This window comes from Methylobacterium sp. NEAU K, from assembly GCF_030700285.1.
Taxonomy (GTDB): Bacteria; Pseudomonadota; Alphaproteobacteria; order Rhizobiales; family Beijerinckiaceae; genus Methylobacterium.
On sequence record NZ_JAUYZJ010000014.1, the window covers coordinates 1 to 56,423 of the forward strand.

50 protein-coding genes, 3 tRNA genes and 1 pseudogene are annotated in these 56,423 nt (G+C 69.5%); 29 read left to right on the forward strand and 25 right to left on the reverse strand.

The features are described 5' to 3' along the window. A pseudogene (locus Q8W67_RS13130) lies at nucleotides 1–126 on the forward strand (porin family protein); the annotation flags it as partial. A gap of 688 nt (nucleotides 127–814) precedes the next feature. Here the strand turns inward: Q8W67_RS13130 and Q8W67_RS13135 are convergent. The 4 genes from Q8W67_RS13135 to Q8W67_RS13150 form a co-directional block, all read right to left on the reverse strand. Next, nucleotides 815–1,051 (reverse strand): hypothetical protein, encoded by a 237-nt coding sequence (locus Q8W67_RS13135; protein WP_305546102.1) that lies wholly within the window; start codon nucleotides 1,049–1,051, stop codon nucleotides 815–817. 11 nt (nucleotides 1,052–1,062) lie between these two features. Then, nucleotides 1,063–1,221, reverse strand: a complete 159-nt coding sequence (locus tag Q8W67_RS13140; RefSeq protein ID WP_305546104.1) for a hypothetical protein — start codon at nucleotides 1,219–1,221, stop codon at nucleotides 1,063–1,065. 101 nt (nucleotides 1,222–1,322) lie between these two features. Next, nucleotides 1,323–5,636 (reverse strand): diguanylate cyclase domain-containing protein, encoded by a 4,314-nt coding sequence (locus tag Q8W67_RS13145; protein ID WP_305546106.1) that lies wholly within the window; start codon nucleotides 5,634–5,636, stop codon nucleotides 1,323–1,325. A 412-nt stretch (nucleotides 5,637–6,048) separates the two neighbouring features. After that, nucleotides 6,049–6,124, reverse strand: a tRNA-Glu gene (locus Q8W67_RS13150). A 104-nt stretch (nucleotides 6,125–6,228) separates the two neighbouring features. On the opposite strand from Q8W67_RS13150, the gene Q8W67_RS13155 reads away from it, so the two are divergent. Together Q8W67_RS13155 and rpoH are read left to right on the forward strand one after the other, a co-directional pair. Continuing rightward, on the forward strand, nucleotides 6,229–7,212 hold the full coding sequence (locus Q8W67_RS13155) for an RluA family pseudouridine synthase (RefSeq protein WP_305546108.1): 984 nt from the start codon (nucleotides 6,229–6,231) through the stop codon (nucleotides 7,210–7,212). Between the two features lie 260 nt (nucleotides 7,213–7,472). Further along, nucleotides 7,473–8,366 (forward strand): RNA polymerase sigma factor RpoH, encoded by an 894-nt coding sequence (gene rpoH, locus Q8W67_RS13160; protein WP_305546110.1) that lies wholly within the window; start codon nucleotides 7,473–7,475, stop codon nucleotides 8,364–8,366. 46 nt (nucleotides 8,367–8,412) lie between these two features. Here rpoH and Q8W67_RS13165 read toward each other — a convergent pair whose 3' ends face one another. The 9 genes from Q8W67_RS13165 to hemB form a co-directional block, all read right to left on the reverse strand. Continuing rightward, nucleotides 8,413–9,798, reverse strand: a complete 1,386-nt coding sequence (locus Q8W67_RS13165; RefSeq protein ID WP_305546112.1) for a histidine kinase — start codon at nucleotides 9,796–9,798, stop codon at nucleotides 8,413–8,415. Nucleotides 9,799–10,077: 279 nt separating this feature from the next. After that, nucleotides 10,078–11,370, reverse strand: a complete 1,293-nt coding sequence (locus tag Q8W67_RS13170) for an adenylosuccinate synthase (protein ID WP_305546114.1) — start codon at nucleotides 11,368–11,370, stop codon at nucleotides 10,078–10,080. Nucleotides 11,371–11,511: 141 nt separating this feature from the next. Continuing rightward, on the reverse strand, nucleotides 11,512–11,844 hold the full coding sequence (locus Q8W67_RS13175) for a hypothetical protein (RefSeq protein WP_305546116.1): 333 nt from the start codon (nucleotides 11,842–11,844) through the stop codon (nucleotides 11,512–11,514). Nucleotides 11,845–11,931: 87 nt separating this feature from the next. Beyond that, nucleotides 11,932–12,789 (reverse strand): D-amino-acid transaminase, encoded by an 858-nt coding sequence (locus Q8W67_RS13180; protein WP_305546118.1) that lies wholly within the window; start codon nucleotides 12,787–12,789, stop codon nucleotides 11,932–11,934. A 52-nt stretch (nucleotides 12,790–12,841) separates the two neighbouring features. Then, complete coding sequence (gene purB, locus Q8W67_RS13185; RefSeq protein ID WP_305546120.1) at nucleotides 12,842–14,149, reverse strand: adenylosuccinate lyase; 1,308 nt, start codon at nucleotides 14,147–14,149, stop codon at nucleotides 12,842–12,844. Between the two features lie 115 nt (nucleotides 14,150–14,264). Beyond that, nucleotides 14,265–15,011: an arginyltransferase gene (locus tag Q8W67_RS13190; protein WP_305546122.1), complete on the reverse strand. Its 747-nt coding sequence runs from the start codon at nucleotides 15,009–15,011 to the stop codon at nucleotides 14,265–14,267. Nucleotides 15,012–15,135: 124 nt separating this feature from the next. Then, a complete protein-coding gene (locus Q8W67_RS13195) occupies nucleotides 15,136–15,624 on the reverse strand; it encodes an RDD family protein (protein WP_305546124.1) in 489 nt (162 codons plus the stop codon). 91 nt (nucleotides 15,625–15,715) lie between these two features. After that, a complete protein-coding gene (locus Q8W67_RS13200; RefSeq protein WP_305546126.1) occupies nucleotides 15,716–16,081 on the reverse strand; it encodes a hypothetical protein in 366 nt (121 codons plus the stop codon). After that, a complete protein-coding gene (gene hemB, locus Q8W67_RS13205) occupies nucleotides 16,078–17,136 on the reverse strand; it encodes a porphobilinogen synthase (RefSeq protein ID WP_305546128.1) in 1,059 nt (352 codons plus the stop codon). Before hemB ends, Q8W67_RS13200 begins: the two co-directional genes overlap by 4 nt. A 195-nt stretch (nucleotides 17,137–17,331) precedes the next feature. Between hemB and Q8W67_RS13210 the strand changes: the two genes are divergently transcribed. Together Q8W67_RS13210 and ldtR are read left to right on the forward strand one after the other, a co-directional pair. Further along, nucleotides 17,332–17,790 (forward strand): DUF6163 family protein, encoded by a 459-nt coding sequence (locus Q8W67_RS13210; protein WP_305546129.1) that lies wholly within the window; start codon nucleotides 17,332–17,334, stop codon nucleotides 17,788–17,790. A gap of 161 nt (nucleotides 17,791–17,951) precedes the next feature. Beyond that, nucleotides 17,952–18,464 carry a transcriptional regulator LdtR gene (ldtR, locus tag Q8W67_RS13215; protein WP_305546131.1) on the forward strand — a complete coding sequence of 171 codons (513 nt, stop codon included), beginning with the start codon at nucleotides 17,952–17,954 and terminating at the stop codon, nucleotides 18,462–18,464. A gap of 10 nt (nucleotides 18,465–18,474) precedes the next feature. Here the strand turns inward: ldtR and Q8W67_RS13220 are convergent, their stop codons facing one another. Then, nucleotides 18,475–19,077 (reverse strand): exopolysaccharide biosynthesis protein, encoded by a 603-nt coding sequence (locus Q8W67_RS13220; RefSeq protein ID WP_305546132.1) that lies wholly within the window; start codon nucleotides 19,075–19,077, stop codon nucleotides 18,475–18,477. A 362-nt stretch (nucleotides 19,078–19,439) separates the two neighbouring features. Between Q8W67_RS13220 and bcsS the strand changes: the two genes are divergently transcribed. Next, nucleotides 19,440–20,105, forward strand: a complete 666-nt coding sequence (gene bcsS / locus Q8W67_RS13225; RefSeq protein ID WP_305546133.1) for a cellulose biosynthesis protein BcsS — start codon at nucleotides 19,440–19,442, stop codon at nucleotides 20,103–20,105. Here the strand turns inward: bcsS and Q8W67_RS13230 are convergent. Together Q8W67_RS13230 and Q8W67_RS13235 are read right to left on the reverse strand one after the other, a co-directional pair. After that, nucleotides 20,072–21,679 carry a cryptochrome/photolyase family protein gene (locus tag Q8W67_RS13230; protein WP_305546134.1) on the reverse strand — a complete coding sequence of 536 codons (1,608 nt, stop codon included), beginning with the start codon at nucleotides 21,677–21,679 and terminating at the stop codon, nucleotides 20,072–20,074. The genes bcsS and Q8W67_RS13230 overlap by 34 nt on opposite strands. 4 nt (nucleotides 21,680–21,683) lie before the next feature. After that, nucleotides 21,684–22,418, reverse strand: coding sequence for an SDR family NAD(P)-dependent oxidoreductase (locus Q8W67_RS13235; RefSeq protein WP_305546136.1), 735 nt, complete (start codon nucleotides 22,416–22,418; stop codon nucleotides 21,684–21,686). Nucleotides 22,419–22,529: 111 nt separating this feature from the next. On the opposite strand from Q8W67_RS13235, the gene Q8W67_RS13240 reads away from it, so the two are divergent. The 3 genes from Q8W67_RS13240 (at nucleotide 22,530) to Q8W67_RS13250 (ending at nucleotide 24,074) form a co-directional block, all read left to right on the forward strand. After that, on the forward strand, nucleotides 22,530–23,393 hold the full coding sequence (locus Q8W67_RS13240) for a formyltransferase family protein (protein WP_305546137.1): 864 nt from the start codon (nucleotides 22,530–22,532) through the stop codon (nucleotides 23,391–23,393). 67 nt (nucleotides 23,394–23,460) lie between these two features. Further along, the gene (locus tag Q8W67_RS13245; protein WP_305546138.1) at nucleotides 23,461–23,802 is read left to right on the forward strand and encodes a hypothetical protein; all 342 of its coding nucleotides are present in this window, start codon (nucleotides 23,461–23,463) and stop codon (nucleotides 23,800–23,802) included. Nucleotides 23,803–23,888: 86 nt separating this feature from the next. Continuing rightward, nucleotides 23,889–24,074: a hypothetical protein gene (locus tag Q8W67_RS13250; RefSeq protein ID WP_305546140.1), complete on the forward strand. Its 186-nt coding sequence runs from the start codon at nucleotides 23,889–23,891 to the stop codon at nucleotides 24,072–24,074. Between the two features lie 9 nt (nucleotides 24,075–24,083). Here the strand turns inward: Q8W67_RS13250 and Q8W67_RS13255 are convergent, their stop codons facing one another. Beyond that, complete coding sequence (locus tag Q8W67_RS13255; RefSeq protein ID WP_305546142.1) at nucleotides 24,084–25,106, reverse strand: hypothetical protein; 1,023 nt, start codon at nucleotides 25,104–25,106, stop codon at nucleotides 24,084–24,086. Between the two features lie 152 nt (nucleotides 25,107–25,258). Here Q8W67_RS13255 and Q8W67_RS13260 point away from each other — a divergent pair, with 152 nt between their 5' ends. Both Q8W67_RS13260 and Q8W67_RS13265 read left to right on the forward strand, forming a co-directional pair. Further along, on the forward strand, nucleotides 25,259–25,390 hold the full coding sequence (locus Q8W67_RS13260) for a hypothetical protein (protein WP_305546143.1): 132 nt from the start codon (nucleotides 25,259–25,261) through the stop codon (nucleotides 25,388–25,390). 170 nt (nucleotides 25,391–25,560) lie between these two features. Next, the gene (locus tag Q8W67_RS13265; RefSeq protein ID WP_305546144.1) at nucleotides 25,561–25,842 is read left to right on the forward strand and encodes a PilZ domain-containing protein; all 282 of its coding nucleotides are present in this window, start codon (nucleotides 25,561–25,563) and stop codon (nucleotides 25,840–25,842) included. 362 nt (nucleotides 25,843–26,204) lie between these two features. Here the strand turns inward: Q8W67_RS13265 and Q8W67_RS13270 are convergent. The 3 genes from Q8W67_RS13270 to aroA form a co-directional block, all read right to left on the reverse strand. Continuing rightward, nucleotides 26,205–26,280, reverse strand: a tRNA-Lys gene (locus Q8W67_RS13270). A 71-nt stretch (nucleotides 26,281–26,351) separates the two neighbouring features. Next, a complete protein-coding gene (gene cmk / locus Q8W67_RS13275; protein ID WP_305546147.1) occupies nucleotides 26,352–27,014 on the reverse strand; it encodes a (d)CMP kinase in 663 nt (220 codons plus the stop codon). Nucleotides 27,015–27,018: 4 nt separating this feature from the next. Further along, a complete protein-coding gene (aroA, locus tag Q8W67_RS13280; RefSeq protein ID WP_305546149.1) occupies nucleotides 27,019–28,368 on the reverse strand; it encodes a 3-phosphoshikimate 1-carboxyvinyltransferase in 1,350 nt (449 codons plus the stop codon). 242 nt (nucleotides 28,369–28,610) lie between these two features. On the opposite strand from aroA, the gene Q8W67_RS13285 reads away from it, so the two are divergent. Together Q8W67_RS13285 and Q8W67_RS13290 are read left to right on the forward strand one after the other, a co-directional pair. Further along, complete coding sequence (locus Q8W67_RS13285; RefSeq protein WP_305546151.1) at nucleotides 28,611–28,991, forward strand: TIGR02300 family protein; 381 nt, start codon at nucleotides 28,611–28,613, stop codon at nucleotides 28,989–28,991. A 147-nt stretch (nucleotides 28,992–29,138) separates the two neighbouring features. Then, a tRNA-Ala gene (locus Q8W67_RS13290) sits at nucleotides 29,139–29,214 on the forward strand. A 118-nt stretch (nucleotides 29,215–29,332) separates the two neighbouring features. Here the strand turns inward: Q8W67_RS13290 and Q8W67_RS13295 are convergent. After that, entirely contained in the window at nucleotides 29,333–29,821 is a 489-nt protein-coding gene (locus Q8W67_RS13295; RefSeq protein ID WP_305546153.1) for an Lrp/AsnC family transcriptional regulator, read from the reverse strand. A 542-nt stretch (nucleotides 29,822–30,363) separates the two neighbouring features. Between Q8W67_RS13295 and mdeB the strand changes: the two genes are divergently transcribed. The 6 genes from mdeB to Q8W67_RS13325 all read left to right on the forward strand — a co-directional run bounded on the left by mdeB (nucleotide 30,364) and on the right by Q8W67_RS13325 (nucleotide 38,056). Beyond that, on the forward strand, nucleotides 30,364–33,039 hold the full coding sequence (mdeB, locus tag Q8W67_RS13300; RefSeq protein WP_305546155.1) for an alpha-ketoglutarate dehydrogenase: 2,676 nt from the start codon (nucleotides 30,364–30,366) through the stop codon (nucleotides 33,037–33,039). Between the two features lie 233 nt (nucleotides 33,040–33,272). Beyond that, nucleotides 33,273–34,574, forward strand: a complete 1,302-nt coding sequence (locus Q8W67_RS13305; RefSeq protein WP_305546157.1) for a 2-oxo acid dehydrogenase subunit E2 — start codon at nucleotides 33,273–33,275, stop codon at nucleotides 34,572–34,574. A gap of 11 nt (nucleotides 34,575–34,585) precedes the next feature. Further along, nucleotides 34,586–36,271 (forward strand): dihydrolipoyl dehydrogenase, encoded by a 1,686-nt coding sequence (lpdA, locus tag Q8W67_RS13310; protein ID WP_305546159.1) that lies wholly within the window; start codon nucleotides 34,586–34,588, stop codon nucleotides 36,269–36,271. Nucleotides 36,272–36,486: 215 nt separating this feature from the next. Continuing rightward, nucleotides 36,487–37,194 (forward strand): hypothetical protein, encoded by a 708-nt coding sequence (locus Q8W67_RS13315; protein WP_305546161.1) that lies wholly within the window; start codon nucleotides 36,487–36,489, stop codon nucleotides 37,192–37,194. Between the two features lie 33 nt (nucleotides 37,195–37,227). After that, complete coding sequence (locus Q8W67_RS13320) at nucleotides 37,228–37,638, forward strand: DUF2147 domain-containing protein (protein WP_305546163.1); 411 nt, start codon at nucleotides 37,228–37,230, stop codon at nucleotides 37,636–37,638. A 136-nt stretch (nucleotides 37,639–37,774) separates the two neighbouring features. Next, nucleotides 37,775–38,056, forward strand: a complete 282-nt coding sequence (locus Q8W67_RS13325; RefSeq protein WP_305546165.1) for a hypothetical protein — start codon at nucleotides 37,775–37,777, stop codon at nucleotides 38,054–38,056. Nucleotides 38,057–38,140: 84 nt separating this feature from the next. Here Q8W67_RS13325 and alaS read toward each other — a convergent pair whose 3' ends face one another. Next, the gene (alaS, locus tag Q8W67_RS13330; protein WP_305546167.1) at nucleotides 38,141–40,828 is read right to left on the reverse strand and encodes an alanine--tRNA ligase; all 2,688 of its coding nucleotides are present in this window, start codon (nucleotides 40,826–40,828) and stop codon (nucleotides 38,141–38,143) included. A gap of 228 nt (nucleotides 40,829–41,056) precedes the next feature. On the opposite strand from alaS, the gene Q8W67_RS13335 reads away from it, so the two are divergent. The 5 genes from Q8W67_RS13335 (at nucleotide 41,057) to Q8W67_RS13355 (ending at nucleotide 45,682) form a co-directional block, all read left to right on the forward strand. After that, on the forward strand, nucleotides 41,057–42,223 hold the full coding sequence (locus Q8W67_RS13335; RefSeq protein WP_305546169.1) for a transglycosylase SLT domain-containing protein: 1,167 nt from the start codon (nucleotides 41,057–41,059) through the stop codon (nucleotides 42,221–42,223). Nucleotides 42,224–42,397: 174 nt separating this feature from the next. Beyond that, on the forward strand, nucleotides 42,398–42,937 hold the full coding sequence (locus Q8W67_RS13340) for a response regulator (protein ID WP_370693874.1): 540 nt from the start codon (nucleotides 42,398–42,400) through the stop codon (nucleotides 42,935–42,937). Between the two features lie 120 nt (nucleotides 42,938–43,057). After that, nucleotides 43,058–43,987 carry a transglutaminase family protein gene (locus tag Q8W67_RS13345; RefSeq protein ID WP_305546173.1) on the forward strand — a complete coding sequence of 310 codons (930 nt, stop codon included), beginning with the start codon at nucleotides 43,058–43,060 and terminating at the stop codon, nucleotides 43,985–43,987. 68 nt (nucleotides 43,988–44,055) lie between these two features. Continuing rightward, complete coding sequence (locus Q8W67_RS13350; RefSeq protein WP_305546175.1) at nucleotides 44,056–44,874, forward strand: transglutaminase family protein; 819 nt, start codon at nucleotides 44,056–44,058, stop codon at nucleotides 44,872–44,874. A 160-nt stretch (nucleotides 44,875–45,034) separates the two neighbouring features. Next, nucleotides 45,035–45,682 carry a L,D-transpeptidase gene (locus tag Q8W67_RS13355; RefSeq protein ID WP_305546177.1) on the forward strand — a complete coding sequence of 216 codons (648 nt, stop codon included), beginning with the start codon at nucleotides 45,035–45,037 and terminating at the stop codon, nucleotides 45,680–45,682. Between the two features lie 127 nt (nucleotides 45,683–45,809). Here the strand turns inward: Q8W67_RS13355 and Q8W67_RS13360 are convergent, their stop codons facing one another. Both Q8W67_RS13360 and Q8W67_RS13365 read right to left on the reverse strand, forming a co-directional pair. After that, nucleotides 45,810–46,181 (reverse strand): hypothetical protein, encoded by a 372-nt coding sequence (locus Q8W67_RS13360; RefSeq protein ID WP_305546179.1) that lies wholly within the window; start codon nucleotides 46,179–46,181, stop codon nucleotides 45,810–45,812. Nucleotides 46,182–46,314: 133 nt separating this feature from the next. After that, on the reverse strand, nucleotides 46,315–46,803 hold the full coding sequence (locus Q8W67_RS13365; RefSeq protein WP_305546181.1) for a phasin: 489 nt from the start codon (nucleotides 46,801–46,803) through the stop codon (nucleotides 46,315–46,317). Between the two features lie 243 nt (nucleotides 46,804–47,046). Between Q8W67_RS13365 and Q8W67_RS13370 the strand changes: the two genes are divergently transcribed. From Q8W67_RS13370 to Q8W67_RS13390, 5 genes are all read left to right on the forward strand, one after another. Further along, a complete protein-coding gene (locus tag Q8W67_RS13370) occupies nucleotides 47,047–49,554 on the forward strand; it encodes a PAS domain-containing protein (protein WP_305546183.1) in 2,508 nt (835 codons plus the stop codon). Between the two features lie 356 nt (nucleotides 49,555–49,910). Next, nucleotides 49,911–51,857, forward strand: a complete 1,947-nt coding sequence (gene acs / locus Q8W67_RS13375) for an acetate--CoA ligase (RefSeq protein ID WP_305546185.1) — start codon at nucleotides 49,911–49,913, stop codon at nucleotides 51,855–51,857. A gap of 130 nt (nucleotides 51,858–51,987) precedes the next feature. Continuing rightward, nucleotides 51,988–52,359, forward strand: coding sequence for a DUF485 domain-containing protein (locus Q8W67_RS13380; protein WP_305546187.1), 372 nt, complete (start codon nucleotides 51,988–51,990; stop codon nucleotides 52,357–52,359). Next, nucleotides 52,356–54,038, forward strand: coding sequence for a cation acetate symporter (locus Q8W67_RS13385; RefSeq protein WP_305546189.1), 1,683 nt, complete (start codon nucleotides 52,356–52,358; stop codon nucleotides 54,036–54,038). Before Q8W67_RS13380 ends, Q8W67_RS13385 begins: the two co-directional genes overlap by 4 nt. Before the next feature lie 256 nt (nucleotides 54,039–54,294). Next, complete coding sequence (locus Q8W67_RS13390) at nucleotides 54,295–55,977, forward strand: MFS transporter (protein WP_305546191.1); 1,683 nt, start codon at nucleotides 54,295–54,297, stop codon at nucleotides 55,975–55,977. A gap of 135 nt (nucleotides 55,978–56,112) precedes the next feature. On the opposite strand, the gene Q8W67_RS13395 is transcribed toward Q8W67_RS13390, so the two are convergent. After that, nucleotides 56,113–56,328 carry a hypothetical protein gene (locus Q8W67_RS13395; RefSeq protein WP_305546193.1) on the reverse strand — a complete coding sequence of 72 codons (216 nt, stop codon included), beginning with the start codon at nucleotides 56,326–56,328 and terminating at the stop codon, nucleotides 56,113–56,115. Between the last annotated feature and the right edge of the window lie 95 nt (nucleotides 56,329–56,423).

Below are 56,423 nucleotides of genomic sequence, written 5' to 3' on the forward strand. Positions count from 1 at the left end.
AACCAGGGCGCGTTCGTCATCAACGCCGCCAATAACTTCCCCGTCGTCTACAGCGGCATCGGACGCCGCAGCGACGAGTTCGCCGTCGTCCGCGCAGGCCTGAACTACAAGTTCGGATCGTACTAAGTCCGAGCCGTGAACCGCGGCGGGGGCGAGGGGTTCGCTCCTCATCGCCCTCCGCCGCGGAAGGTGCCGTACTCCGGTTGACCTTCGCGTCTCCCGCCCGATCAGACCGGCCGCGAGGCCGGCAGCACCCCAGGAGCACCCGCTCCCGGGGTGTTTTTCGTTCTGGGATCCGATCCGACAACCTTCGCCCGCAGGTCATCGCGACGTCGCGGCGAGGCGCAGGCCGCCGCCCCCGCGGACGCTGGATCAGCCGATCGCCCAGAACAGGGGGAGCGCGCCGGCCAGGAACAACGCGGAGGAGAGGAGGACGGCGGCACCCTCACGGTAGTGGAGGATGAGCGCGTGCGGGCGAGCGAACATGAGGGGAGCCGGATCGGACGTGTGCGCGTCACGCTCGCCTTCGAATCTTGACCGATCAGGGGCAGTTCACGCCGTCCACAGGCAGTCGCCGGGCACTGTCGCATCGGAGCCACACGCGGCAGGATGTGCGCGTGCGCACCTCACGGTGATCGGTCCGGGTGTAGCCATCCCGTCGTGGCCGTCATCGCCCCCTCGGGCGGCCCGATCCAGCGGCGCAGTGACCTTCGTGGTCGCTGCGCCGTTGTCGTTCAAGGCATACGTCGAGCTTGTCGGGCGTCGGCGGGCCCTGGAATAGAGGCGCCTTGCGCTTCGACGATACGGCCGCGCTTCAGTTCACCGGACGCCGCTCCAGGCGCCAAGCGGCGACCGCCATGCGTCGGGCCTCGTAGGTCTGACGGATGCGCGAGCCCGGCTCACCCTGCCCGGCCGGACCAAAGCCGTGGAGCAGCGCCCCATCCGGACCGTAGGCCCGTCTCATCTCAACGCGCCAGAGCCGATCGGCATGGGCAAGCGCCATTTCCGTGACGGCGAGGCCGTCCGAGTCCGGCAGCGTCGAAGGGTTCATGCGCATGGTTGTCAACGCGCCCGATGCGATGGCGATCCGTGTCTGCAGATAGTCGAGACGAAAACCGGGAGGACGATCATCGACATGCGCGTACGTTCGCGGGCCATCGAGCCATCTGGCCGATGACCATCGCGATCGTAGGTGGCATCGATGCCGATCATCTCGCGCAACAGGTTCGCTCCGGCGCTCTTCTCCATGAGGCCGCGCAGGGTCGTCGCCGCGTTGGGCGTCGGGGGCCTCTGGGCGCGGGTTCGGCCCCCGCAACCCGACCCTATCCGGCAACCGCCGATGGCAACCCCTCAGCGACACCGCCGGGGGCACGACCGACGCAAGCCGCAGGATCCCAGGTGTTGATCAGCCACGGTACGCGTGAGCCGGCCATGGGCTTGGCGTAGAGGAAGCCCTGCGCATAGTCGCAGCCCATCGCGCCGAGCCTCCGAGCCTGCCCCGCCGTCTCGACGCCTTCAGCCGTGACCTGCATTCCGAGGCTGCGGCCGAGACTGATCACCGCCGCCACGATGGCGGCGTCACCCTCGTCGCGTTCCAGGTCTCGCACGAAGCTCTGGTCCACCTTGATGTGGGCGACTGGAAACTGCTTCAGGTGCGTGAGCGAGGCGAAGCCCGTCCCGAAATCGTCGAGCGAGATTGTCACGCCGCTTTCGCTCAGGCGCCGGAGCGTCGCGGGCACGCACTCGGACCCGTGGCCGAGAAACACCGTCTCGGTTACCTCAACCTCGAATTGTGCTGGCGGCACCTCGAACGCGTTGAGGACCGCGAGGATGGTCCCGGCCAGATCAGGCTTCCTGAACTCGGCCGACGAGAAATTCATCGCCACCCGGCCGAGGCTGAGACGGCGCGCATTCCAGTCGCGCATGTCCTCGGCGACCTGCCGGAGCAGGCTCGCGCCGAGCGCGGTCGCGAGTTCCGGGTCATCGAAGGCCGAACCGAAATAGCCGGGCGTCAGCAACCCCTTCTCCGGGTGCTGCCATCGCGCCAGGGCCTCGAAGCCCACGATCGCTCCGGTCGAGAAGCAGACCTTCGGCTGGTAGAATGGCACGATCTGCCCGGCATCGAGAGCGGCCCATACCTCTCGGGCGATCGTGACACGCCGGTTCGCCTCGGCCCGCATGTCCGGCGTGAAGACAACCGCACGGCCGCGGCCATCCACCTTGGCGCGAGACAGCGCGATGTCGGCTGCTTTCAGCAGCTCGCGCGGATCGCGGTGATGCTCGGGATAGGCGGCCAAGCCGATGCTCGCCCGACAGGCGAGCACATGTTCGCGGTGACGAAACGATCGCCGCAGGCACTCGTTCAGTGCGGCCGCATGGGTGGCCGCATTCTCCAGGCGCAACGGCGCGACGAGGATCAGAGCGAACTCGTCGCCAGCCAGTCTCGCCACGGTGTCACAGGGTCGCAACCCCGCGCTCAGCCGGCTGGCGGCCTCGCAGAGCACGGCATCCCCGGCATCGTGCCCGAGGGTCTCGTTCACCTCCTTCAGCGTGTCGAGGTCGAGCAGAAGGAGACTGACGCTGGTGCCGTTGGCCTCAGCCTCGGCCAAGGCTTGGTCCAGGCGTTGCTGGAACAGCCTGCGGTTGGGCAGCCCCGTGAGCGCATCGTGATTGGCGCAGCGCCATACCTGCTCCTCCGCAAGCTTGCGCTCCGTGATGTCGAACGTCACGCCGACGAGCCGGTCGGCGTGAATTTGCTCGGCGCGCACGGCCAGCCAGAGCACGGCCCCGGTCGGGTGGATGTATCGAAACTCAGCCGCGTCTCGTGTCCCGCCGAATGCGATGAAGCCCTCGGCCGCGGCGCGGTCATCCGGATGCACGCGGTCGAGCGCGAAGGCCTGCGTTGCGGAGTCGAGGCCCAGAAGGTCGCTCGCGTTTCCAGTCCGTGTCACGATGCCGGTCAGCGCGTTCTGCTCCCACGCCACCAGCCGCCCAGCTTTCAGCGCGAGCCGCAGCCGCTCTTCACTGGTCCGTAGCGCGGCCGTGGCCTGACGCTGCTCGGTCACGTCGCGGACCGCGCCGACCATGCGCAGCGGCTCCCCCGCATCGTCACGGATCACGAAGCCGCGATCGATCACCTCGGCGTAGCCGCCGTCGTCGGCGCGGTAGCGATAGGCATCGCGCCAGCGGGTCTCGGTCCCACGGACGACCCCGTAGAAGGAGGTCCGCACGCGCTCGCGATCCTCGGGGTGTATCCTGTCCAGCCAGCGCGACGGTGAAGGCTTGGTCGCGTCGGCGATGTGGTTCAGCACCCGACCGGTCGCCTCGACCCAGGCGACGTGATCCGTCGTCAGGTCCCAATCCCAGATGCCATCCTGAGTGGCCATCACCGCCAGACGGTAGCGCTCCTCCTGACGGCGGATGGTCTCGGCGGCCTCGTGGCGCTCGTGGATGTCGGTCGCAATGCCGACCCATTCCTGAATCTGCCCGGCTTCATCCTTCAGCGGCACCGCCCTGGCGGCTGTCCAGCGATACTGGCCATCGCTGCGCCGCACGCGATAGGTGTGGCTGCCGGGCTGCCCGGACGCGATCAACGCCTGCCAGTTGGCGACGAGGCCCTCGCGGTCATCCGGATGGACGACATCCAGCCAGCCATGGCCGCGGTAGGTTTCCTCGGCCTGCCCCGTATACGCCTCCCAGCCGTAGCTCTCGATGATGCTGCCCGCAGGATCGGCCCGCCACACCATCATGCCCGTGGCCTCGATCAGTGCCTCGTGGCGCTTCAGCGTGGTCCGCCGCTCGGCCTCCTGCTCGACCTGCGCGGTTATATCGCGTGAGATCACAAGGATGTGCTCGTGCGAGCCGGTGTGGCTCCGGATCGGGCTCAAGCTCACATCCCACCACCGCGGCTGACCCTTTCTCGTCGGGCAGTAGCCGCGGAAATGGGCGGCGCTGCCGGCCTGGGCCTGCGTGAGTGCCGTCTGAGCGGCTTCGCGGTGCTCGCCCTCCCAGAATTCAATCCACGGCTGGCCGAGCAGGGGCTCGACATCGGTGATCTGCAACGTCCGCTGCCCGCCCGCACTGATAAACAGCAGGCGACCGTCCGCCCCGACAAGCTTGACGCAATCCGGGCTCGTTTGCAGCAGGCCGGTGAAGAGGTCGTCGAAAAGCCCCGCCCGAGTGGCACCCGGACTGGTCCGACCACCGTGCCGGCTGAGCGGGTCGGCGCCCGTCGTCTTCGGGAGGGAGGCGTCGGCGGCCCCGTGAAGGCGAAAGGTGTTCCTGCCAGCATTCTTAGCGTGATAGAGCGCCCGATCGGCGCAGGTATAGAGATGGTCCGGCTCGAGCCCATCCTCCGGCGCAAGTGCGATCCCGATGCTGATGCCGATCCGCACGGGGTAACCGCCGAGATCGATCGGCGTATCCAGCGCCCGGAGCAGCCGCTCGGCCAACTCGACCGCTTCCTCTGCCTGTCCCCGACCGGTCTGGATGATGACGAATTCGTCGCCGCCCAGCCGAGCGACCATGTCCTCGGCGCGTAGGACGCCTTTCAGCCGATTCGCCACGGCACAGAGCAGTTTGTCGCCCGCCTGATGACCCAGCGTGTCGTTGACCGGCTTGAACCGGTCGAGATCGAGACAGAACAGGCCGAACCCGCCGCCGCGCCGCTGGGTGCGTGCGATCTCACGCTCAAGCTGCTCTCGGAACAGAAGCCGGTTCGGCAGGCCGGTGAGCGGGTCGTGACGCGCCATGTGCGTCATCCGCTGCTCGGCATCCTTACGCTGTGAAATGTCGCGGATGACGGCCACGTAGCCATCGGGTTCGCCTGTGATCTCTTTGGGCGTGAGGCTGAAGGAAATCTCGACCCACAACCACGAGCCGTCTCGGCGACGGTAGCGCTGCTGGGTAACGGCCTGGGTGATTTGGTTCGTCTCCAGTCGCTTCAGAAGCCGCGCATAGGCTTCCGTCTCGTCCGGATGCACGAAATCGAGCGGGTGCGTGCCGAGGAGTTCCTGCGGCTCATAGCCAAGCAGGCGGCCGGCGGCCGGCGAGACGTAGCGGCGCGTCCCGTCCATATCGGACCGGATGATCAGATCGGTGCTGTTGTCAGCGAGCAGCCGGTACTTTGCCGCGCTCTCCCGCGCGTTGTGCTCCGCCCGACGCAGACGAAGCTGGGCGACCACGACGTGAGCCAGGTCGCGAAGCTGTTCCTGGTGCTCTGGCGAAAGAGAACGCGGCACGCGATCGATGATGCACAAGGACCCGAGGTGAATGCCGGGGGCGAGCACGAGCGGAGCGCCGGCATAAAAGCGGATATGCGGTTCGCCTGTGACGAGCGGGCTGGTGGTGAACCGCTCGTCCTGCCGCGCGTCCTCCACCACCAGAACCTCGTCCGACAGGATGGCGTAGGTGCAGAACGAGGCCTCGCGTGGCGTGCCGCTCGCGCCCAGGCCGCAGGTGCCCTTGAACCGCTGCTCGGTTTCGCTGACGAGCGAAACCAGCGCGATCGGCACGCCGAAGAGCGCCTGCGCAGTCCGGCAGATGGCGTCGAACTGTGGCTCGGACCCTGAGTCCAACACATCCAGATCGTGCAGCGCCCTCAAGCGCTCCAACTCATTGGGATGAACTGGATACATGCATGGCCTCACCGAGCCAGAGCCGCTGAACGGTCCCCATCCGACCCGGCGAAAGCATATGACCCGAGTGTTAACAGGGTCTGCCGATACAACTTCTCGTACGAAATATGCCGCGATTTGTGTTGTCGCCCGTTCGGGGAGCCGCGCTCGTCCCTTATCCGCTTCCGCGCGTCACCTCGCGGACCGGGTCTCAGCTTCGCTGCCCCACGTGGAGCCCGCAACCGCGGTCATCGCGCAGCCCTACGCGCGCCGAACGGGGATCGGATCCGGATGATGACCGCGGTGGGGACGCCCAGGGAGGGTGAGACGGTTAGGCGGCCACGGCTCGGCCGGGTGAAACCCAGCGCGGAACGGGCTCGTGCAATAACCGGACACCGAGTCGTCTTAATCTTCGCTAAGCGCTTGATGCTGCTGGCGCTCCCAAGGGGAATCGAACCCCTGTTTTCGCCGTGAGAGGGCGACGTCCTAGACCGCTAGACGATGGGAGCTTTCCGGCGGCGCGGGGGTGCTATAGCCACGACCCGCCGGGGGAGCAAGGCCCTTGGCGGGAGAATCCGCACGGGCGGGTGAAGATCAGCTTCGAACAGGGGTCGTGGTGGACGCAGACGACGAGGAGCGGTTCGGGATCGTCGCAGAGGGCGGCGTCCGGCTCGACCGGGCGCTGGTAGCCCTGTTTCCGGATCTGTCCCGGGCGCGGCTGCAGGATCTCGTGCGCGCGGGCCGGGTACGCCGGGACGGCGCTTCGGTGCGCGATCCTGCACTGAAGGTCGCCGCCGGCGCGCGGATCGCTCTGGAAATACCGCCGCCGGCAGCGGCGGAGCCGGTCGCCGAGGCCGTGGACCTGGTGATCGCCTACGAGGACGACGACCTCGTGGTGATCGACAAGCCCGCTGGCCTCGTGGTCCATCCGGCGCCGGGCCACGAGAGCGGGACGCTGGTCAACGCGCTGATCGCCCATTGCGGGGCGAGCCTGTCGGGGATCGGCGGCGTGCGGCGCCCGGGCATCGTCCACCGCCTCGACAAGGACACGAGCGGCCTGATCGTCGTCGCCAAGAACGATGCAGCCCATCGGGGGCTTACGGCGCAGTTCGCCGATCACGGCCGCACGGGGCCGCTGGAGCGATCCTACGCGGCCATCGTCTGGGGCGAGCCGCAGCCGCGCATCGGCACCATCCGGGCGAGCCTTGCCCGCTCGCGCTACAATCGGGAGAAGATCGCGGTGGTCTCGGACGAGTCCGGCCGCCACGCTGTGACGCATTACGCCGTCGTCGAGACCTACGGCGAGGCCGCTCTGGTGCGATGCCGTCTTGAGACCGGGCGCACCCACCAGATCCGCGTGCATCTCGACCATCGCGGCCATCCGCTGTTGGGCGACCCTGTCTATGGCGGCGCCTTCCGCACCAAGGCCGCCCGGCTGGGAACCGATGCGCGCGACGCGCTCACGAGCCTCGGGCGGCAGGCGCTCCACGCGGAGCTGCTCGGATTCAGCCATCCGCGCACAGGGGAGACCCTCCGGTTCGAGAGCCCGGTCCCGCCCGACATGGCCGCACTCATCGCGGCGCTCGCGAAAGGTTGAACGACGGGCATCCGGCATGAAACCGAATCAGTGCCGCGTGCGAAAGGTCACCACGATGCGCGTCACTTCGTGACAGGGTACGACCAATCGAGCCGGTCGCGCGTTGATGGCGACGTGGGTGTCCCCAGCCGCTACCGGTCCGGCCAACTTACCCGTATGACATGGGTGGTCGGCAGGGTCGGCTCAAGAGCGGCCCGAGTGGACGGCACTGTTGCCCGTCGCGTCCGCCCGTCAGGGGGACAAGAGTCCAGGAGAATGACATGGCCGGTACGCTGCCCGTGCTCGCCAATGAAGGTGGCTTGTCGCGCTACCTCGACGAGATCCGGAAGTTCCCGATGCTGGAGCCGACGGAGGAATTCACGCTGGCCAAGAGCTGGCGGGATGCCGGCGACCGTGAAGCCGCGCATCGCCTCGTGACCTCGCATCTGCGCCTCGTGGCCAAGATCGCCATGGGCTATCGCGGCTACGGCCTGCCGATCGGTGAAGTTGTGTCCGAGGGCAATGTCGGCCTGATGCAGGCGGTCAAGCGCTTCGATCCCGACAAGGGGTTCCGCCTGGCGACCTACGCCATGTGGTGGATCAAGGCGGCGATCCAGGAATACATCCTGCGCTCGTGGTCGCTGGTGAAGATGGGCACCACGGCCAACCAGAAGAAGCTGTTCTTCAACCTGCGCAAGGCGAAGGGCAAGATCTCGGCCCTCGACGAGGGCGACTTGCGCCCCGATCAGGTCAAGCAGATCGCCACGCGCCTCGGCGTGCCGGAGCAGGACGTGATCGACATGAACCGTCGCCTGTCCGGCGACACATCGCTCAACGCGCCCCTGCGCGAGGAGGGCGAGGGCGAGTGGCAGGATTGGCTCGTGGACAACACCCCGAGCCAGGAGACCGTCCTGGCCCGCGAGCAGGAAGGGCAGAATCGCCTCTCGGCCCTGAAGGATGCCCTCGGCGTGCTGAACCCGCGCGAGCGCCGCATCTTCGAGGCTCGGCGGCTCGCGGAAGATCCGATCACCCTGGAGGACCTCTCGGGCGAGTTCGGTGTCTCGCGCGAGCGCGTCCGGCAGATCGAGGTCCGCGCGTTCGAGAAGGTGCAGGAAGCGGTCAAGCGCAACATCGCCAATCGCGAGCTGCCCCGCACGGGCATCGAGGCCCACTGACCCGGCCATCCGGCGCGCCGCGGACGCGCGCCGGACCGACCCTGCCTCACTGCCAAGCGTCGAAGGCGTTCTGCATCACCTGTGCGCCCGCGCCGCCCTTCTCGAAGGTCAGAACGGCGCGCCGGCCGGAGGTGTAACGCACGGCCAAGTCGAACCAGTTGCGGCGCAGCAGCAGGTCGGTGTTGCGCTCCACGTCGTTCTGGAGCGACGACAGACCGATCAGGAACAGGTTGTCGCGCACGCGGACCGGCAGGCCAGCGACCGGCGAGCCGCGGGCGCTCTCCTCGTCCTTGGCCTGGAGCAGGCCGACATCCTGCACCGTCCGGGCGGCGGCGTCCGTGCCGCTCTGGCTGAAAGCGAGGCTCACGGTGTGGGACGCCGGCAGCGTGGCGTCGAGGTTGCGCTGGATCGTCATCACCAGCGTCAGCCCGGCATCCGGAATGGTCACGGTGGCGACGACGGCATCCTGAAGCGGCTGACCCTGCTCGCCGTTCACGGTGTCGAGGCGCCACGTCACCCGGCCGGTCGCCTTCGTGGGCTGCGCGCTCTCGACGCCCGTGGCCTCCTCGATCAATTCGGCCCTCTGGGCGACGGACAGACCGGCCTGGGCCGGCGGCGCGGCGGTACGCACCGGAGCGCCGTTTTCCTGACGCGGCGCGGTCCGCGGTGACGGCGCGGCGTCGCCGCCGACGCGGTCGCCGAACTTGGCATCGCCCTCCGTCTGCTGCGAATCCGCCGTCTCTGTGCCGCTCGCCGGGAGGGTCTGCGGCCGGTCGCGGAGCAGGAACGCAGCCACCGCGATCAGCCCGATCACCACCGCGAGCACGGACCCCACGAAGGCGTTGCGCAGGATCCGGGAGCGGCCCGTGCGCGGCGGGACGACCTCGATCCGCGGACGCTGGCGCGCGCCGCCGGTCTCGGCCGACACGGCGGCGAGGTCGGGATCGTCGACGGTCGCCGCAGGCTCCGGCGGAACCTCCGCTTCGGTCGGAGCCGGCTGGGATGACCCCGGTCGCCGCGCGGCGATCGGGATGGGCGCCTCCCGCGGCTCGGGCTCGGACGCCGTCGGAAGCGGTTCGAAGGGGGGCTCGGCGGCCGGAAGGAACGGCTCCAGCGGCGCGGCGGTGGGCTCGGGCGGCGAGGGCTCCGGGATGTCCGGCACCGCAGGGGGCGGCTGGATCGGTTCCGGCACCACCACGGCATCGTTGGCCGGGGCCGGTAGGCCGCCGTGATCCACCTCGAGCCGCTCGATCGCCGCATCGAGCGCCCGGCGCTCGAGATCGATATCGGCCTCCGAGAGCGGGGGATCGAGCGAGCGGAGCTGGCTGATCAGGGCGTTGCGCGCACGGTCGTAGACCGCCTTGCGCAGGGCGGGCGATCGGTCGGGCAGCGCATCGAGTGCGCGTGCCAGAAGCGGGTAGTAATCGGCCATGATGCCCTGATCCGCCCCTTCGGCCGCTGTCCGGCGGGGCCGGTCGAAGGCCGAGGGCCGAGGGCCGCTCCCGCCCCGACAGGTCGGTCACGGCCGTCGGCCGGTGATGTGGTGTGCCCGCCGCGCGGATCGGCACCCGCGAGCCGGTTCTCCCTACGGTGTACGGGACCGTCGATCAAAGATGCGGCCGCCGCGCCCGTTCTAGATCAACCCGGCGCGGGCTGGATACCGGCGGGACAGCGGAAAAGACGCGTCGTCAACGGGATAGCGCGCCGCGCGTCAATCCTCGAACGGATTCTGCATGAGGATCGTGTCGTCGCGCTCCGGCGAGGTCGAGAGCAACGCCACAGGCGCCCCGATCAGCTCCTCGATCCGGCGGACATACTTGATTGCCTGCGCCGGCAGCTCCGCCCAGGAGCGGGCGCCCGCGGTGGTCTCGGACCAGCCCGGGATGGTCTCGTAGACGGGCTCGACCCGGGCCTGGGCAGCCTGGCTCGCCGGCAGGTGGTCGATGGGCTTTCCATCGAGCAGGTATCCGGTGCAGACGCGGATCTCCTCGAACCCGTCGAGGATGTCGAGCTTGGTGAGCGCGATGCCGTGGATGCCCGAGGTCCGCACGGTCTGGCGCACCAGCACGGCGTCGAACCAGCCGCAGCGGCGCTTGCGCCCGGTGTTGACGCCGAACTCACGTCCGCGGGCGCCGATGGTCTCGCCGATCTCGTCGTGCAGCTCGGTGGGGAACGGCCCTTCGCCGACCCGGGTCGTGTAGGCCTTGGCGATGCCCAGCACGTAGCCGATCGCCCCCGGACCGAGGCCGGAACCGGTGGCCGCCTGCGCCGCCACGATGTTCGAGGAGGTGACGAACGGATAGGTGCCGTGGTCGACGTCCAGCAGAGCGCCCTGCGCACCCTCGAACAGGATGCGCTTGCCGGCCCGACGCTCCTCATCCAGCAGCGACCAGACGGTGTCGGCGTAGGGGAGGACCTTCGGCGCGATCGCGGTCAGCTCGGCCAGCAGCGCCTCGGCGTTCACCTCGTCGATCCCGAGGCCACGCCGGAGCGCGTTGTGGTGGGTCAGCACCCGCTCGATCTTCGCCGGCAGTGCGTCGATATCGGCGAGGTCCACCACCCGGATCGCGCGACGCCCGACCTTGTCCTCATAGGCCGGACCGATCCCGCGCTTGGTGGTGCCGATCTTGAGACCGGCATTCGCGGTCTCGCGGAAATGGTCCAACTCGCGGTGGAGCGGCAGGATCAGCGTGGCGTTGTCGGCGATCCGCAGGGACTTGGGCGAGACCTCGACGCCCTGCGCCTTGATGCGCTCGATCTCGTCGACAAGGTGCCAGGGATCGACCACGACGCCGTTGCCGATGACCGACAGCTTGCCGCCGCGCACCACCCCCGAGGGCAGCAGCGCCAGCTTGTAGGTCACCCCGTCGATGACCAGCGTGTGGCCGGCGTTATGCCCGCCCTGGAAGCGGACGACGATGTCGGCCTGCTCGGAGAGCCAGTCGACGATCTTGCCCTTGCCTTCGTCGCCCCATTGGGCGCCCACAACGACGACGTTGGCCATGCCTGCCTGCTTACCCGTGACGGAAACCGGGACGGCGCCGCCCGCGACTGCGGGCTGCGTACGTCCTGAGCCGTTTCCGCGATCCGGGCTGCGAAATCAAGCAAGCCGCCCGCGTTGCGCCCGGTCGGTCGGGGGAAACGGTTATTTCGCCTCGGTCCCCGGGGTGCGGCCGGGCAGCTCATTCGGCTTGATCACCGGCATCGCGCCGCTCTCGTCGGGCTTGACGACGGTGCCGGTCGTGCCGGTCTCGGGTGGCTTGATCACGCCCTCGTCCTTCCGGAGCTTATCGCTGAGCGACTGGTCTTTCGGCGGCGCGTCGGCGCTCGGGCGCACCCGATCCGGCGGCGTCTGGCTGGACGGCGGCAGGGCCGGGTCGGTGTCGCGACCCTTCAGAGGCGCGTCGGGATTCTGCGCAAGGGCGGGGGCCGCGAACAGGGCCGCCACGCAGGCGGCAAGCAGGATCTTCCTCGGCAAGACTGGGCTCCCCTTTTCGGACACGAGTCCCGGGAGCAACAGCTGGAGGCGGGATACGTTCCTGTCCGCGGGGCCTTCCGGGCCGCCTCAGCCCTGCCGGGCTGCCTCGATGTAGAGCTCGCGCAGGCGCCGGGTCAGGGGACCGGGGCGTCCCTCGCCGATCGCGCGCCCGTCGATCTCCACCACCGGCATCACGAAGGCCGACGCGCTGGTGTAGAAGGCCTCCTGGGCCTCATAGGCCTCGGCGACCGGGATCAGGCGCTCCTCGATGCGCAGGTCGGCCTCGGCGGCGAGCCGGAGCACCGAGGCCCGGGTGATGCCGGGCAGCAGGGCCGTCGACAGCGGCCGGGTGACGAGGACGCGCTCGCGGCTGACGATGAAGGCCGTGGACGACGAGCCCTCGGTCACCGCCCCGTCCTCGACCATCCAGGCCTCGGCGACGCCGGCCTCGGCGGCCTGCTGCTTGGCGAGGACCTGGGCCAGCAGGGCCACCGACTTGATGTCCCGGCGCTTCCAGCGCAGGTCTTCGACGGTGACCACCCGGGCGCCGGTCTCCGCAAGCGGGTTGGCCAGCACGGTCTTCGCCTGCGTGAACATCATCACGGTCGGCTCGGTCCCGGCCTTCGGGAAAGCGAAATCCCGCTCGGCCACGCCGCGGGTGACCTGCATGTAGACCAGCCCCTCCGTGACGCCGTTGCGGGCGACGAGTTCGGTCTGCAGGCGCTCCCAGCTCTGGGCATCGTGCGGATTGCGGATGCCGATCTCACCCAGCGACCGGTCGAGGCGCGCGAGATGCGCGGCGTTGTCGACGAGCCTGCCGTCGATCACCGCGGAGACCTCGTAGATCCCGTCCGCGAACAGGAAGCCGCGGTCCATGATCGGCACGCGCGCCTCTGCGAAGGGTAGGAATTCGCCGTTGAGGTAGACGATGCGGGGAGCGGTCACGGGTTGCCTTCCTTTCTACGCGTCGGGCTCAAGCAGGAATCGTGCGGCACGCTCAGGCCGCCCCAAACACCCGCGCGAAGATCGTGTCGACGTGCTTGAAGTGGTAGCCGAGGTCGAAACACGCCTCGATCTGCTCGGGCGAGAGCGCGGCGGCCACTTCGGGATCCGCCTTCAGCAGCGCCAGGAAGTCACCTTCCCCCCGCCAGACCGGCATCGCGTTGCGCTGGACCAGCCGGTAGGCATCCTCCCGGGAGACACCCGCCTGGGTGAGGGCCAGGAGCACCCGCTGCGAATGGACGAGGCCGCCGAGCCGGTCGAGGTTCTTCTGCATGTTGGCCGGGTAGATCAGCAGCTTCTCGATCACCCCGGTCATGCGGGCGAGCGCGAAGTCGAGGGTCACGGTGGCGTCGGGCCCGATCATCCGCTCCACCGAAGAGTGGGAGATGTCGCGCTCGTGCCAGAGGGCGACGTTCTCCAGGGCCGGCGTGACGTAGCCGCGGACCATCCGGGCGAGGCCGGTGATGTTCTCGGTGAGCACCGGGTTGCGCTTGTGGGGCATGGCCGAGGAGCCCTTCTGCCCCTCGGAGAAGAACTCCTCCGCCTCCAGGACCTCGGTGCGCTGGAGATGGCGCACTTCGATCGCCAGACGCTCCAGGGAGGAGGCGACGACGCCGAGCGTGGCGAAGAACATCGCGTGGCGGTCCCGCGGGATGACCTGGGTGGAGACCGGCTCGGCCGTCAGGCCCATCTTCTCGGCGACGTACTGCTCCACCCGCGGATCGATGTTGGCGAAGGTGCCGACCGCCCCCGAGATCGCACAGGTGGCGACCTCCTCGCGGGCCGCGACGAGGCGGCGGCGATTGCGCTCGAACTCGGCATAGGCCTGGGCGAGCTTCAGCCCGAAGGTCACCGGCTCGGCGTGGATGCCGTGCGAGCGGCCGATGGTGGGCGTGAGCTTGTGCTCGAGCGCCCGGCTCTTCAAGGCCGCCAGCAGCGCGTCCACGTCGGCGATCAGGATGTCGGCAGCGCGCACGAGCTGCACATTGAGGCAGGTATCCAGCACGTCCGAGGAGGTCATGCCCTGGTGGACGAACCGCGCCTCCGGGCCGACGATCTCGGCGAGATGGGTGAGGAATGCGATGACGTCGTGCTTCGTCACCGCCTCGATCGCGTCGATGCGGGCGACATCGAACACCGCGTCGCGGCCCTTCGCCCAGACCGTCTCGGCGGCCGCCTTGGGCACGACGCCGATCTCGGCGAGCGCGCTTGTGGCGTGCGCCTCGATCTCGAACCAGATCCGGAAGCGGCTCTCGGGCGACCAGATCGCCGTCATCGCGGGGCGGCTGTAGCGGGGGATCATGGGGGCCTCGGCACGGTCCGGAACTCGTGCGTGGCCGGTAGCATGCGGCGCCCCGGCCGCTCAATGCGGAACGGACATAGCCGCCAACACCACCGGGGATCCGCCCGATCCCGGCTCAGCTCACCCGCACCCAGCCCGGCCCCATCAGGCGCTCCTGCGGGCGGAAGCGGGATTTGTAGTCCATCTTGCGCGAGCCCTCGACCCAGTAGCCGAGATAGAGATACGGCAGGCCGAGCCGGCGCGCCCGGCGGATGTGGTCGAGGATCATGAAGGTGCCCGGCGACCGCCCGGCTTCCTCGGGATCGTAGAACGAGTAGACCATCGACAAACCGTCCGCGAGGACGTCGGTGAGGCAGAAGGCGAGCGGCGGCCCGAAGCCGCGCCCGGTGATCGCCGTGTCCGGACCGTGCCGCCGGTACGACACCAGATGCGTGTCGACGTGGCTGTCCTCGACCATCATCGCGTAATCGAGAACCGTCATGTCGACCATTCCGCCGTCCCCGTGGCGGGCGTCGAGGTAGCGGCGGAAAAGGGCGTACTGCTCAGAAGCGGGACGGTTCGGCTCAGGCGAGCCGACCCAGTCGCCGTTGCGGGCCAGGATGCGCTTCTGGCTCGCGCTGGGCTGGAAGTCGTCGACCACGACGCGCACCGATATGCAGGCCCGGCAGGTCTCGCAGGCGGGGCGATACGCGATGGTCTGGGAGCGGCGGAATCCGCCCTGCGTCAGGATCTCGTTGAGGTCCCGGGCCCGCCGCCCGACGAGGTGGGTGAACACCTTCCGTTCCTCCTGACCCGGAAGGTAGGGGCACGGCGAGGGGGCGGTAAGGTAGAATTGCGGAGTGTCGCGCGGGTGGCTGGTCACGCTTCGTCTTGACCCTGCGCCGGATGGTCCTCGCGGCGCCGGCAAACCAGTGTACAGCCGGCGTGGCCGGGCTCAATGCCCCCGGCCGTTCGCCGCGCGAGATTTTCGCCGCCGGGCGCAGGGCTCAGCGGGCGTGAACGACAGCGAGGCCGAGCAGCAGGTCGTGACCGAGCCGGCGGTCTGCGCGCATCAGGCCGAAGGCGAGGTCGACACACCAGAGCAGGAAGGTCGAGACCGCCACGTAGAACAGCAGGGCATGGACGGCGGCCGTGACGACGTCGACGCGTGCCCCGCTCTCCGGGGCGACCACGCGCAGACCCATCAGCCTCTGCCCGATGGTGCTCTGCTTCGCGCCGCCCACCGTGATCGCGCTGTAGATGACGCCGCTCGCAGGAAGCACCGCGAACAGGGTCCAGCCCAACCCGAACGTCACCACGCCGATCACGGTGATCAGCAGGGTCAGAAGGGCGGTGAAGCCGAAGATGAACAGGATATCGAGAAGGTACGCGACCGTGCGGGCGCCGAGGCTCGCGCGCACGAACGGGACCGGCAGCGAGGCCGCGTAAGCGGTCGTCTCGAAGCGCTCGGCGTAACCGGGTTGGGGATTCTGCATGTGTCGCGTCCTGCAAGCGAGGCTGCGAACGACAAGGTGGGTGCGCGCCGCAGAGGCCGCAAGAGGACGGCGCACGTGGCCCGATCCGGGATCAGCGCTCGGCGGGATCGTCGGCTTCGGCGTCCGGCGTGTCCAAGTAGAAGCGCTTGAGCAGGTAGAGCGAAGGCCCGGACAGGCTGTTGTCCTCCGTCGCGACCGCCACGAGGGACGCCCCCGCGTCGAAGCGGCAGGTCAGCCAGTGCTGGCGGTTGCCCTCGGCGTAATCGACCCGAACCGTGTCGGCCGCCGGCCCGGGCGCGGCCCGCAGCAGCCGGATCCCCTGGGGCGCCACCGCCGGCAGGGCGCGACGGCAGGTCGCGACCCGCTCGCGCCGCAGCGTGTCCTGGCAGGCGGCGAGCCCCCCGAGGAAACCCGCCGCCACCGCAGCCCCGAGGAGCCAGCGGCGCGCGGACCTCACGGGTGGCTGCGCAGGCGCTCGGCGACCCGGGGCGCATGGTAGGTGAGGACGCCGTCGGCCCCGGCGCGCTTGAAGGCCAGCAGCGCCTCGACCATGGCGCGGTCGCCGTCGAGCCAGCCGTTGCGGGCGGCTGCCTCGATCATCGCGTACTCGCCCGAGACCTGGTAGGCGAAGGTCGGCACCTGGAACTCGTCCCGCACGCGACGGATGATGTCGAGATAGGGCAGGCCCGGCTTGACCATCACCGAGTCCGCGCCCTCGTCCAGGTCGAGCCGGACCTCGCGCAGGGCCTCGGCGGAATTGCCGGGGTCCATCTGGTAGGTGCGCTTGTCGCCGACGAGCGCGGCCTTGGTGCCGATCGCGTCCCGGAACGGCCCGTAGAAGGCGCTGGCGTACTTGGCCGCATAGGCCATGATCTGCACGTCGAGGAAGCCGGCCTTGTCGAGCCCGGCCCGGATCGCGCCGACGCGTCCGTCCATCATGTCGGAGGGCGCGATGATATCGGTACCGGCCTCGGCCTGGATCAGGCTCTGCTCCACCAGAACCGCCACCGTCTCGTCGTTCAGGATCGCGCCGTCCTTCATCAGGCCGTCATGCCCGTGGCTGGTGTAGGGATCGAGCGCCACGTCGGTCATGATCCCGACCTCGGGGACCGCGCGCTTCACGGCCCGCACCGCCCGGCAGACGAGGTTGTTGGCGTTGAGCGCCTCCGAGCCCGTGGGATCGCGCAGCGCGACCTCGGTGAAGGGAAAGAAGGCGACCGCCGGGATCCCCAGCCGCGCCGCGCGCTCCGCGTCGCGCACGATCTCGTCCACGGAGAGCCGCTCGACGCCTGGCATCGAGGCGATCGGCTCGCGCCTTCCCTCGCCCTCGATCACGAACATCGGCCAGATCAGGTCGTCGACGGTGAGCGTATGCTCGCGCACCAGCCGGCGCGACCACTCCGCCTTCCGGTTGCGGCGCGGACGCTGGGTGATCTTCAAGCCGTCCGTGCGGGCGCCCTCGCGGGCGGCTTCCACGGCGATCGGGCGCGGCTCTGGCAAGGTGTCTGACATGCGGCTTCGGTATCGTTCGCGCAGAGACGCGGGATCGCGCGGCGCGTCGGCGCTGGCGTAGCACACCGGCCCGGCGCGGTGAAATCCGGCCGTTGACGCAGGGCGCCGGAACCGCTTCAACCCGGCGCTTCCCCACAGCATGGATCGCGGCCTCCCGACGATGAACCGGCTCTCCCCACCCGCGAGCACGCCGTAGTGCCCGGCTTCCTCCCGATCCGGCGCAGGGCGCCCCGGTCCGGCGACGGACCGACCGACCGGATCGAGCGCCCGTCCGGGCCAGCACCGGGCACCTGGGACACGGTGCTCGTCTGGTTCATGCGGCTCACCGCGCTGGTGTGGCTGATCAAGAGCATCCTGGCCTGGGCGACGATCCTCGACGTGGTGCCGGGAGCGCGGCCGTTCGCGGCCGAGCCGTTCGGCCGGCAGGCGGCGATCATCTATTTCGCCGTGGTGGACGCGTCCGCGGCGATCGGCCTGTGGCTGACGAGCGCGTGGGGCGGCGTGATCTGGCTGCTCGCCGTGACATCCGCGATGACTCTCGCGGTGTTGACCCCGCAACTCGTGCCGATGCCGGCATCGCTGCTCGTATTCGGCGTCATCGTCGTGACGCTGTACTTCCTGCTGTCGTGGCTTGCCGCCCAGGAGGCACGGTGAACGAACCGTTCTGATCTTCGCTTCAGTTTGTCTTTACCGCGAAGAGTAAATCGTGAATTCATCCTGTCGCTTAAATCGCCTTTCATTCCCGAGCCCTAGCTTAGCCATCATCAGCGGCACCGCAACGACCGGGCGCCGCGGCATCAGAGGTGAGGCAGACGATGAAGACGCAGAGCGCGCGAGTCGCGAAGATCGAGACCCCCGAGGAGACCTCGTCCGCCAAAGGCTCCTACCTGGAGGCCCTTCACCTGGTCGAGCGGCTGCACCGCAGGCTGCTCGACGTGATCAAGGACGAGTTCGAGCGGCGCGGCCGCGAGGACGTAAACAGCGTCCAGGCGTTGCTCCTGTACAACATCGGCGACAAGGAACTGACCGCCAGCGAGCTGCGGACGAAGGGCTACTATCTCGGCTCCAACGTGTCCTACAACGTCAAGAAGCTCGTCGAGGCCGGCTACCTGCACCACGCCCGCTCGAAGACCGACCGCCGTTCGGTCCGGATCAGCCTGACCGACAAGGGGCGTCAGGTGCACGAGATCATCCAGGGTCTCTACGACAAGCACGCCCGCACCATTGCGCCGATCGGCGGCATCTCGGACGACGATTTCGGCCGGCTCAACCAGGCTCTCGGCCGTCTCGAGCGGTTCTGGACCGACCAGATCCGCTATCGCCTCTGACCCGCGCCGGTCAGAGGTTCAGGAGACCGACGATCCCGGCTATGACGGCGTAGGCGAAGCCGGCGTTGATGGCGACGCCGAACAGGCCGATGACCAAGCCGCCCATCACCACGATACCGTCGCGCTCGACGAGGCCGAGGCCCACGAGGCAGACGGCGAGACCCAGAGGGATCTGCCCGACGATGGGCGCGGCCACGATCAGCGCCAGCGCCAGGGCCAGCAGGGCGATCCCCATGCCGCGCATGCCGAGCGCAGTCTCGAACACGCTGACGCGGGGGCGCGACCAGCGCTCCAGGCGCCGCAGCACCGGCACCGCCCGGGTGACGGCGCGCCGCACATCCGTCAGCGCGATCGAGCGGCCGAGCAGGATCCGGGGCAGCCAGGGCGCCGACATCCCGGCCGCGATCTGAACGGCCACGAGCAGCAGCAGAAGGCCGCAGATCAGCGGGATCGGCGGCGGCATCGGCAGACAGTTCGGCAAGCCAAGCAGCACCACGAGCAGCGCGAACGCGCGATCTCGCAGGACCGAGACGATGTCGCCCACGGTGAGGCGCTCGCCCTCCTGGCTCGCAAGCACAGTGAGGACGTCCGACGTTCGTGCACCGGAGGTCAAGGATCCGCCAACCTTCGCTGTCCCGCCGGGGGCTCTAGCCGAGATCACCCGGCAGGCCAAGCGTGGGCGGCATATGGGCAGGAAAGCGGCCGACAGCGGCGCGAAATTCCCACCTCAGGTCCTTGATGTCGACCTAAAGCACATCTCAAGTCTTTCACGGCATCTTCCAGAGACGAATCCGCATTCCCGCGCCAGTTTCGCGCGCGCGCAAAGATATTCTCGGTGGATCCGCCGCGCGTGAGCCTACACAAGACGCCACTCAACCTTAGACTTGCGGCTTGATCTTCGGAGGCTGGCTTGTGCGCAGGTCGCGAGCATCAACGAGGTGCCGAGGCCGCGCGGCGGGAGCGACTGCAGTCATCTTGCCGCTCGTCGCCACAATCCTTCCGGCCGGCGCCGGAGAACTCGACGCGCTCCTGTTCGGAAGCCTCGATGCGGGAGCCGCGACCTTCATGACCGTCGGCGCGAAGCTTGGTCTCGACTCCCTCGACCACGAGGGATTCGTCATGCTGGCGAGCCTCGGAGGCGGCCGGCGCCAGGAGCGCAGCGACTGCGACTACGCCCGCACACGCTACAGCTTCAGCGCGGCCACGGTTTTCGGCTACCAATGGCTCTTCGATTGGGGAACGGTGGCCACCTTCGCCGGCCCTGAAGGCACGAGCGACATGCTCGCGGACGGGCGCGCCCTGGCCGCCTTGCCGGCCGCGTACGGCCTGCGCCTGCACGGCGAGGTCTGGGCGCGCCCGAGCGAGGACACCCTGGTCCAGGCGACAGCGGTCGGCGGTTCGGCGCGCGACAGCCTGTGGGCGCGCCTGGCCTGGGGGTATCGCCTGTGGGGGACCTATTTCGGCCCGGAGATGAGCGTCTACGCGGACGCGACGGGCTACCGTAAGCGAAACCTCGGCTTGCACGGCACCGACTTCGCCCTCGGGCATTACAGCTTCCGCGTCTCGGCCGGCCTCCAGACCGAGACGGGCCGGCGCGGCGCCCACCCTTATCTGGGGCTCGCCGTCTGGGCACCCTGGTGACCGGGATCGGGCTCGGTCGTCAGGGATGCGAGGAAGCGGGCAGCATCCCGGCGGATCTCGGCCCGGCGCTCCTCCCTCATGCCGCGCAGCGTCCGGTACGGCATGGCCATCCGCTGGTTCCCGGCAAGCTTATCCTCGTTCTCGATCAGGAAATTCCAGTACAGGTAGTTGAAGGGGCAGGCATCCGGCCCCGCCTTGACCTTCACGTCGTACGCGCAGGCGGCGCAGTAATCCGACATCCGGTCGATATAGGCCCCCGAGGCCGCATAGGGCTTCGACCCCATCACGCCCCCGTCCGCCCACAGCACCATGCCGTGCACGTTGGGCAACTCGACCCACTCGTAGGCGTCGGCGAAGACGACCAGGTACCACGCCTCGACCTGCGCCGGATCGAGGCCGGCGATCAGCGCGAAGTTGCCGGTCACCATCAGGCGCTGAATGTGGTGGGCATAGGCGTGAGCCCGCGTCTCGGCCACCACGTTGGCGATGCAGTTCAGCCGGGTCTCGCCCGACCAGTAGAACCACGGCAGGTCGCGGCCCGCGCCGAGGGCGTTCGTGTCACGGTACTCGGGCATGCGAGCCCAATAGAGTCCGCGGACGTATTCCCGCCAGCCGAGGATCTGCCGGATGAATCCCTCGACGGCGTTGAGCGGCGCGGTGCCGTCCCGATACGCTCGTTCGGCGGCCTGGCAGACTTCCTCTGCGGTCAGGAGCCCGGCATTGAGGGCCGGCGAGAGCAGGGCGTGGTACAGATAGGGCGCGCCCGTCTTCATGGCGTCCTGGTAGTCGCCGAAGGTCGGCAGGCAGTGGGCGACGAAGTGCTTGAGCGCAGCCAGTGCGTCGGCCCGCGTCACCGGCCAGGAGAACCCTGCGAGGTCGCCGAAATGGCCGGCGAACGCGTGCTCCACCAGGGCGATCACCGCGCGGGTGGTGGCGTCCGGCTGGAACCCGATCCGGTCCGGCAGCCGATGCCCCCTGGGCAGGCGCTTGCGGTTGTCGGCATCGAAGTTCCAGCGGCCGCCCACCGGCTCGCCACCGTCCATGAGCAGCCCGGTGCGGCGGCGCATGCCGCGGTAGAAGGTCTCCATCCGCAGGTGGTGGCGGCCTTCGGCCCAGCGGGCGAAATCCGCTCGCGGACAGAGGAAGCGATTGTCCTCGCGGATCTCCACCGGCACGGGCAACGCCTCGCGCCAGTCCTGCATCATCTCCCAGACCCGCCATTCGCCGGGCTCGGTGACGACGATCCGCCCGGGCGCGTGACGCGCGATCGCCCGCTCCAGCTCGCCGGTGAAGCTGCCCGTGTTGCCGGTATCCGTCAGGCGGACGTAATCTACGGCGATTCCCTCGGCTTCCAGTTCCGCCGCGAAGTGGCGCATTGCGGCGAACAGGAAGGCGATCTTCTGCTTGTGGTGGCGGACATAGGTCGCCTCGTCCCGTACCTCGACGATCAGGACGACGTCGCGCTCGGGGTCGAGATCGACGAGGCTCGAGACCCGGCGGTTCAGCTGATCACCGAGGACGAACCGCAGCGTTCCGCGCGGCTCGGCGGTCGGGCGCGCGCGTTTGGCCGGCACGGTCTCAGCCCTTGGTCCGCAGGGTCGCGCGGCCGCCATCGACACCGATGACTTGGCCGGTGATCCAGGCCGCTTCCTCCGAGACCAGGAAAGCCGCGAGCGCCCCGACATCCTCCGGCCGGCCCAGGCGCTGCAGGGCGTGCATGGCGGCGATTCCCTGGGAGAGGGTCTCGTTGCCGGTGATCGCGGCGGCGAGCGGCGTGCGCGTCAGGGAGGGGGCGACCACGTTGACGCGGATCTGGGGCGCGAGTTCGGCCGCGAGCGACAGGCCCAGCCCCTCGACGGCGCCCTTGGCCATGGCCACGGAGGCGTGTGCCGCGAAGCCCTGAGCGACCGCAACCGTCGAGAACAGCACGATCCCGGCCCCGGCCTCCCCGGCGCCGGCCTTGAGCGCGCCCGCCGCGGCCTGCGCGGCCGAGAAAGCCCCAAGCGCGTTGATCCGGAAGTCGGTCTCCGCATCGGCCCGGGTCAGGCGCCCGAGCGGGCGCAGGTTGATCGTGCCGACCGCGTAGACGAGGCCGGCGAGCGCAGCGCCCGCCGCTTCGGTGGCGGCGGACAAGAAATCGGGGTCGGTGACGTCGCCCACGCTCACCGTGGTCTCGCCGAGTTCGTCGGCGGCGCGGGACAGGCGGCCAGCGTTCCGGGCGGCGAGGTGGAGGGCGAAGCCGCGGGCGCGCAACGCCCGGGCGGTCGCGAGCCCGATGCCCCCGGTCCCGCCGTAGATCATAACGCGTCGCACCAAGCTTCCCCTTGCTACCCGTCCCGACCCGAGCAAGGTAAGGCCGGTTGCGCGCCCGGGCAGGCGGCAGGCCCGATTCCCTCCACGTGCACAAGGTCGCAGGCGGCAAGCATGAAGTTCGCGTTCGCCGGCATCGACTTCCTGGGCGGCGTGTTCGAGGGCTTGGTGGACGCCGGCTGGAAGCCGGTGAAGCTGTTCACCCGCCCTTGCGACGGCATCTACGACCACAACGACGTGGTGGTCGCCCGGGCCCGGGCGATGCGCCTGCCGATCCAGCTCTCGCGGATCAGGGAGCGCGACATCGAGGCCCTGCAGGCCGAGCACGGAAAGGATTGGGCGCTCGTGGTGGCGGGCTATCCGTGGCTGGTGAAGGGCTGGCGCGGCCGGGCGGCCTACGGCCTCAACATCCACCCAGCCCCGCTCCCGACCGGGCGGGGGCCCTACCCGCTGTTCCGCGCGGTGCTCGACCGCTACGAGACCTGGGGGGTCACCGCCCACGTTCTCGCCGACGGCTTCGACACCGGCGACATCCTAGCCCAGGACATCTTCACGCTCGGCCCGCAGGAGAACCACGAGACCCTGCTGGCCAAGTGCCAGATGGCGGCCCGGCGCCTCGCCGTGGGCCCGCTGGGCAAGGAGCTTCCCGCCCGCTGGCGCAGGGCCGAGCCGCAGGGCGACGGGTCATACTGGCCCCGCGCCACCGACGCCGACCGGACCCTCGACTTCCGCCAGGAAGTAGAGCCGATCCTGCGCCGCGTCCGGGCCTTCGGCACCGTCGAGACGATCGCCAGGCTCGGCGACGCCAGGGTCTATGTCGCCGAGGCGCAGGGCTGGCGCGAGCGCCACCCGCACGCGCCGGGTGCCGTCGTCCACCGCCACCGCCGCCACGTGGTGATCGCGGCGCTCGACGGCTACGTGCAGATCACCCGCTGGTCGCCGGTCCCCCTGGCCGAGGCCGGGCAGATCGGGCGCTGACGGGGGCCGCCGGGAACGGAAACGGGACGGGCGGTGTTTTCGGGGCCTGAAGGTCACGGAGCTCCACATGTCGACACGCGCAAGCCTCGCCGCAGCCCTCGGGCTTGCCGCGTTGTTCACCGGCTCCGCGTTCGCGCAGGGCGTCATCGTCGCCCCAGACGATTTCGGCCCCGACGACGAGGTCGTTGTGCGCGACTACATCGTGCGCCGCCCGGTCGGCCCCGGTCCGATCGTCGGCTCGATCCCGCTGCGGCCCGGCTCGATCGTTCCGGAAGACGTGCGGCTCGCGCCCTTCACGGATGCGCCGAACCCGCGGCTGCGCCGCTTCGGCTACTTCGTGGCGCCCGGCGACAAGGTGGTGGTGGTCGATCCCGAAACCCGCACCGTGGTGCGGATCTTCGATCGCTGAGGCGGCCAGAGGCCGGATCGCCTTCGCGGCGCCGATCCGCTAACACCCCGGGCGCGAACCAGAAGATGTGCGCCGGGGGAATCGTCATGAAGGCCAAGCCGTCCGCTCTGTCGAGCGAGGCGCTCCTCGCCTCGGGGCTTGTGCTCATGACCGCCGCCGGGCTGTTCGAGTGGCTCGTGGTCTCGCCCGACAATCCGGGCTACGCGGCGCTGCGCGTGTGCGGCGCCGCGGTCGCGGCCTTCGTGGCGATGCTGCCGTTCCGCCGGGCGTGAGCGTGGCGCTCACCACGCGCTGAGCGCCGCGCGCTTCCAGCGGTCGGGCGCGACGCAGCGATACTCGAAATCCTCATCCCAGGCGTGGTCGCCGGGCGAGCAGGGATCCCGGCTGCTTTGCGGCGGCCGAGGCCGGGCCTCACGGACGGCGGCGGCCTGGATGAGGCCCGCGTCGCTCACCCGGAACACCGGCCCAGTGCCGGTACCGTAGACCAGATCCCGCCCATCGAAGCCGAGGGCGCGCGAGAAGCCGCCCTCGCGGGTCCCGTCGAGACCGATCGACTGGCCCGCCCCGAGGAGGATCGGCACGCCGGTGAAGCGGGCCGCCGCGGCATCGATGCCGATCCCGTAGGTCCCCTCCCCCTGGAAGGAGAGACCCCGGTCGGTGACCGAGCCGGTGAGGTTGCCCATCAGGATACCGTAGCCGGTATGGGCCCCCGGCACGCCGCCCGTGGAGATCTGGAGGCCGACCCGCTGGCGGTTGCGATCGGTGGTCGGCGACTGGGCCGAGACGTCGATCTCGGCGCCGATGCACGAGGCGACCGGGTCGGCCTCGTCGGTCATGTCCACGCAGTTGAAGTTGCCCGCCCAGGATGGCCCCACCGGCCCCAGGCCGTTGGCCTCCTTGAAGATCGTCCCGTTGACGGCGACGTTCTGCGCCCCCGTGCTGGCGAGGCTGCGGTTGTGCAGTTCGCCCGTGATCGTCCACTCGTAGCCGGCATTGTCGGGCCCCGAGGAGCCAAGCGCCCAGAGCGCCTTGTAGGTGTGGCCGGGCTCCCCCGACCCCTGCGGGACGTGCCGGTCGACCCGCAGGGTCGAGACCGGATCGAAGTCCCCGGGCCGGTTCCACAGGAAGGCGTGGCCGCCGTCGATGCCCGGGAGGCCGCTGCCCTGGACATCCCGGGAGAAGCCCGGCGGCCAGGGCAGCGGAGCCGGCGCTGGCACCTGCCCGGGGGCCTCGGCGGGCGCCGGAGCCGGCAGGCCGGCGAGGAGGAGGCTCGGCAGAAGCGCGAGGCCGGGACGGATGCGCATGGTCGTTTCCGTGTGTCCGATACGGATCGGGGCGGGGCGAAGTCTTCGATAAGGCCTGGCGGTTCGCGGCCGGAAGGGCGACGACCCACATTTGGATCCCGCACCGCGATATGCTCTGATGCCGCTCCGATCGGGCAGCCTGAGAGCGGCACATGTCGAAGTCGCTGCGATTCCTGCGGAACTGGTTCCTGCTGTCGATCCCGGTCGGCCTGTTCGTCGGGAAGTTCATCAAGGCCGGCAAAGGCCCCCTCCTGCGCGACGATGAGCGTTCCTCGGATTCGTGACACCGCGCGGCCGGAGCGCTGCCTCCAGTACGGGGGGTGTCTGCCCCATCATGCGGCCCTCCTATTCTGCTTTCCTTTGGATACAGTAATCATCAATCGATCATTAGTGAATTTGGCGCATTTTTACTGAAATCGCGCCAAATTGGCCGACATAGCCAGGGTTTTCGGCCATGTCCCGCAACACCCGGCCACGCCTCGGTTTCGTCGAGCGACGTGCCGCCGAACGCAAGGCTACGGCCCTGCTGGCTTTCGCGCATCGTCCGGACGGATCCCGCCTACCCTGCCGGATCCAGAACCTCTCGGATCGTGGCGCGATGCTCGAATTCCTCAGCCCAGACAGGGTCATGCTGGAGGATTCGTTCGATCTCGTGCTGGCCAATTCCGACATGCGCTATGCCGTGAAGCTCATCTGGCGGAAGGACCGGACGGCCGGGGTGCTGTTCTGTTTGTGAGCGCATGGTCGGCTGAATGCGGCAGTCGCTCCGGACGCATCCTCGCCGTAAGAGGCACCTGTCCGAGCAGCCCGCTCCCGTCGACCGTGTGAGGTCGAACAGGCCCCGGAAGCCCAAACACGCGTAGTTCCGCCGACGGCTTCCGGCCCCCGCGTTACAGGCCGCCGAAGTTGGCAACGTCTGTGCCGGTCGCGCGGCCTTCCGTGCAGTTGCGGTGGCGAGCCCTCAGAACGGCTGGGCGGTTACGAGCAAACGCCGGAAATCGCCGTTCGCTTTGAACCCGACGGAGCGCACCCGATGCATTCTCTCCGACTCGGCAGATGCGGACATTTACCGGAGAAAAGCAGCCCCGTTCGATTTAGTGGTGAGCGCGCTGGGACTCGAACCCAGGACCTACAGATTAAAAGTCCGTTGCTCTACCAGCTGAGCTACGCGCTCGCGTCCGGGGACCGCCCGTGGGCGGCCGCTCGGGGACGGCGCGTCCGCAATAGGTGAGCGGGACCGGGGGGTCAACACGGGCGTGTGGGCGGCGCCGACCCCGCGTCGCCGCGCGCACGCTCGACGATACCGCGTGCCTCGTCGAAGGCGGCGTCCGCGTCGAGCTCCGTGGTATCGAGCCGGACCGCGTCGTCGGCCATGCGCAGCGGCGCGGCGGCCCGGGAGGCGTCCCGGGCGTCGCGGGCCTCGATGTCGGCCAGGATCGCCGCGAAGGTCGCGGCCTCGCCCCGGCCGGACAGTTCCAGGTGGCGGCGGCGGGCCCGCTCCTCGGAGGAGGCCGTGATGAAGAGCTTCACCGCGGCCTCGGGGCAGACAACCGTGCCGATGTCACGCCCGTCGAGCACGGCGCCCTGGGGATCGGCGGCGAAGCGGCGCTGCCACGCCAGCAAAGCGCCCCGGACCTCCGGCACCGCCGAGATCCGCGAGGCCGCCTCGCCCATGGCACGATCGCGCAGGCGCGGATCGTCGAGCCGGTCCGCGTCGAGGGCCTGCGCGGCCCGGGTCGCAGCAGCGTGCTCGTCCAGTGACAGGCCGCCATCGATCAGCGCCAGCGCCACTGCGCGGTAGAGGAGCCCCGTATCGAGATGCGGCAGCCCATAATGGACCGCCAGCCGCTTGGCGAGCGTCCCCTTGCCCGAGGCGGCCGGGCCGTCGATCGCGATGACGAACGGCATCGCGTCAGGCCCCGATCCGGCCGCCGAGGGCCTGCATGGTCGGCAGGAAGCTCGGGAAGCTCGTGGCGATCATCGCGCCGTCATCCACCGTGACGGGCGAGCGGGTGGCCAGACCCATCACCAGGAACGCCATGGCGATCCGGTGGTCGAGATGGGTCGCCACGGTGCCGCCGCCGGCGACCGCCGTCCCGTCGCCCTCGACCACGAGGTCGTCGCCCTCGACCGTGTGGCGGACGCCGTTGGCCGCGAGCCCCGCCGCCACCGCCGCGAGGCGGTCGGATTCCTTGACGCGCAGCTCGTGCAGGCCGTTCATCCGGGTCCGGCCCTCGGCGAAGCTCGCCGCCACCGCCAGAACCGGATACTCGTCGATCATCGCGGGGGCGCGCTCGGCCGGGACGTCGACGCCGATGAGGCGGCTCGCGCGCACGCGCAGGTCCGCCACGGTCTCGCCGCCCTCCTCGCGCTCGGCCACGCGCTCGATCCGCGCGCCCATCTCCAGCAAGGTGGTGATCAGCCCGGTTCGCAGCGGGTTCATCATCACGCCCTCGATCACGATGTCGGAGCCCGGCACGATCAGCGCCGCCACCAGGGGGAACGCCGCCGAGGACGGATCGGCCGGGACGACCACGTCGGTCCCGCGCAGGGTCGGCTGGCCGATGAGCGAAACCTTGCGGCCGTGGCCTCCGGGCCCGTGCGGCTCGACGCTCACCTGCGCGCCGAACAGGCGCAGCATCCGCTCGGTGTGGTCGCGGGTCGCCGCCGCCTCGATCACCGTGGTGATGCCGGGCGCGTTGAGGCCGGCCAGCAGAACAGCCGACTTGATCTGCGCGGAGGCGGCCGGGGTCTCGTAGGTTATCGGGATCGCATCCTTCAGCCCGCGCAGGGTCAGGGGCACGCGCCCGCCCTCCGCCTCGGCCAGCACCTGCGCGCCCATGCGGGTGAGCGGGTCCAGGATCCGGCGCATCGGGCGCGAACGCAGGGACGCATCTCCGTCGAAGGTCGCGGTGACCGGCTGGCCGCCGACCACGCCCATCATCAGCCGCGAGCCGGTGCCGGCATTGCCGAAATCCAGCACGTCGGCCGGGTCGGTGAGGCCGCCGATGCCGACGCCGCGCACGCGCCAGCGCCCCTCGCCGAGGCGCTCGACGCCGGCACCGAGCGCCTTCGCAGCGGCGGCGGTGCGCAGCACGTCGTCGCCCTCCAGCAGCCCCTCGACCCGCGTCTCGCCCTGGCTCAGCAGCCCCAGGATCATCGCCCGGTGGGAGATCGACTTGTCGCCCGGCGGACGCAGGCGCCCCTTGAGCGGCGTCCCCGGTGCGGCGGTGAGGGGTTGGGGAGGCGAATCGTGCGACACGGGGCGTCCGTTCAAGGCTTATGGGTTGGCCGGGGTCCGGCGCGTCGCGCGGTATGGCCGCGCCGCTGCAATCGGACCGTGAACTCGCGGCGCGGTTAACACGGGCACCGTCCCGCGTCATCCATCGCCCTGCCGGAGCGGACCGGCCGGAAACCCGCCGTTCCGGCTCGATTGACAGGGGCTGCGCCCGCGACTAACGGGGCCCCTCCCCCGAGATAGCATTGACGACGAGGTGTCCCCCCGTGGCCCGACCGGAACTTGGCTTGAAGCGCCAGTGCATGAGCTGCGGCGCGAAGTTCTACGACCTCGCCCGCGATCCCGCCGTCTGCCCGAAATGCGGCGCGGTCTACCAGGCAGTCGCGACCAGCCGCGTGGCGGCGCCTGTCGTGGCGCGCAACACCACCCCCGACGACGAGGATGAGACGGACGAGAAGGGCCCGGAGCTGGTCTCTCTTGACGAGGTCGAGGCCGCCGAGGACGAGGCGGATCCGACCCCCGAGGACGACACGGTCGAGGACGGGGATGCCGCCGAGGACGACACCTTCCTCGAGGAGGAGGATACCGGCGACGACGATGTTTCCGACCTGATCGACGGCGATATCGAGAACGACGAAGAGAGCTGAGGCGCCCCCTGCCGAGGCTTCGTAGAAACCCCGAAGAAAGCCGAAAAAAGGGGTTGAGTCCTCGGCGAGAGCCGCCTATAGAACCGCCCTCGCCGGACGACATCGGCCGGCGAGACACCGCGGAACCCAAACCGCGGCGGATAAAGTGGGGCCTTAGCTCAGCTGGGAGAGCGCTTCCATGGCATGGAAGAGGTCATCGGTTCGATCCCGTTAGGCTCCACCATCCTCCCCCGCGCGACGTGGCCACATCGGCCTTCCGCGCTGAATTCCGAAGACAGACCGAGCAGCCAGTCAGCACCGCAGACCTCTTTGCCGAGGCCCGTTGTCGTGGACAGACTTATTCAGCGGGTCAGGTGCCCGAGCGGCAAGGCGGTCGTGTACTTCACCTGACCCAGGGCGAAGCTGGAGCGGATGTTGGCTACCCTGGGGATCCGTGTGAGGTGGTCGAGCACCAGCCTCTGGTACTGGCCGAGATCCTCCACCACCACGCGCAGCATGTAGTCGGCCTCGCCGCTCATCAGGTAGCACTCCATAACCTCCGGGCGGCTGCGAACCGCCTCGTCGAAGGCCTGGAGCGCGGCCTGGGTCTGCTTCTCGAGCGAGACGTGCACGAACACGTTGACCGCGAGGCCCAGGCTCATCGGATCGACCACCGCGACGCAGCCGCGGATGATCCCCGCCTCCTTCAGCTCGTTGACCCGGCGCCAGCACGGCGAGGTGGAGAGCCCGACCTGCTCGGCCAAGTCCGCGATGCTGATCTCACTGTCCTGCTGCAGGCGTTCGAGGATGCGCAGACTCGCGGCGTCGAGCTGGGCCGGTCGGGACACCACGTTTCGTTCTCCGGGTTGCTATCGGCATAGTATGCCGCCGATTACCGGGCAGGAGAATTTTATAGCGCCCGGACAGGTGGCCGGTAGCCATATAGGAAAATCGTGATCTCACTGGGCTCGAAGGGTGGCCCAGGCGCTCAGGCACCCGCCTCGTCATTCCGGGGCCGCGAAGCGGAGCCCGGAATCCAGAGACACTGGCAGATCAGGATCTTGCACCGTCCGGGGCCCTGGATTGCCGCTTAAGGCGCCCCCTCCGGGTCCAGGCTCGCCTGCGGCGCCCCGGAATGACGGGGTTCATCGTTCTGCTGCGTCACTTCCGTCAGCGAGGACGAGGTCTCGCAAGCAGAGGAACCCCTCAGAGAAATCCGACATCCGGCGCTCACCCCGCCACGGCAGGAGACACCCCATTTCGGCGGTACGATCGACCGTCTTTAGCCGTCAGCGCGGTGAAACATGCCAATAAACGGCCCCGTGCCACAAAAATTCGGCATGTCGCCCCGCCTCCGAATCCGTATGCTCAGGGCAAAACCGGAGCTGCGCCGATGAACGCCATACCGCCGAAGACCATCCTCGCGCGGTCCGCCGAGGTGGATCACGATCCGGCCGAGACGCAGGACTGGCTGGCCGCCCTCGAGTCGCTGTTCCGCACCGAGGGCGCGGCCCGGGCCCGGTTCATCCTCGACCGGCTGGAGCGGCACTCGAAGGAGATCGGCATCCTCGACGAGGCGCTGCCCTACTCGCCCTACCGCAACACGATCCCGCTGGAGAAGCAGGCGCGCTACCCGGGCGATCCCGACATCGAGGAGCGCCTGACCTCGATCATGCGCTGGAACGCGCTCGCCATGGTGGTGCGCGCCAACATGGCCTACGGCGAGCTGGGCGGCCACGTGGCGAGCTACGCCTCGGCGGCGGAGCTGTTCGAGGTCGGCTTCAACCACTTCTTCAAGGGCGGCGCCGACGGCGACCTGGTCTACTTCCAGCCGCACTCGGCCCCCGGCGTCTATGCCCGCGCGTTCCTCGAAGGGCGGCTCTCCGAGGAGCAGCTGAAGCATTACCGCCAGGAGATCGCCGGCGACGGCCTGTGCTCCTACCCGCACCCCTGGCTGATGCCGGATTTCTGGCAGGTCCCCACCGGCTCGATGGGAATCGGCCCGATCCACGCCGTCTACCAAGCGCGGTTCATGCGCTACCTCGCCGACCGGGGCCTCGCCGACACGTCCGGCCGCCACGTCTGGGGCGTGTTCGGCGACGGTGAAATGGACGAGCCGGAATCGATCGGCGGCCTGGCCCTCGCCGCGCGCGAGAATCTCGACAACCTCACCTTCGTCATCAACTGCAACCTGCAGCGGCTCGACGGACCCGTGCGCGGCAACGGCCAGATCATCCAGGAGCTGGAGAGCCTGTTCCGGGGCGCGGGCTGGAACGTCATCAAGGTGCTGTGGGGCTCGGAGTGGGACGGGATCTTCGCCCGCGACACCAACCATGCCCTGCTCCGGCGCTTCGCCGACACCGTGGACGGCAAGTATCAGACGCTGGGCGCCAAGGACGGCGCCTACAACCTCGCTCATTTCTTCGGTGAGGATCCGGAGGTCCGCGAGCTCGTCGCGCACATGTCCGACGCCGACGTGGACCGGCTGAAGCGCGGCGGCCACGATTTCCGCAAGCTCTACGCGGCCTTCGCGAGCGCGAAAGCCACCAAGGGCCGCCCCACGGTGATCCTGGCCAAGACCAAGAAGGGCTACGGCATGGGTGGGGCGGGCGAATCGCGCATGACGGCCCATCAGGCCAAGAAACTCGACGTGGACGCGCTTCGCGCCTTCCGGGACCGATTCGCCCTGCCGCTCACCGACGCGCAGGTGGAGGGTCTGGCCTTCTACAAGCCGGCCATGGACGGCGCCGAGATGCGCTACCTGCGCGAGCGCCGCGAGGCCCTCGGAGGCGTGCTGCCGGCCCGCCGCAGGTCGGCGCCGAGCGTCGCCGTACCGGCGCTCTCTACCTATGCCGGCTTCGCCCTGGAGGCCGGCGGCAAGGAGATGTCGACCACCACCGCGGTGGTGCGCCTGTTCGGCAATCTCCTGAAGCACAAGGATCTCGGGCCGCGCATCGTCCCGATCGTCGCCGACGAGGCCCGCACCTTCGGCATGGCCAACCTGTTCCGGCAGGTCGGGATCTACGCGCCGCAGGGGCAGCTCTACGAGCCGGAGGATGCCGGCTCGATGCTCTATTATCGCGAGGCCCGGGACGGGCAGCTCTTGGAAGAGGGCATCACCGAGGCCGGGGCGATCTCGTCCTGGACGGCCGCGGCCACCGCCTACAGCGTCCACGGCCTGTCGATGCTGCCCTTCTACATCTACTACTCGATGTTCGGCTTCCAGCGGGTCGGCGACCTGATCTGGGCCGCGGCCGACCAGCGGGCGCGGGGCTTCCTGATCGGCGCCACGGCGGGCCGCACCACCCTCGGCGGCGAGGGCCTGCAGCATCAGGACGGGTCGAGCCACCTCGCCGCCGCCGCGATCCCGAACTGCCGGGCCTACGATCCGGCCTTCGCGTACGAGATGGCGGTGATCGTCGACCGGGGCGCCCGGGCGATGATGGAGGAGGGCGAGGACGCCTTCTACTACCTCACCGCCATGAACGAGAACTACGCCCAGCCCTCTATGCCGGAGGGCGCGGAGGCTGGAATCCTGAAGGGCATGTATCGCTTCGCGGGGCCAGATTCCGGGCCTGCCGCGGTGCGCCTGCTGGGTTCGGGCGCGATCCTGCCCGAGGTGATCGCGGCGGCGGCGCTGCTGGCGCAGGATTGGGGCATCGCCGCGGAGCTGTTCAGCGTCACGAGCTTCAGCGAGCTGGCGCGCGACGCCCGAGCGGCCGAGCGCCGGGCGATGCTCCACCCGGAGACGGACGCGCCGGTGAGCCACGTGGCCGCCCTGCTGCCGGGCTCCACGCCGATCGTGGCGGCGAGCGACTACATCCGGGCCTACCCGCAGCTCATCGCCTCCTATGTCGGCGCCCGGTTCGTGACGCTCGGCACCGACGGGTTCGGGCGCAGCGACACCCGCAACGCCCTGCGCCGGTTCTTCGAGGTGGACCGGCAGCACGTGGTGGTGGCTGCCCTCCACGCACTGGCCGAGGCCGGCACGGTGCCGCGCGCCACCGTCGCCGAGGCGATCCGCCGATACGGCATCGACGCCGACACGCCGGCTCCGTGGACGATCTGAAAAATCCCACCCGCGACCTGATCCTGAGGTGCTGCGTAGCGTAGCAGCCTCGAAGGCGCCTCTCAGCCGGCCGCGCGATCCCTGGAGGGCTCCTTCGATCGCCGGTCACCTCAGGATGGCGGCAAATCGGGCGATCGACGAGCTGTCACAAGTCCTTCGGGAGGCCCGGACGCGGACCTCCCCCCAACCGAACCCATCGTCACAGACTTGCCCAGCCACGGAAACCCGCCCGCATGAGCGCCGCGCTGCAGATCGCCCTCCCGGATATCGGCGACTACCGGGACGTGCCTGTCATCGAACTCCTGGTGAAGCCGGGCGACCGCCTCGCCGTGGACGACCTGATCCTCAGCATCGAATCCGACAAGGCGACCATGGAGGTCCCCTCCCCGGTCGCCGGCACCGTGCGGGAATTGCTGGTCGCGGTGGGATCGAAGGTCTCGGAGGGCACGCCGATTCTCGTGGTCGAGCCCGCGGAGGGGGGCGAGAGCGCATCGGCACCGAAAGCGCCGCCAACCGCGAAGCGACCGGAGGCGGCTGCCGGTGCCGGACAGAGCGCGGGTCCCCTCTCCCGCACGGGAGAGGGAGCCCGTCGCGCTTCGGCCGAGCCGTCGCGGGACGACACGCAGCCGGCAACCGTCGGCGATGTCCACGCCAGCCCGTCCGTGCGCCAGCTCGCCCGCGAACTCGGTGTCACCCTCGACCGCGTGCCCGCCACCGGCCCGAAGGGGCGGATCCTGCGCGAGGACCTGCACGCCTTCGTCAAGGCGGCGCTCCAAGCACCCGCCGCGCCCTCCGGCATCGGTGCCCACCTGCCGCCCTGGCCGGCGGTGGATTTCGCCAAGTTCGGCCCCGTCCAGCGCGAGCCGCTGTCGCGGATTCAGACCCTCTCCGGGGCGAATCTCAGCCGCAACTGGCTGACCATCCCGCACGTGACCAATTTCGACCGGGCCGACGTCACCGAGATCGAATCATTCCGGGTCGGGCTTAACAAGGAGGCGCGCACGCCGCCCGCACGGGTCACCATGGTGGCCTTCCTGATCAAGGCCGCGGCCTCGGCCCTGCGGACCTATCCGCGCTTCAATTCGTCCCTGGAAGGCTCCGACCTCGTCCTGAAGGACTATGTCCACGTCGGCTTCGCGGTGGACACCCCGAAGGGCCTGATGGTGCCCGTGGTGCGCGACTGCGACCGCAAGGGCCTCATCACGATCGCCACCGAGATGGCGGCGCTGGCCGAGAAGGCCCGGGCCGGGACCCTCCCGGGCTCCGACATGCAGGGCGGCTGCTTCTCGGTGTCGTCGTTGGGCGGCATCGGCGGCGATGGGTTCACCCCGATCATCAACGCCCCCGAAGTGGCGATCCTGGGAGCGGCACGGTCGCGGACGGAGGCGGTCTGGGACGGAAAGGCCTTCCAACCCCGCCTGATCCTGCCGCTCAGCCTGTCCTGGGACCACCGCGTGGTCGACGGCGTCGCCGCCGCCCGCTTCCTCGGCCACGTGGCGTCGGTCCTGTCGGACCTGCGCCGCGCCCTCCTGTGACGGCGGCCACGATGCCCGAGATCCACGACATCCGCGTCCCCGACCTGGGGGACTATGCCGACGTGCCCGTCATCGAGATCCCGGTGGCGCCCGGCTCCCCCATCGCCCGCGACCAGACCCTGCTGGTGGTCGAATCCGACAAGGCGACGATGGACATCCCGTCGCCGGTCGCCGGACGCCTCGTGAAGATGCTGGTCGGCCTCGGCGACACGGTTTCGGCCGGCACCCTCGTCGCCCGGGTCGCGGGGGAGGCGGGCGAGGCCGCACCGGCCCAGTCGCCGACCAGTGAGCAGGCGGAGGCGGCCTGTGACCTGCTGGTGATCGGCGGCGGTCCCGGGGGCTATGCGGCCGCTTTCCGGGCCGCCGATCTCGGGCTGCGGGTAATCCTGGTGGAGCGCGACGCGACCCTAGGCGGTGTCTGCCTGAACGTGGGCTGCATCCCATCGAAGGCGCTCCTCCACGTCGCCGCCGTCACCGAGGAGGCCGGCCGCCTCGCCCCCCACGGGATCAGTTTCGGCGCGCCGACGATCGACCTCGACAAGCTGCGCGGGTTCAAGGCCGGCGCCGTGCGCCGCCTGACCGACGGGCTCGCCCAGATGGCGCGCCTGCGCAAGGTCGCGGTGATGCGGGGCACCGCGACCTTCACCGGGCCGAATACGGTCTCGGTCGCTCTGCAGGAGGGCGGCGCGCGCGCCGTCACCTTCGCCAGCGCCATCGTGGCGGCCGGCTCCTCCCCGGTCGCCCTGCCGATGCTGCCGGCGGATCCCCGCATCGTGAACTCGACGGGCGCGCTGAACCTGCCCTTCGTGCCCCGCCGCCTCCTGGTGATCGGCGGCGGCATCATCGGCCTGGAGATGGCGACCGTGTACAGCGCGCTGGGCGCCCGGGTCGACGTGGTCGAGCGCCTGGAGAACCTCCTGGACGGCGTCGACCGCGATCTCGTGGCGATCTGGACCAAGCGCAACGCCCATCGCTTCGACCGGATCCGGACCGGGACTGAGGTCGTCTCGGCGACAGCCACCGCGGAGGGAATCGCCGTAACCCTGTCGGGCGAGGCGCAGCCGCAGACCTACGACCTCGTCCTCCAGGCAGCCGGCCGGCGCCCGAACGGCGCGGGGCTGGGCCTCGACCGCGCCGGCGTGGCGGTGGAGCGCGGATTCGTGCCGGTGGACGCGCAGATGCGCACCAACGTGCCCCACATCTTCGCGGTCGGCGACCTCGTCGGGCAACCGATGCTCGCCCACAAGGCGGTGCACCAGGGGCACGTCGCCGCCGAGGTCGCGGCCGGCCACAGGGCCGGCTTCGACGCCGCGGTGATCCCCTCCGTCGCCTATACCGACCCGGAGATCGCCTGGGCCGGCCTCACCGAGGCAGCCGCCAAGGCCGCCGGCCGGTCCGTGGAGGTGGCGCGCTTCCCCTGGGGCGCCTCGGGCCGGGCCATCGCCAACGGCGCCGATTACGGCCTGACGAAGCTGCTGTTCGACGCCGGGACGAAGCGGATCGTCGGCGGGGCCATCGTCGGCCCGAGCGCGGGCGACATGATCGGCGAGATCGCCCTGGCCATCGAGATGGGGGCGGACTCCGCCGATATCGGCCGCACCATCCACCCGCACCCGACGCTGGGCGAGACCATCGGGATGGCCGCGGAGGCCGCTCTCGGCCTCTGCACAGACCTGCCCCCCACCGCACGGCGATAGCGGCGGCCGGACTCACGGCGCGGCACGTGAGCCTCGACCGGCCGGCCTTTCTTGGCTAAGCCTGCGGCGTCGAGATCAGAGGTATGACGGCGGTCCCGTCCGGACGGTTGTTCTGGACGAAGACCGACCATATCCAGAGAAATCTGGGAACCCTGACGGGAGGATTCGGATCGAGATGAGGCGGCGTGCCGGACTGTTCTCTTGGGAGACCTCCAATGCCGAGCCTCTATTTTACCAACATCGATAGTCGGGTCGTGAATTCCTGTCTTTCATCCCTTGCCCGCCGCGGCTGGGCGATCCGCCTCAGTCTCGTGGCGGCCCTGGCGGCTCTCCCGGTGCGCGTTTCGAACGGCCTCGCGGCCGAATCGCCGGCCCCCGCCGAGGCGGGCTCCGCACCGCGGCCGGATAGCGGTCCCGCGGCCTTGATCGCGTCCCTGAAGGGCCGGGTGCTCGCCGCCCACAGCGCGACGCTGGCGCTGGAGAGCTGGTGCGCGGAGTACGGGCTCGCTGGCGATCCACACCTCGTGGCCCTGCGCCTGCCCGTCGCGGACAAGCCGCTCACCGCCGCGCAGCGCACCCGCCTGGCGATCGGCCCGGACGAGCCCGTGCGCTACCGCCGGGTCCGCCTCGCCTGCGGCGACCGGGTCCTGTCCGAGGCGGACAACTGGTATGTCCCGGCACGCCTCACCCCCGAGATGAACACCACCCTGGACGGGACGCGCACGCCCTTCGGCCGGGTCGTGCGTCCCCTCGACCCGGTGCGGCGGACCGTGGCGGTTCGCCCGTTCGCGCAGCACCCGGAGCCCGGCCCAGACGACCCGCTGTTCGAGGTCGACGCCGTACTGGTGTCGGGCGCCGGCCAGCCGTTCTGCGAAGTCGTCGAGACCTATCTGGGCGGTGCGCTGCCCGAAGCTTCGCGGTAGGAAGCCTCAAGAGACGAGTCGGGAGGATTGAGGATGCGTCCAGCGTTCCGTCGTGCGGTCTTGGCCCTGCTCGCGGCGGTGCCGTTCTGTGCCTCGGCCCGCGCGGCCGACCCGGCCGGTCTCTGGCTCACCGAGACCGGGAGTTCCCGCGTGCGGATCGCGTCCTGCGGCGGCGGCTATTGTGGCACCATCGTCAGCGCCCCCGGCAAGGGGCTCGACGTCAAGAATCCCGACCCGTCCCTGCGCAGCCGCAGCGTCGTGGGGGTCCAGATCCTCAACGCGCCGCACGCGGACGGATCGGGCTACAGCGGCTCGCTCTACAATCCCAACGACGGGAAGACCTATTCAGGCTCGCTGCGCCTCACGGGTCCGAACGCCCTCGAAGTGTCGGGCTGCGTGATGAGCGTGTTCTGCAAGCGGCAGACCTGGACACGGGTCAACTAAGCGGCCCCGGGGCCCGGCACGGATTCCTAAATTGTGACCCTGTGTGCCAGCGCACACAGCACGTCTCCCGCTCCATCCTCAAGGGATCGATTGCGCGCGATCGAAGTTGCCTGCGTCGAGAGACATGAGGATATCGATGAACAAGACCCTTCTCGCGACCGCGATCGCCGCCCTGCTGGTCGCGCCCGCATCCGCCCAGGTGATCGAGTCGCCGACCAGCACCACCGTGGTGGTCCCGCCCGGCGCGCCCGGCGTGGTGACCGGGCAATCCGATGCGACCGGCAACGAGGGCGCCGTCACCTATTCCCCGACCGGGCGCGCGGCGGACACGATCTCGAACGACTCGGCGGCGGCCGGCAACGCCGACCAGCCGTCGCTCGTCGCGCCGCAGGGCGGTGGCGGTGGCGGCGGCCGGTAGTCCGCCGCACAGGACAGGAAATCGTAGAGGCCGCGCCCGTCAGGGCGCGGCCTTTCTCGTACGGGGCAGGGAAAACGCGTCGCGTCAGGCCGCTGCGGTGAGGGCCTGCTCGATGGCGTCGAGGGCCGCCTCCGCGCCCGCCCCGTTGGGGCCGCCCGCCTGCGCCATGTCGCGGCGTCCGCCGCCGCCCTTTCCGCCGAGCGCGCCCGCCCCGGCCCGCACCAGCCCAACCGCGTCGTAGCGGGCGGTCAGGTCGTCGGTGACGCCGACCACGAGGCCGGCCTTGCCGTCGGCAGCCACCCCGACGACGGCGACGATGCCGGAGCCGAGGCGCTTCTTCTCCTCGTCGACGATCGGCTTGAGATCGCGCATGTCGAGCCCTTCGACGACGGAGCGCCGGAACGCGACGCCGCCGATCTCGCTCTGGCGCGCATTGGCGCCCGATCCGGACTCGCCGCCCATCGCCAGCTTGCGGCGCGTCTCGGCGAGCTCCCGCTCCAGGCGGCGCCTGTCCTCCATCAGCGTCGCGAGGCGATCGGGCGCATCCGAGACCGGCGCCTTGAGGATCCCGGCGAGCGCCGCGAGGGTGCGGGCTTCCTCCGCCCGGTGACGGCGCGCCGCATCGGCCGTGAGTGCCTCGATCCGGCGCACGCCCGCGCCCACCGCGCTCTCCCCGATGATGCTGATCGCCCCGATATCGCCGGTGCGCGCGGCATGGGTGCCGCCGCAGAGTTCGATGGAGAAATTCTTCAGCCGTCCCCGTTCGGTCTCGGCGCCTTCCGCGTCCACCGGCAGGCCCATCGAGACGACCCGTACCTCGTCGCCGTACTTCTCGCCGAACAGCGCCCGCGCACCTGACGCGATGGCATCGTCCACCGCCATCAGCTTGGTCACCACAGGGGCGTTCTGGAGCAGCACCGCGTTGGCAATGTCCTCGACCCGGACGAGTTCGTCCGCCTCGATCGGCTTGGGGTGGCTGATGTCGAAGCGCAGGCGCTCGGGGCTCACCAGAGAGCCCTTCTGGGCGACGTGGTCGCCCAGGACCTGCCGCAGCGCTTCGTGCAGGAGGTGCGTGGCCGAGTGGTTGGCCCGGATCGCCCTGCGCCGGGCGTGGTCGACCGCCAGTTCCACCGGCTGGTCGAGGCCGAGACTCCCCTCCTCCACGCTCACATGGTGGACGAACAGGTCCCCGAGCTTCTTCTCGGTGTCGGTGACGCGCACCTTCAGGCCGGCGCCGCGGATCAGGCCGATATCGCCGACCTGGCCGCCGGATTCCGCGTAGAACGGCGTCTGGTTGACCAGCACGAGGCCGGTCTGCCCGGCGTCCAGGCGCGTCACCTCCGCGCCGTCGCGCAGCAGCGCGGTCACGATGCCCTGGGCGCTCTCGGTCTCGTAACCCAGGAACTCGGTGGCGCCGACGCGCTCGCGCAGCCCGAACCAGACCGTCTCGGTGGCGGCCTCGCCCGAGCCCTTCCAGGCCTCGCGCGCCGCCTGCTTCTGGCGCTGCATCGCCGCCGAGAAGGCGTCGGTGTCGACACCGATGCCCCGGACCTTGAGGGCGTCCTGAGTCAGATCCAGAGGAAAGCCGTAGGTGTCGTACAGGGTGAAGGCGGTGTCGCCCGAGAGCTTGTCACCCGCCTTGAGGTCGCGGCTCTCGGAATCGAGGATCGACAGGCCGCGCTCCAGAGTGCGGCGGAAGCGGGTCTCCTCCAGCTTCAGGGTCTCGCCGATCAGAGACTCCGCGCGCATCAGCTCGGGATAGGCTTGGCCCATCTCGCGCACGAGCGTCGGCACGAGGCGGTACATGGTGGGCTCGCGCGCGCCCAGGATCTCGGCATGCCGCATGGCCCGGCGCATGATCCGGCGCAGCACGTAGCCGCGGCCCTCGTTGCCGGGCAGGACGCCGTCGGCGACCAGGAAGGACGCCGCGCGCAGGTGGTCGGCGATCACCCGGTAGGAGGCCATGGTGGCGGCCTCGGGCGCCCGCGAGACGGCGTGCGCCACCGCGTCGATCAGCGCCTTGAACAGGTCGGTGTCGTAGTTCGAGTGCACGCCCTGGAGGATCGCCGCCATGCGCTCCAGGCCCATGCCGGTATCGATCGAGGGCCGCGGCAGCGGATTGCGCACCCCCGGCTCGAGCTGCTCGTATTGCATGAACACGAGGTTCCAGAACTCGAGGAAGCGGTCGCCGTCCTCGTCGGGCGAGCCGGGCGGCCCGCCCTGGAGGGCCGGGCCCTGGTCGATGAAGATCTCCGAGCACGGGCCGCAGGGGCCGGTATCGCCCATCTGCCAGAAATTGTCGGACGTCCCGATCCGGATGATCTTCTCGTCCGGGAAGCCGGCGATCTTTTTCCACAGGTTCGCGGCCTCGTCGTCGTCGGCGTAGACGGTGACCAGCAGCCGGTCGGGCTTGAGGCCGAATTCCTTTGTGATCAGCGTCCAGGCAAGCTCGATGGCGCGGTCCTTGAAGTAGTCGCCGAACGAGAAGTTGCCGAGCATCTCGAAGAACGTGTGGTGGCGCGCCGTATATCCGACATTGTCGAGGTCGTTGTGCTTGCCGCCGGCCCGCACGCATTTCTGCGCCGTGGTCGCCCGATCGTAGGCGCGCTTCTCGACACCCGTGAAGACGTTCTTGAACTGCACCATGCCGGCGTTCGTGAACATCAGCGTGGGATCGTTCTTCGGGACGAGGCTCGAAGAGGGCACGACCTCGTGTCCCGCACGCGCGAAGAAGTCGAGGAAGGTCGACCGGATCTCGTTGACGCCGCTCATCGGGGCAGAACTCTAGCAGGGCTCAAAGGACTGGGCCGCCACCTGTTTCAGGCGAGGCCCGCTTGGCGCCCTCTTAAGGAGGGAACCGGCGCGAGTCACGGGCGCCCCGCCGCGAAATCACCCCGCCCGCCCCACGGCCGCCACAAGCGCGGCCGTGTTGTCGCCACATCTGTCAAGCGATGGTGAGTCCGTGGCGCCGTCAAGGGCGCGTGAGGATTCGGATCAACGATGCAGGGCCGCGCGGTCGGATCGCTGAAGAACGCCACGGGCAAGCGGGGCCAGTTCGGGTCCGGCCGGACCGATGTCATCACGGCTCAGCCGGTGCTGGGCCGCGCCCACGGCAGCCGTTCGGCGCTGTTCCGCTCGGTCATGACCGTCTCCCTGATCGCCGGCGGGCTCAGCGCCGCGCTGATCGGGTCGGGGATCGACCTCGGCAAGGTCGGCCTGCCCCATGCGGTCTCCCCGGCGGAGGCCGCCACCGAGATCGCGATGCCGCGCCCGCGCATCCACACCGTGGCTCTCGGCGACGAGCTGGAGCGGACGCCGCTGCGCGCCTCGGCGAGCTTCGCCGCCGTGCACGACCTCGATACCGCCATCGGGTCGAACGGCGTCGACCGCGTATCCTACGACTTCCTGCTCTCGGAGAGTTCCGGCGGCGATCCGAACGACATCCTCGAGTTCGGCCCGATGAAGATCCGGCGCCACCTCGTGCAGACGATCGTGCGCGCGGCCCAGGCGGTCCAGACCGATCCGGTCCTGCTCATGGCGGTCGCCGACAAGGAATCGAGCTTCGTCACCGCGGTCCAGGCGAAGACCTCCTCGGCCACCGGCCTGTACCAGTTCATCGAGCGCACCTGGCTCGGCGTGGTGCGCGACTTCGGCGCCAAGTACGGGCTGGAGAAGGAGGCGGCGCTGATCACCGCGGATGCCAACGACCGGCCGGTGATCACCGACCCGGCCGAGCGCGTCCGCGTGCTGGAAATGCGCCGCGACCCCTACCTCTCGGCCCTGATGGCCGGCGAGATGCTGAAGCGCGACGCCGCCCGCATCGCCCAGCGAATCGGCCGCGAGCTTTCCCTCGGCGAGGTCTACCTCGCCCACTTCCTCGGCCCGGACGATGCCGGGGAGTTCCTGGCCAACGTCGTGAACAAGCCGGCCGCCGCCGCCGCCGCGCTGCTGCCCGGCCCCGCCCGGGCCAACCGCTCGATCTTCTTCGCCGCCGGCCGCTTCGTCGGGCGCGGCCGCCACCGCAAGCCCGCGAGCCTCTCGGTGGCGCAGGTCCACGAGAAGTTCGAGGCGATGATGAGCACGCGCGGAACGCGCTACCAGAACGTCCGGGCCGTGTCGGGGATCATGGCCTACGCGGACGCCGAGGCCGGGATCGCCACGCAATAACGCGTCGGTGCGGATCGCGATTCGCAGGCCGGCGCGCAACTCGCCGCGCGTTACCGACTTTCCTCCCCAAGCGCCGTGCTCTCGCGCGGCGTGACACGGAAACTTCGGGGGGAGTTCTTGAGAAAGCCTCAGACGAGCGCATCCATGCCGCTCACCGATACGCTCGCGCCGGGCATCCCGCTCGACCAGATCGGCCAGACCCTCGCGTCGATCTACGACGACCTCGTCTCGGAGGGCGTGCCCGAGCACCTCGCCGCCCTGGTGCGCCGTGTCCGGCAGACGGATGCCGAAACGACGATGCCGCACGCGGCGGATTTGCACGTGGCCCAGGCCCGGCAGCCGCGCCTCGCGCTCGTGGTCGAGGATGAACCGGAAGTCCGCGCGCTCGCCGAGACGCTGCTGGAAGAGACGGAACTGGATGTGGTCGGCTGCGACAGCGCCGAGGCGGCGCTGTCGGTCCTGCAGGCAAGGGGCGGCGACGTGGCCCTGGTCTTCGCCGACGTGCGGCTCGCGGGCCAGATGGACGGGCTGCAGCTCGCCCGGGCGGTCGCGACCCTCTGGCCGCGGGCGCGCCTGGTGATCACGTCGGGCCACGGCGTGCTCCGGCCGGAATTGCCGACCGAGGCCGTGTTCATCGCCAAGCCCTGGCGCGCCCTCGACGTGCTGCTCGAGGCCGAGCGGGCGACGGCGGATCCGGCGCCTCCCGTCTCGTGACGTCCCGATTTAAGCGCGGCATCCGGCAGAGCTGAGGCCGCACGGCCTCGGCGCCAGCGGCGACGGGCCCGGCCCTTGCATCGCGCCCGATGTGTCGGCGCGAGCCCGGAGCCCCTGAGTTTGCCGATCCTGTCCGTCCGTCACCGCACGGTCTACCGATACCGGCGTCCGGTCGCCTTCGGCGAGCACCGGATCATGTTCCGGCCCCGCGACAGCTACGACCAGCGCCTGATCGAGGCGACGCTCGAGATCAGCCCCGAGCCGGCCGCGCTGCGCTGGATGTTCGACGTCTTCGGCAACTGCGTGGCGGTGGCGACCTTCGACACCCGCGCGGAAACCCTGACCTTCGCGTGCGGCATCACCCTCGACCACACGCCCGAGCATGCCCCGGTCTTCCCCCTCGCCCCGCACGCGACCCATTACCCGTTCGGCTACGGCGCCGAGGACATGCCGGACCTCGCCCGCTCGATCGAGCGGCAATGGCCGGATCCGCGCCACGAGGTCGATGCCTGGGCGCGCAGCTTCATCCCGGCGGACGGCCGGATCCCCACCCAGGAATTGCTGGCCGACATGACCCGCAGCGTGCGGGCCCACTTCACCTATCTCGGCCGCCCCGAGAAGGGCGTGCAGGATCCGCTGACCACCCTGCGCGGCAAGCGCGGCTCGTGCCGCGACTTCGCGGTGCTGATGATGGAAGGGGTCCGGGCACTCGGCATGGCCGCCCGATTCGTGTCCGGATACCTCTACAACCCCCGCAACGACCGGGCGCGCCACGTCGGCGGCGGCTCCACCCATGCGTGGCTGCAGGTCTACCTGCCGGGAGCGGGCTGGATCGAGTTCGACCCGACCAACGGGATCGTCGGCAACCGCGACCTGATCCGCGTGGCGGTGACCCGCGATCCGGCCCAGGCCGTGCCGCTGCACGGCTCGTTCTTCGGGCTGGCCAGCGACGACCTCGGCATGCGCGTCGACGTCGATGTGGTCGAGCTGCCCGAGGACGAAGCGAAAACGCGCGGATTCCAGGGGCCCGCGCCGCCGATGGCGCGTTGAGCCTCGGCCCCGGAGCGAGCATGCGTGGCGGACCCGCGCGAATTGCGAGAGAACAGCAGGTAGCCGCGATGAAGATCAGGACGGGTTTCGATATCGCCTTCAGCGTGGCTCAGCCGACCCCGATGATCCTGATGTTGAGCGTCCACCCGTCCCGGATGCCCGACGTTCTGACGCCGCACGTGATCGGCTTCGACCCGCCGATCCCGGCGCACGAATACCGGGACGCCTTCGACAACATCTGCCACCGCATCCTCGCGCCGCCGGGCCTGCTGACGATCTCGGCCGACTTCACGGTCCAGGATTCCGGCCTGCCCGATCCGGTGGCGCCCGGCGCCCGCCAGATCCCGGTTCAGGACCTGCCGGACGAGGTCATGGTCTACCTGCTGGGCTCCCGCTACTGCGACACCGACAAGCTGTCGCAGACGGCCTGGTCGCTGTTCGGGGGCACGGCGGAGGGCTGGGCGCGGGTGCAGGCGATCGTCGAATACACCCATGACCGCATCCGCTTCGACTACCAGCGCGCCGACGCCACCCGCACCGCCCACGACGGTTTCATGCAGCGCGAGGGCGTGTGCCGGGACTTCGCGCATCTCGCCGTCACGTTCTGCCGGTGCATGAACATCCCGGCCCGCTACGCCACCGGCTATCTCGGCGACATCGGCGTACCCAAGGACCCGGCGCCGATGGACTTCTCGGCGTGGTTCGAAGTCTATCTCGAGGGTCCCCACGGCGCGCGCTGGTACACGTTCGATGCCCGGCACAACTGCCCGCGCATCGGCCGGATCGTCATGGCGCGCGGGCGCGACGCAACCGACTGCGCGATCTCGACGAATTTCGGCTACGCCCACCTGGCACGCTTCGACGTCCACACCGACGAGGTGGACTGACGCCTTCGGGTGAGGCCCGGCCGAGCCCGTCGCCCGAAACCCGGCACGGGCGAGGCCGCTTACGTATTCCCCCACCTTACAAAATCTTCATCGGGGCGTGGAACTGCCAGCCTATGCTCACGCTTGTAATGGCAAAGGTTACTGCACAGGTAGGCTCCCCATGAAGACCTCGGTCACCGCGCTCGCCGCACTCCTCGGCGCCGCTGTTCTTGCCGCTTCGCCGGCACTCGCGGCCTCATCCTACGATCCGTTCGGCACGAACGGCGCCGATGACTATTACTCGGACCAGGGCCAGTATGGCTACCAGGGCACCTACGCGCCGGGCTACGGCCAGGGCGTGCAGGCTGCGCCGCAGGCGCAGGTCCAGCCGATCCCCCGGGAGACCGTGGCGTTCAACGCGCCCTACGCACCGGGCACGATCGTGGTCTCCACGGCAGAGCGGCGCCTGTACTATGTGCTCGGCAACGGCGAGGCGATTCGCTACGGCGTCGGCGTCGGCCGGCCGGGCTTCAGCTGGAGCGGATCCAACACGATCACCGCCAAGCGCGAGTGGCCGTCCTGGACGCCTCCGAAGGCGATGATCGCCCGACGCCCGGACCTGCCGCGCTACATGGCTGGCGGCATCGAGAACCCCCTCGGCGCCCGCGCCATGTACATCGGCCACACCGAGTACCGGATCCACGGCTCCAACGAGCCGGACACGATCGGCCAAGCCGTGTCGTCGGGCTGCATCCGCATGACCAACGACGACGTCACCGACCTCTACGAGCGCGTCAAGGTCGGGGCCCGGGTCGTGGTCCTGAACTGACCCTTCCGCCGATCGACCTGCGCGGACGCCGCGCCGGCGTCGGCGACTCTCGGAAGCCTGCCTGAATCTGCCGAGCCGCGTCGCCCCACCGGGCGGCGCGGTCTCGCCGTGGCGTCACCTGTGCGGTTCAGGGCACCACGCGGCCGACGGCCGTCTGCGGCGGGCTGAAGGAAGCGATCGGAAGATCGCAGAAACAGCGCACACCGAGGGGACGGGGCCCCGGCAGCGGGCAGGAGAACGGCTTCGGCCCGGTGATGCCCTGCTGCACGGCATCGCAGTTGAAGCCTACGGGCTGGCGCTCGCGGCGGCGCGGCGCCGGGCGGTAGCCGCGCTCGTAACCCGGATCCTCGTAACCCGGCGGCGGGGCGCCATAGGCGGGCCCCTCGACATATTGGGCCAGCGCGGACGGCGCCGGAAGCGCGGCCGCGAGCGCCAGCGCGGCAACCGCGAGCCTGAACGGGGCCCGCAGCCCGGATCGGCCGTATGAGATGAGGCGCATCCCTGAACCTTTCGCTCGAAGCAGGCCCATCGCGCCCGCTCCGGCGGCTCTCGGCGGCAATACCGGCGAAAACGAGACGGCCCGCCCCGGATACCGGAAGCGGGCCGCCGAATCGATCGCTGACGCGTGGACGTCAGTGCGTCGAGCGGTCGGCGGCGTCCTGGGCGTTGTGCGCCGTCTGCTTGGCGGCGTCCTGACCCTGCTCCATGGCCTTGCGGGCCTCGTCGGCACCCTGCTGCATGGCCGACTTGGCACGCTCGGCGCCCTGCTGCATCGCGCTCTGGGCGAGGCCGCTGAACTCCTTCGCCTGCGCCTGGATGGCGGCGAACTGGCTGCGGACGAACTCGGCCTGGTGCTGCATCGCCTCCTGCATGTCCTTGGCGCGGACGAGCTTCTGCGCCAGATCGAACGCGGCGTTCACGTTCTGCTCAGCGTATTCGAAGCCCCGCGAGGACACGTCCTGCGCGTTGGTGCGCGCGACCTCGGCCGATCCCTGCACGGTATCGGCGGTGCGACGGGCGGCCCCGATGAAGCTGTCGAACGCCTTGCGGGCCTGCTCGACGCTCTTCTCGGCGAAGTCGCGCATCTCGGTCGGAACTTCGTAGTTCGGGGGGGTGTTCATGCGTCGTCTCCTCTCATATTCGGCTGTTGATGGCGCTTTGTGCAATGCACAATATCCGATTCTTCGCCATATGCCACCCGCGCCAACGGCATTAAGGTTGACATGAGGTAAACGTGTGACGGTTGGCGCAAGAGTCCAGCGTCGCGCCGGGCGCGCCTTTACAATAGGGCTACGGTTACGCGTGTTTCTCAGGCAAAGCGGGCCTGGGACGAGGGACAGCGTGTGGGTTCGAGGTCGCGGACGTTGCAGACGACACTGACATCGACCGCAGGGGCAGCCGGGGCGGAACTCGCCGCCGCCTTCGCGGCCTGGGCGAGCCTGCCGAGCCTGGCCACTGCGCTGGCCGACCCGGACGCCGTCTTCCTCGTGATCGACCCGCGGGACGGCCAGATCCTACACGCCTCCCCGGCGGGGCGCCCCCTTTCCGCGGCCCTCGCCGCCTCGAACAACACCTTCATGGCTCGGCAGGTCGCGAGCGCGGTTCCCCGCGACACCGCCCCCCGGCTCGCCCGCCTGCATCTCGATGGCCGCCGGATCGCGCCGCCGGTGCTCTGCCTCGTAGCCAGCGGGACCCGGGACGGCGGCCAGCCGGCGATTCTTGTGGTCCCGACAGCCCCGGTGAAGCTGCCGCGCCCGCGACCGGCCCGGCCTGAGACGCCCGAGGTTGGGCCCGCGCCCCAGCCGCAGCCCGCTCCGTCGGCCCCCGAAGCGGCAACGCTGAACCGGGGCGATCGATTCCTGTGGCGCAGCGATGCATCGGGCGCCCTGACCACGCTCACCGGCTCGGAGGGGCTTTCCGGCCTCGTCGGCCAACGATGGCAGGACCTCGCCGCGGCCGGCCGGATCACCGGGGTCGACGGGATGTTCGCGGCCTTGGGCGAGCGGCGTACGTTCCGCGCCGAGCCGGCCTGCCTGGATCTCGGCGACGGCCCCTTCCAGGTCGAGCTGTCCGGTGCCCCGCTGGGGCGGGGTGACGCTGCGTTCTCCGGCTTCGGCGGGTTCGGCCTCGTCCGGAGCGTTCCGAAGCCGGTCGCGCAGCCTCCTGCACCCGAGCAAGCCGCGCCGCCCGACCCGGTGCAGACACCGCTCGCACCCGCCGAGGCCGCTCCGGTGCCGATCGAATCGGACCTGTCTGGCGCCGCCGTCGACCTGCAACCGGCGGAGCCTTCGCTGTCGACCGACGAGCACGCCGCCTTCCGGGAGATCGCGCGGGCACTCGGCGCGCGCTACGCCGGCGATGAGGCGGGTGCCGAGGCACCGGCGCCGAGGTCGGAGGGCGGCGCGGTCATGCCGTTCCCCGGCACACAGCCCGGCAGCCCCGACGCATGCGAGCCCACAGGCGCCGTGGAAGGGTCGCGCGGTCCGGATATCCTTGCCGGATTGCCTCTGCCGGCGCTGGTGCACCGCGACGGGGCGATCCTCGCGGCGAATCCAAGGCTCCTCGACGTGGCGGGCTACGCCGATATCGCGGCGCTGACCCGGGCCGGCCTCGGCCGGCTGTTCCGCGGACTGCCCCAGCCGGACGATCCGGATCCGGCCTCGCGCCGGACGGCGATCGAGACCGCTGACGGAAGCGCCCTGCCCGTCGAAGTGCTCGGCGGCGCCTGCACCTGGGCGGGTGAGGCCGCGGCCTGCCTGATCGTCCGTCCCCTCGATGAGACGGATCCGGCGAGCGCGCTTACGGCCGAGCGCTTGGCGCGTGAGGCGCAAGTGGAGCGCGCGGCAGGTGCCGAGGCGGCCCTCGACGCGCTCGAGGCCGGGGTCCTGACCGTCGACGGCGCCGGGCGAGTCGTGGCGCTGAACCGTGCGGCGGCCGACCTGTTCGGGTGCGATCCCAGGGAGATCGTCGGCGGTAGCTTCGTCACCCTCTTCGACCGGCAGAGCGTGCTCGCCGTCGCCGACGTCCTGCGGGGCGCCGTCAAGGCACCGCGGGCGGTCTCAGTGGCCGGCAAGGCGCTGACGCTGGGCGTTTCGGCCGCCCGGGCGGACGGACGCCGGGTCGCCGTGCTGAACGCGCCGCCTCAGGATTTCGCGCCAGTCCGGCCCGAAGCCGCGCGGGACGCAGAAGGGCCTCACGCGCCCCTGTCGGACTCAGGCCTGGATGCCACGCTGGCCCGCCTGGACAGGGCCTTCCGCGGCCCGCTGACCGGGATCATCGAATTGGCCGAGGCGATGTTGAGAGAGCCCTTCGGCGCGTTGGGGGACGTGCGCTATCGCGGCTGTCTCTCCCAGATCAAGAGCTCGGGCGAGCTGATGCTGGAGCGCGTGAGCGAGCTCCTGGACCTCGCCGCCGTTGAGGCCGGCGCCCTGAGGCTCGACCCGCGCCCCATCGCGCTCAACGACGTCGTGGCGGGCTGCGTCGCGCGTCTCCAGGCCGAGGCGGCGCGGGGCCGGATCGTGGTGCGCACGAGCTTCTCCTCAGATCTCGACGATCTGGAGGCCGACGAGCGCTCCGTCAGCCGCGCCGCCAGCCTCGTCATCGAGCACGCGATCCGGCGCTCCGTGGCCGGCGGCCAAGTGATTGTCTCGACCGGCTCGACCGAGAGCGCGGCGGTTGCGCTGCGGGTACGGGACACGGGCGCCGGAGCGGTGCCGCAGGCGGCCGCACCGGCGGGAGATGTGGAGGACGGCCTCGCCCTGCCCCGCGCCCTTGTCGAGGCCAATGGCGGTCGGCTTCAGCTGTCGGCGCGCGCGGAAGACGGCACGCTGGTCGAGATCATCATGCCGACGCGGCGCGCGGCGCGCGGCTGAGGTCCAGCGACGACCCTGGATCGCGGCTCCGCAAAGCCGGGGCAATCCGACGGTTCTGACCGGAGCGGCGCACCGTCCTAGCAGCCGGGAATCTCCCTGACTTGCGACACATTCAAGTATTCGGAAACAGCGGCTCGCGAGTGACGTCCTTGACGGCGCGATCGGCTTGACAGGGCACGGCCAGCGCTTCAATCAAGCCTTACATTGCGCCCAATTTAGTTCCGGGTTCTGGGACTCGGCGGACGCGGATTGTCGATGATATCCTCATCGCGAGATACAGGCTACGTTACTTTGGAAGTCCTGGCTGCGCGGCCAATGCCGCGATACGATCGGGCACCAAACAGGGATGGGACGCCATGGAAGGCAAGGTCGTCGAAGTACAGGCTGCGTGGCGTGACGGTGCTCACGTCGACGACGCCAAGTATCGTGAGATGTACGAGGCGTCGGTCTCAGATCCCGACGCCTTCTGGCGCGAGCACGGCAAGCGCATCGATTGGATGACGCCGTACTCGAAGGTCAAGCATACGAGCTTCGAGCCCGGCAAGGTCTCGATCAAGTGGTTCGAAGACGGCAAGACCAACGTCGCCTACAATTGCATCGACCGCCACTTGGAGACCCGCGGCGACCGGACCGCGATCATCTGGGAGGGCGACAACCCGGACGAATCCAAGCACATCACCTACCGCGAGCTGCACGCGCAGGTCTGCCGGATGGCCAACGTCCTGCGCAACCGCGGCGTCGGCAAGGGCGATCGCGTGACGCTCTACATGCCGATGATCCCCGAGGCGGCCTACGCGATGCTCGCCTGCGCGCGGCTCGGCGCGATCCACGCCATCGTGTTCGGTGGGTTCTCGCCCGACTCCCTCGCGTCCCGCATCCAGGGCTGCGGATCGAGGCTGGTGATCACCGCCGACGAGGGCCTGCGCGGCGGCCGCAAGGTGCCGCTCAAGGCCAATGTCGACGAGGCGATCAAGCGCTTGGGCACGGACCTCGTCGATCACGTCGTCGTCGTGCGCCGCACGGGCGGCAGCGTCGATATGGAGCCCGGCCGCGACGTCTACTACGACGAGGCCGCCGAGCAGGTGACCGACGATTGCCCCGCCGAGGCCGTGGAGGCCGAGCACCCGCTGTTCATCCTCTACACCTCGGGCTCGACCGGCCAGCCGAAGGGCGTGGTGCACACCACCGGCGGCTACCTGGTCTACGCCTCGATGACCCACCAATACGTCTTCGATTACCGCGAGGGCGACGTGTACTGGTGCACGGCCGATGTCGGCTGGGTCACGGGCCACAGCTACATCGTCTACGGGCCCCTCGCCAACGGCGCGACGACCCTGATGTTCGAGGGCATCCCGACCTATCCGTCGACGTCCCGGTTCTGGGAGGTGATCGACAAGCACAAGGTCAACATCTTCTACACCGCGCCGACCGCGATCCGCTCGCTGATGGGCGGCGGCGAAGGCCCGGTGAAGAAGACCTCCCGCCGGTCCCTGCGCGTGCTCGGCTCGGTCGGCGAGCCGATCAACCCGGAAGCCTGGGAATGGTACTACAACGTGGTCGGCGACGCGCGCTGCTCCATCGTGGACACGTGGTGGCAGACCGAGACCGGGGGCATCCTGATCACGCCGCTCCCGGGCGCCACCGCGCTGAAGCCGGGCTCGGCCACCCGGCCCTTCTTCGGGATCAAGCCCGAGATGGTCGACACCGAGGGCAAGGTCCTGCAGGGGCCGTGCGAGGGCAACCTCTGCATCGCGGATTCCTGGCCGGGCCAGATGCGAACGGTCTACGGCGACCACGAGCGGTTCGAGCAGACCTACTTCTCGACCTACCCCGGCAAGTACTTCACCGGCGACGGCGCCCGCCGGGACGCGGACGGCTATTACTGGATCACCGGCCGGGTCGACGACGTGATCAACGTCTCGGGCCACCGGATGGGCACCGCGGAGGTCGAATCCTCCCTGGTGGCGCACCCGAAGGTCGCCGAGGCCGCGGTCGTCGGCTACCCGCACAACGTCAAGGGCCAGGGCATCTACGCCTACGTCACCCTCAACGACGGCGAGGAGGGCGACGATGCCCTGCGCAAGGAGCTGGTGACCTGGGTCCGCAAGGATATCGGGCCGATCGCCTCGCCGGACCTGATCCAGTTCGCCCCGGGCCTGCCCAAGACGCGCTCCGGCAAGATCATGCGCCGCATCCTGCGCAAGATCGCCGAGGACGATTTCGGCTCGCTCGGCGATACCTCGACGCTCGCCGAGCCGGCGGTCGTCGACGACCTGATCGAGAACCGGCAGAACCGGCCCTGATCCCGAAACCCCGCGGCGACGCGGGCACGCGATGAGGCGGATGCCGGTGCGGCGCCCGCCCCCAACAAGAACCACGAAACCCGGACACGACGACCGGAAGGCCGGAGCGCCTTCGCGGGAGGAACATGCCATGAGCGGCTCGACACTCGGCCTACGTGGGGGCGCGCCACCCCTGAAGCCACGCGCGGTCGGCGCGGATATCGATCCGCAGATCGAGCGGATCGTACGGACCCCGGAATTCCAGCAGCTCGTCGCCGAGCGCACCCGGTTCGGCTGGATCCTCACGATCCTGATGCTGGTGGTCTATTTCGGCTTCATCGGCCTGATCGCCTTCGACAAGTCGCTCTTGGCCGTGAAGGTCGGCGGCACCGCCTCCCTGGGCCTGTTCATGGGCGTGTTCGTGATCCTGTTCGCCTTCGCGCTCACCGGCATCTACGTGGCGCGGGCCAACACGCGCTTCGACGCGCTCAGCGCCGCCCTCAAGCGGAGCGTCGCTCGATGAACCGCTTCGTCCTCGGACTCGTGCTGGGCATGCTCACGGGCGGCGTCGCGCACGCCGCCGGTCCCGACCTCGGCGCCGTGCAGCAATCGGCCACGAACTGGCCGGCCATCGGCATGTTCCTGTTCTTCGTGCTGATGACGCTGGGCATCACCTACAAGGCCGCGAAGGGCACCAAGTCGGCCGCCGACTTCTACGCGGCAGGCGGCGGCATTTCGGCCGGGACGAACGCCCTGGCGATCGCCGGCGACTACATGTCGGCGGCCTCGTTCCTGGGTATCTCGGGCCTCGTCTACACCTCGGGCTTCGACGGGCTGATCTACTCCACGGGCTTCCTGGTCGGCTGGCCGATCGTGCTGTTCCTGATCGCCGAGCGCCTGCGCAACCTCGGCAAGTTCACCTTCGCGGACGTAGCGAGCTTCCGCCTCGACCAGACCGCGATCCGCATCATCTCGGCGGTTGGCACCCTCGTGGTGGTGGCCTTCTACCTGATCGCCCAGATGGTCGGCGCCGGTAAGCTGATCCAGCTCCTGTTCGGCCTGCCCTATCTCTATGCCGTGGTGATCGTCGGCGTACTGATGATCGTCTACGTCGCCTTCGGCGGCATGAAGGCCACGACCTGGGTGCAGGTGATCAAGGCCTGCCTGCTGCTCGGCGGCGCGACCTTCATGGCGGGCGCTGTTCTGCTGAAGTACGGGTTCAACCCGGAGACGCTGTTCGCGGCCTCGGTGCAGGTCCACCCGAAGGGCGACGCCATCATGGCGCCGGGCGGCCTGGTCTCGAACCCGATCGAGGCGATCTCGCTGGGCGTCGGGCTGATGTTCGGCACCGCCGGCCTGCCGCATATCCTGATGCGGTTCTTCACGGTCTCGGACGCGCAGGCCGCTCGCAAGTCGGTGTTCTACGCCACCGGGTTGATCGGCTACTTCTACATCCTGACGTTCATCATCGGCTTCGGCGGCATCGCCCTGCTGATGTCGGATCCGAGCTACTTCAAGCTCGGCGCCGCCGGCACCTTCGACAAGCTCAAGGACATGATCGGCGGCACCAACATGGTCGCCGTGAACCTCGCCAACGCCGTGGGCGGCCCATACTTCCTGGGCTTCATCTCGGCGGTGGCCTTCGCGACCATCCTGGCGGTGGTGGCGGGCCTGACGCTCGCGGGCGCCTCGGCGGTCAGCCACGACCTCTACGCCCAGGTAATCGCCCGCGGGCGCACCACCGAGAAGCACGAGGTCAACCTGTCGAAGATCTCGGCCGTGGTGATCGGGATCGTGGCGATCTATCTCGGCTACGTGTTCGAGAACCAGAACGTCGCCTTCATGGTCGGCCTCGCCTTCTCGGTGGCGGCGAGCTGCAACTTCCCGGTGCTAGCCATGTCGATCCTCTGGCGCGGAACAACCACCTGGGGCGCGCTCGCGGGCGGCCTCGTCGGGCTGATCTCCGCGGTGGTGATGGTGGTCCTGTCGAAGGCAGTCTGGGTCGCGACGTTCGGCAACGCCGCGCCGCTCTTCCCCTACGACAACCCGGCGCTGTTCTCGATGCCGCTCGCCTTCGCCACGATCTACATCGTGTCGAGCCTGGACAAGTCGCGGAAGGCGCAACGCGAGCGCGCCGCCTTCGAGGCGCAGTTCGTGCGGTCCGAGACCGGTATCGGAGCGGTGGGCGCTCACGCCCACTGATCCATCCCGGCGGAATGCGAAGCGAGGGCGCGGCGAAAGCCGCGCCCTTCGTCGTTTCGGAGACGGGAACGGGCGAAGGCGACAGGGCCGTGTTGATGGCGGTCTTCACGAACGCTTTACCGGTTGACCGACGACGAGCTTGCGATAACGCATACGTGATCTGCGCCCTATGCAGAGCAGGGCTCCGGAGGGGGCCGGTGCGTCGGCGGTCCACGCAATGGGCCGCGCGTGAGCGTCGTCTGGGAGGAACCGAGTTATGGCTGTGGCAACCGCGATCCCACGGGCCGGGAGCACCGTCAGGCCGATGAGTTCGGCCGAGAGGCGGGTGATCTTCGCGTCCTCACTCGGCACCGTCTTCGAATGGTACGATTTCTACCTCTACGGCTCGCTCGCGGCGATCATCGGCGCGCAGTTCTTCTCGGCCTACCCGCCGGCGACGCGGGACATCTTCGCGCTGCTCGCCTTCGCGGCCGGTTTCATCGTCCGGCCCTTCGGCGCCCTGGTGTTCGGACGGATCGGCGACCTCGTCGGACGTAAATACACCTTCCTGATCACGATCCTGATCATGGGCCTGTCGACCTTCATCGTCGGCGTCCTGCCCAATGCCGCCACCATCGGAATCGCGGCGCCGATCATCCTGATCGCCCTGCGGCTGGCCCAGGGCCTCGCGCTCGGCGGCGAATATGGCGGCGCGGCGACCTATGTGGCAGAGCACGCCCCCAACGGTCGGCGGGGCTTCTACACGAGCTGGATCCAGACGACCGCGACGCTCGGCCTGTTCCTGTCGCTGCTGGTGATCCTGGCGACCCGGACCTTCACGGGCGAGGCGGCCTTCGCCGAATGGGGTTGGCGGATCCCGTTCCTGGTCTCGGTGCTGCTGCTCGGCGTCTCCGTGTGGATCCGTCTCCAGCTCTCGGAATCGCCGGCCTTCCAGAAGATGAAGGAGGAGGGAAAGACCTCGAAGGCGCCGCTCACCGAGGCCTTCGGCCAATGGCGGAATGCCAAGTTCGCGGTGATCGCCCTGTTCGGTCTCGTCGCGGGCCAGGGCGTGGTCTGGTACACGGGCCAGTTCTACGCGCTGTTCTTCCTGCAAACGATCCTCAAGGTCGACGGCTACACGGCAAACCTGCTGATCGCATGGTCGCTGCTCCTCGGCACCGGCTTCTTCGTGGTGTTCGGCTGGCTCTCCGACAAGATCGGCCGCAAGGTCATCATCCTGGCAGGCTGCGCGATCGCGGCGGCGACCTTCTTCCCGATCTTCAAGAGCATCACCTCCGCGGCCAACCCGAAGCTCGAAGCTGCGATCGAGACCGTGAAGGTCACGGTCACGGCCGATCCGGCGGCTTGCGGGACTCTGTTCAATCCGGTCGGCACGCGGGTCTTCTCGGCGCCCTGCGACCTCGCCCGCGACTTCCTGTCGAAGTCCTCGGTGCGGTACACGACCGCGGGCGGCGCCCCCGGCCAGCCCACGACGATCCGGGTGAACGAGACCGAGATCCCGTATCCGCAGGGCGGCGCGGCCGACGCCAACAAGGCGACAACCGCCGCGCTCCAGGCGGCCGGCTACCCGAAGGCAGGCGACCCGGACATCGTGAAGATGTCGAACCCGTTCGACATCTTCCGGCCGCAGGTCGCCACGGTGATCGGCCTGCTGTTCATCCTCGTCCTGTTCGTCACGATGGTCTACGGCCCGATCGCCGCGATGCTGGTGGAGTTGTTCCCGACCCGGATCCGCTACACCTCGATGTCGCTGCCGTACCACATTGGCAACGGCTGGTTCGGTGGCCTGCTGCCGGCTACCGCCTTCGCCATGGTGGCGCAGACCGGGGACATCTACTACGGGCTCTGGTACCCGATCGTGATCGCGGTCGCGACGGTGATCATCGGCCTGATCTTCGTCCCCGAGACCAAGGATCGAGACATCTTCGCGGATACCTGAGACCGCGACCCGATCGGACCTTCGACTCGCTGCGCCCAGGCCGCCCCCGCGCGGTCTGGGCGTTCGCATGTATGGCGGGCGCCTCGTCCTTCGGACAGGGGTGCGATCCGGCACCCGTTTTTGAACTCATTTAGCTCAATCGAAAATCACGCCCGGCACGAAAATACCGACTGCAGATAGAAAGCCCGTCCTGGATCGCTCCTCTACGTGTGCTTTCTCACGTCCGTCCTCGCACCGGCGGGCTATCTGCTTGCCCAACTGAAGAGCAATGATCCGTGATTGGCGGCGCGTGACGACATCACTATCGGTCGTCTGTTCAACAAAATCCCATCGCAAGCGGGCTACCGTCATTGCGCACTCGATGCTATGGGCGAATTTGTGCCCGCCTGAGAAAGACGCAGAAGTTGCACGGTCACAACCGCGCATTGTTGAGAAAAAATAGTCCT

Excerpts from the sequence above, each read along its gene's own strand:
- Q8W67_RS13135 (WP_305546102.1), bottom strand. The coding sequence starts at position 1,051 with ATGAACCCTTCGACGCTGCCGGACTCGGACGGCCTCGCCGTCACGGAA.
- Q8W67_RS13145 (WP_305546106.1), bottom strand. The coding sequence starts at position 5,636 with ATGTATCCAGTTCATCCCAATGAGTTGGAGCGCTTGAGGGCGCTGCAC.
- rpoH (WP_305546110.1), top strand. The coding sequence starts at position 7,473 with ATGGCCGGTACGCTGCCCGTGCTCGCCAATGAAGGTGGCTTGTCGCGC.
- Q8W67_RS13165 (WP_305546112.1), bottom strand. The coding sequence starts at position 9,798 with ATGGCCGATTACTACCCGCTTCTGGCACGCGCACTCGATGCGCTGCCC.
- Q8W67_RS13170 (WP_305546114.1), bottom strand. The coding sequence starts at position 11,370 with ATGGCCAACGTCGTCGTTGTGGGCGCCCAATGGGGCGACGAAGGCAAG.
- purB (WP_305546120.1), bottom strand. The coding sequence starts at position 14,149 with ATGATCCCCCGCTACAGCCGCCCCGCGATGACGGCGATCTGGTCGCCC.
- Q8W67_RS13195 (WP_305546124.1), bottom strand. The coding sequence starts at position 15,624 with ATGCAGAATCCCCAACCCGGTTACGCCGAGCGCTTCGAGACGACCGCT.
- hemB (WP_305546128.1), bottom strand. The coding sequence starts at position 17,136 with ATGTCAGACACCTTGCCAGAGCCGCGCCCGATCGCCGTGGAAGCCGCC.
- ldtR (WP_305546131.1), top strand. The coding sequence starts at position 17,952 with ATGAAGACGCAGAGCGCGCGAGTCGCGAAGATCGAGACCCCCGAGGAG.
- Q8W67_RS13240 (WP_305546137.1), top strand. The coding sequence starts at position 22,530 with ATGAAGTTCGCGTTCGCCGGCATCGACTTCCTGGGCGGCGTGTTCGAG.
- Q8W67_RS13245 (WP_305546138.1), top strand. The coding sequence starts at position 23,461 with ATGTCGACACGCGCAAGCCTCGCCGCAGCCCTCGGGCTTGCCGCGTTG.
- Q8W67_RS13250 (WP_305546140.1), top strand. The coding sequence starts at position 23,889 with ATGAAGGCCAAGCCGTCCGCTCTGTCGAGCGAGGCGCTCCTCGCCTCG.
- Q8W67_RS13255 (WP_305546142.1), bottom strand. The coding sequence starts at position 25,106 with ATGCGCATCCGTCCCGGCCTCGCGCTTCTGCCGAGCCTCCTCCTCGCC.
- Q8W67_RS13260 (WP_305546143.1), top strand. The coding sequence starts at position 25,259 with ATGTCGAAGTCGCTGCGATTCCTGCGGAACTGGTTCCTGCTGTCGATC.
- Q8W67_RS13265 (WP_305546144.1), top strand. The coding sequence starts at position 25,561 with ATGTCCCGCAACACCCGGCCACGCCTCGGTTTCGTCGAGCGACGTGCC.
- cmk (WP_305546147.1), bottom strand. The coding sequence starts at position 27,014 with ATGCCGTTCGTCATCGCGATCGACGGCCCGGCCGCCTCGGGCAAGGGG.
- mdeB (WP_305546155.1), top strand. The coding sequence starts at position 30,364 with ATGAACGCCATACCGCCGAAGACCATCCTCGCGCGGTCCGCCGAGGTG.
- Q8W67_RS13305 (WP_305546157.1), top strand. The coding sequence starts at position 33,273 with ATGAGCGCCGCGCTGCAGATCGCCCTCCCGGATATCGGCGACTACCGG.
- lpdA (WP_305546159.1), top strand. The coding sequence starts at position 34,586 with ATGCCCGAGATCCACGACATCCGCGTCCCCGACCTGGGGGACTATGCC.
- Q8W67_RS13315 (WP_305546161.1), top strand. The coding sequence starts at position 36,487 with ATGCCGAGCCTCTATTTTACCAACATCGATAGTCGGGTCGTGAATTCC.
- Q8W67_RS13320 (WP_305546163.1), top strand. The coding sequence starts at position 37,228 with ATGCGTCCAGCGTTCCGTCGTGCGGTCTTGGCCCTGCTCGCGGCGGTG.
- Q8W67_RS13325 (WP_305546165.1), top strand. The coding sequence starts at position 37,775 with ATGAACAAGACCCTTCTCGCGACCGCGATCGCCGCCCTGCTGGTCGCG.
- alaS (WP_305546167.1), bottom strand. The coding sequence starts at position 40,828 with ATGAGCGGCGTCAACGAGATCCGGTCGACCTTCCTCGACTTCTTCGCG.
- Q8W67_RS13335 (WP_305546169.1), top strand. The coding sequence starts at position 41,057 with ATGCAGGGCCGCGCGGTCGGATCGCTGAAGAACGCCACGGGCAAGCGG.
- Q8W67_RS13350 (WP_305546175.1), top strand. The coding sequence starts at position 44,056 with ATGAAGATCAGGACGGGTTTCGATATCGCCTTCAGCGTGGCTCAGCCG.
- Q8W67_RS13355 (WP_305546177.1), top strand. The coding sequence starts at position 45,035 with ATGAAGACCTCGGTCACCGCGCTCGCCGCACTCCTCGGCGCCGCTGTT.
- Q8W67_RS13360 (WP_305546179.1), bottom strand. The coding sequence starts at position 46,181 with ATGCGCCTCATCTCATACGGCCGATCCGGGCTGCGGGCCCCGTTCAGG.
- Q8W67_RS13365 (WP_305546181.1), bottom strand. The coding sequence starts at position 46,803 with ATGAACACCCCCCCGAACTACGAAGTTCCGACCGAGATGCGCGACTTC.
- acs (WP_305546185.1), top strand. The coding sequence starts at position 49,911 with ATGGAAGGCAAGGTCGTCGAAGTACAGGCTGCGTGGCGTGACGGTGCT.
- Q8W67_RS13380 (WP_305546187.1), top strand. The coding sequence starts at position 51,988 with ATGAGCGGCTCGACACTCGGCCTACGTGGGGGCGCGCCACCCCTGAAG.
- Q8W67_RS13385 (WP_305546189.1), top strand. The coding sequence starts at position 52,356 with ATGAACCGCTTCGTCCTCGGACTCGTGCTGGGCATGCTCACGGGCGGC.
- Q8W67_RS13390 (WP_305546191.1), top strand. The coding sequence starts at position 54,295 with ATGGCTGTGGCAACCGCGATCCCACGGGCCGGGAGCACCGTCAGGCCG.
- Q8W67_RS13395 (WP_305546193.1), bottom strand. The coding sequence starts at position 56,328 with ATGACGGTAGCCCGCTTGCGATGGGATTTTGTTGAACAGACGACCGAT.